This window comes from Devosia sp. Root105 (assembly GCF_001424865.1).
Lineage (GTDB): Bacteria > Pseudomonadota > Alphaproteobacteria > Rhizobiales > Devosiaceae > Devosia_A.
In genome coordinates this window covers 56,997-113,443 of record NZ_LMCR01000002.1, presented here as the reverse complement: position 1 = coordinate 113,443, position 56,447 = coordinate 56,997, and the positions used below count along the sequence as shown (strand labels likewise).

50 protein-coding genes, 1 tRNA gene and 2 pseudogenes (2 of these 53 cut by a window edge) are annotated in these 56,447 nt (G+C 65.7%); 25 read left to right on the top strand and 28 right to left on the bottom strand.

Annotated features, from left to right (window positions below):
• The 4 genes from ASC68_RS05975 to ASC68_RS05960 form a co-directional block, all read left to right on the top strand.
• A protein-coding gene (locus ASC68_RS05975) for a Rieske 2Fe-2S domain-containing protein (RefSeq protein ID WP_055876354.1) crosses the window boundary here: on the top strand, positions 1-246 show its final stretch. It extends 369 nt beyond the left edge of the window; 246 of the gene's 615 nt are visible here — the last part of the coding sequence; its start codon lies off the left edge, out of view; it ends in the stop codon at positions 244-246.
• Between the two features lie 34 nt (positions 247-280).
• Entirely contained in the window at positions 281-673 is a 393-nt protein-coding gene (locus ASC68_RS05970; RefSeq protein ID WP_055876352.1) for a hypothetical protein, read from the top strand.
• Positions 674-804: 131 nt separating this feature from the next.
• Complete coding sequence (locus tag ASC68_RS05965) at positions 805-1,530, top strand: GntR family transcriptional regulator (protein ID WP_055876349.1); 726 nt, start codon at positions 805-807, stop codon at positions 1,528-1,530.
• A 97-nt stretch (positions 1,531-1,627) separates the two neighbouring features.
• Positions 1,628-2,671, top strand: coding sequence for an SMP-30/gluconolactonase/LRE family protein (locus tag ASC68_RS05960; protein WP_055876346.1), 1,044 nt, complete (start codon positions 1,628-1,630; stop codon positions 2,669-2,671).
• Positions 2,672-2,950: 279 nt separating this feature from the next.
• Here the strand turns inward: ASC68_RS05960 and ASC68_RS05955 are convergent, their stop codons facing one another.
• A complete protein-coding gene (locus tag ASC68_RS05955; RefSeq protein ID WP_055876343.1) occupies positions 2,951-3,901 on the bottom strand; it encodes a hypothetical protein in 951 nt (316 codons plus the stop codon).
• A gap of 153 nt (positions 3,902-4,054) precedes the next feature.
• A complete protein-coding gene (locus ASC68_RS29120) occupies positions 4,055-4,978 on the bottom strand; it encodes a DUF1186 domain-containing protein (RefSeq protein ID WP_055876339.1) in 924 nt (307 codons plus the stop codon).
• A gap of 143 nt (positions 4,979-5,121) precedes the next feature.
• Between ASC68_RS29120 and ASC68_RS28235 the strand changes: the two are divergent.
• Positions 5,122-5,265, top strand: a pseudogene (locus ASC68_RS28235) (helix-turn-helix domain-containing protein); the annotation flags it as partial.
• Positions 5,266-5,372: 107 nt separating this feature from the next.
• Here ASC68_RS28235 and ASC68_RS05945 read toward each other — a convergent pair.
• The 8 genes from ASC68_RS05945 to ASC68_RS05910 all read right to left on the bottom strand — a co-directional run bounded on the left by ASC68_RS05945 (position 5,373) and on the right by ASC68_RS05910 (position 12,894).
• Positions 5,373-5,918: a hypothetical protein gene (locus ASC68_RS05945; RefSeq protein ID WP_156387265.1), complete on the bottom strand. Its 546-nt coding sequence runs from the start codon at positions 5,916-5,918 to the stop codon at positions 5,373-5,375.
• Entirely contained in the window at positions 5,918-6,715 is a 798-nt protein-coding gene (locus ASC68_RS28230) for a hypothetical protein (RefSeq protein WP_082527942.1), read from the bottom strand. The genes ASC68_RS05945 and ASC68_RS28230 overlap by 1 nt, the downstream gene beginning before the upstream one ends.
• Positions 6,716-6,749: 34 nt before the next feature.
• Complete coding sequence (gene ugpC, locus ASC68_RS05935; protein WP_055876333.1) at positions 6,750-7,772, bottom strand: sn-glycerol-3-phosphate ABC transporter ATP-binding protein UgpC; 1,023 nt, start codon at positions 7,770-7,772, stop codon at positions 6,750-6,752.
• 8 nt (positions 7,773-7,780) lie between these two features.
• The gene (locus tag ASC68_RS05930; RefSeq protein ID WP_055876330.1) at positions 7,781-8,632 is read right to left on the bottom strand and encodes a carbohydrate ABC transporter permease; all 852 of its coding nucleotides are present in this window, start codon (positions 8,630-8,632) and stop codon (positions 7,781-7,783) included.
• A 7-nt stretch (positions 8,633-8,639) separates the two neighbouring features.
• The gene (locus tag ASC68_RS05925; RefSeq protein WP_055876326.1) at positions 8,640-9,509 is read right to left on the bottom strand and encodes a sugar ABC transporter permease; all 870 of its coding nucleotides are present in this window, start codon (positions 9,507-9,509) and stop codon (positions 8,640-8,642) included.
• Positions 9,510-9,578: 69 nt separating this feature from the next.
• On the bottom strand, positions 9,579-10,850 hold the full coding sequence (locus ASC68_RS05920; protein WP_055876322.1) for a sugar ABC transporter substrate-binding protein: 1,272 nt from the start codon (positions 10,848-10,850) through the stop codon (positions 9,579-9,581).
• A 45-nt stretch (positions 10,851-10,895) separates the two neighbouring features.
• Positions 10,896-12,071 (bottom strand): L-rhamnonate dehydratase, encoded by a 1,176-nt coding sequence (gene rhmD, locus ASC68_RS05915; RefSeq protein ID WP_055876319.1) that lies wholly within the window; start codon positions 12,069-12,071, stop codon positions 10,896-10,898.
• A gap of 52 nt (positions 12,072-12,123) precedes the next feature.
• Entirely contained in the window at positions 12,124-12,894 is a 771-nt protein-coding gene (locus tag ASC68_RS05910) for an SDR family NAD(P)-dependent oxidoreductase (RefSeq protein ID WP_055876316.1), read from the bottom strand.
• Positions 12,895-13,026: 132 nt separating this feature from the next.
• On the opposite strand from ASC68_RS05910, the gene ASC68_RS05905 reads away from it, so the two are divergent.
• Both ASC68_RS05905 and ASC68_RS05900 read left to right on the top strand, forming a co-directional pair.
• Entirely contained in the window at positions 13,027-14,448 is a 1,422-nt protein-coding gene (locus tag ASC68_RS05905; RefSeq protein WP_055876313.1) for a hypothetical protein, read from the top strand.
• Positions 14,445-15,191 carry a FadR/GntR family transcriptional regulator gene (locus tag ASC68_RS05900; RefSeq protein ID WP_055876312.1) on the top strand — a complete coding sequence of 249 codons (747 nt, stop codon included), beginning with the start codon at positions 14,445-14,447 and terminating at the stop codon, positions 15,189-15,191. The genes ASC68_RS05905 and ASC68_RS05900 overlap by 4 nt, the downstream gene beginning before the upstream one ends.
• 152 nt (positions 15,192-15,343) lie before the next feature.
• Here ASC68_RS05900 and ASC68_RS05895 read toward each other — a convergent pair.
• The 3 genes from ASC68_RS05895 to ASC68_RS05885 form a co-directional block, all read right to left on the bottom strand.
• A tRNA-Arg gene (locus ASC68_RS05895) sits at positions 15,344-15,420 on the bottom strand.
• 78 nt (positions 15,421-15,498) lie between these two features.
• On the bottom strand, positions 15,499-16,185 hold the full coding sequence (locus tag ASC68_RS05890; protein WP_055876309.1) for a hypothetical protein: 687 nt from the start codon (positions 16,183-16,185) through the stop codon (positions 15,499-15,501).
• A gap of 119 nt (positions 16,186-16,304) precedes the next feature.
• Entirely contained in the window at positions 16,305-16,985 is a 681-nt protein-coding gene (locus tag ASC68_RS05885) for a pseudouridine synthase (protein WP_055876306.1), read from the bottom strand.
• Positions 16,986-17,140: 155 nt separating this feature from the next.
• Between ASC68_RS05885 and ASC68_RS05880 the strand changes: the two genes are divergently transcribed.
• Together ASC68_RS05880 and ASC68_RS05875 are read left to right on the top strand one after the other, a co-directional pair.
• Positions 17,141-18,238 carry a Gfo/Idh/MocA family oxidoreductase gene (locus ASC68_RS05880; protein ID WP_055876303.1) on the top strand — a complete coding sequence of 366 codons (1,098 nt, stop codon included), beginning with the start codon at positions 17,141-17,143 and terminating at the stop codon, positions 18,236-18,238.
• A gap of 420 nt (positions 18,239-18,658) precedes the next feature.
• Positions 18,659-19,042, top strand: a pseudogene (locus ASC68_RS05875) (lytic transglycosylase domain-containing protein); the annotation flags it as partial.
• A 481-nt stretch (positions 19,043-19,523) separates the two neighbouring features.
• Here ASC68_RS05875 and ASC68_RS05870 read toward each other — a convergent pair.
• The gene (locus ASC68_RS05870) at positions 19,524-20,180 is read right to left on the bottom strand and encodes a response regulator transcription factor (protein WP_156384615.1); all 657 of its coding nucleotides are present in this window, start codon (positions 20,178-20,180) and stop codon (positions 19,524-19,526) included.
• 487 nt (positions 20,181-20,667) lie between these two features.
• On the opposite strand from ASC68_RS05870, the gene aqpZ reads away from it, so the two are divergent.
• Positions 20,668-21,384, top strand: a complete 717-nt coding sequence (gene aqpZ / locus ASC68_RS05865) for an aquaporin Z (RefSeq protein ID WP_055876294.1) — start codon at positions 20,668-20,670, stop codon at positions 21,382-21,384.
• A 352-nt stretch (positions 21,385-21,736) separates the two neighbouring features.
• Positions 21,737-22,390 carry a phosphoribosyltransferase family protein gene (locus ASC68_RS05860; protein ID WP_055876291.1) on the top strand — a complete coding sequence of 218 codons (654 nt, stop codon included), beginning with the start codon at positions 21,737-21,739 and terminating at the stop codon, positions 22,388-22,390.
• Here ASC68_RS05860 and ASC68_RS29115 read toward each other — a convergent pair.
• From ASC68_RS29115 to ASC68_RS05840, 4 genes are all read right to left on the bottom strand, one after another.
• A complete protein-coding gene (locus ASC68_RS29115; RefSeq protein WP_248310496.1) occupies positions 22,387-22,551 on the bottom strand; it encodes an SH3 domain-containing protein in 165 nt (54 codons plus the stop codon). The genes ASC68_RS05860 and ASC68_RS29115 overlap by 4 nt on opposite strands.
• A 167-nt stretch (positions 22,552-22,718) precedes the next feature.
• Complete coding sequence (locus ASC68_RS05850) at positions 22,719-24,845, bottom strand: TetM/TetW/TetO/TetS family tetracycline resistance ribosomal protection protein (protein ID WP_082527939.1); 2,127 nt, start codon at positions 24,843-24,845, stop codon at positions 22,719-22,721.
• A 350-nt stretch (positions 24,846-25,195) separates the two neighbouring features.
• Positions 25,196-26,044: an SH3 domain-containing protein gene (locus ASC68_RS05845; protein ID WP_055876285.1), complete on the bottom strand. Its 849-nt coding sequence runs from the start codon at positions 26,042-26,044 to the stop codon at positions 25,196-25,198.
• A gap of 201 nt (positions 26,045-26,245) precedes the next feature.
• Entirely contained in the window at positions 26,246-27,220 is a 975-nt protein-coding gene (locus ASC68_RS05840) for an NAD(P)-dependent alcohol dehydrogenase (protein WP_055876282.1), read from the bottom strand.
• A gap of 173 nt (positions 27,221-27,393) precedes the next feature.
• Between ASC68_RS05840 and polA the strand changes: the two genes are divergently transcribed.
• Positions 27,394-30,309, top strand: a complete 2,916-nt coding sequence (gene polA / locus ASC68_RS05835) for a DNA polymerase I (RefSeq protein ID WP_055876279.1) — start codon at positions 27,394-27,396, stop codon at positions 30,307-30,309.
• A 225-nt stretch (positions 30,310-30,534) separates the two neighbouring features.
• Here the strand turns inward: polA and ASC68_RS05830 are convergent, their stop codons facing one another.
• The gene (locus tag ASC68_RS05830; RefSeq protein WP_055876276.1) at positions 30,535-30,882 is read right to left on the bottom strand and encodes a TfoX/Sxy family protein; all 348 of its coding nucleotides are present in this window, start codon (positions 30,880-30,882) and stop codon (positions 30,535-30,537) included.
• 1,561 nt (positions 30,883-32,443) lie between these two features.
• Here ASC68_RS05830 and ASC68_RS05820 point away from each other — a divergent pair.
• Together ASC68_RS05820 and ASC68_RS05815 are read left to right on the top strand one after the other, a co-directional pair.
• The gene (locus ASC68_RS05820; protein ID WP_055876270.1) at positions 32,444-32,704 is read left to right on the top strand and encodes a DUF2171 domain-containing protein; all 261 of its coding nucleotides are present in this window, start codon (positions 32,444-32,446) and stop codon (positions 32,702-32,704) included.
• 380 nt (positions 32,705-33,084) lie between these two features.
• On the top strand, positions 33,085-33,765 hold the full coding sequence (locus tag ASC68_RS05815; RefSeq protein ID WP_055876268.1) for an outer membrane protein: 681 nt from the start codon (positions 33,085-33,087) through the stop codon (positions 33,763-33,765).
• Between the two features lie 82 nt (positions 33,766-33,847).
• Here ASC68_RS05815 and ASC68_RS05810 read toward each other — a convergent pair whose 3' ends face one another.
• Together ASC68_RS05810 and ASC68_RS05805 are read right to left on the bottom strand one after the other, a co-directional pair.
• Positions 33,848-34,219, bottom strand: coding sequence for a hypothetical protein (locus ASC68_RS05810; RefSeq protein ID WP_055876265.1), 372 nt, complete (start codon positions 34,217-34,219; stop codon positions 33,848-33,850).
• A gap of 348 nt (positions 34,220-34,567) precedes the next feature.
• Positions 34,568-35,437 (bottom strand): alpha/beta hydrolase, encoded by an 870-nt coding sequence (locus ASC68_RS05805; protein WP_055876261.1) that lies wholly within the window; start codon positions 35,435-35,437, stop codon positions 34,568-34,570.
• Positions 35,438-35,590: 153 nt separating this feature from the next.
• On the opposite strand from ASC68_RS05805, the gene ASC68_RS05800 reads away from it, so the two are divergent.
• Positions 35,591-35,998, top strand: coding sequence for a DUF1810 domain-containing protein (locus ASC68_RS05800; protein ID WP_055876258.1), 408 nt, complete (start codon positions 35,591-35,593; stop codon positions 35,996-35,998).
• A gap of 151 nt (positions 35,999-36,149) precedes the next feature.
• On the opposite strand, the gene ASC68_RS05795 is transcribed toward ASC68_RS05800, so the two are convergent.
• Entirely contained in the window at positions 36,150-36,758 is a 609-nt protein-coding gene (locus ASC68_RS05795) for a J domain-containing protein (RefSeq protein WP_055876256.1), read from the bottom strand.
• Between the two features lie 80 nt (positions 36,759-36,838).
• Between ASC68_RS05795 and ASC68_RS05790 the strand changes: the two genes are divergently transcribed.
• On the top strand, positions 36,839-37,522 hold the full coding sequence (locus tag ASC68_RS05790) for an HAD family phosphatase (protein ID WP_055876254.1): 684 nt from the start codon (positions 36,839-36,841) through the stop codon (positions 37,520-37,522).
• Positions 37,523-37,873: 351 nt separating this feature from the next.
• A complete protein-coding gene (locus ASC68_RS05785) occupies positions 37,874-38,707 on the top strand; it encodes a cell wall hydrolase (protein WP_055876251.1) in 834 nt (277 codons plus the stop codon).
• A 341-nt stretch (positions 38,708-39,048) separates the two neighbouring features.
• Here the strand turns inward: ASC68_RS05785 and pckA are convergent, their stop codons facing one another.
• Positions 39,049-40,611, bottom strand: a complete 1,563-nt coding sequence (pckA, locus tag ASC68_RS05780; protein WP_055876249.1) for a phosphoenolpyruvate carboxykinase (ATP) — start codon at positions 40,609-40,611, stop codon at positions 39,049-39,051.
• Positions 40,612-40,838: 227 nt separating this feature from the next.
• On the opposite strand from pckA, the gene ASC68_RS05775 reads away from it, so the two are divergent.
• The 4 genes from ASC68_RS05775 to ASC68_RS05760 all read left to right on the top strand — a co-directional run bounded on the left by ASC68_RS05775 (position 40,839) and on the right by ASC68_RS05760 (position 44,326).
• Positions 40,839-41,558 (top strand): response regulator transcription factor, encoded by a 720-nt coding sequence (locus ASC68_RS05775; protein WP_055876245.1) that lies wholly within the window; start codon positions 40,839-40,841, stop codon positions 41,556-41,558.
• A 68-nt stretch (positions 41,559-41,626) separates the two neighbouring features.
• Positions 41,627-43,360 (top strand): sensor histidine kinase, encoded by a 1,734-nt coding sequence (locus ASC68_RS05770; protein WP_082527950.1) that lies wholly within the window; start codon positions 41,627-41,629, stop codon positions 43,358-43,360.
• Positions 43,357-43,842: an HPr kinase/phosphatase C-terminal domain-containing protein gene (locus ASC68_RS05765; RefSeq protein ID WP_055876240.1), complete on the top strand. Its 486-nt coding sequence runs from the start codon at positions 43,357-43,359 to the stop codon at positions 43,840-43,842. Before ASC68_RS05770 ends, ASC68_RS05765 begins: the two co-directional genes overlap by 4 nt.
• An 85-nt stretch (positions 43,843-43,927) precedes the next feature.
• A complete protein-coding gene (locus ASC68_RS05760) occupies positions 43,928-44,326 on the top strand; it encodes a PTS sugar transporter subunit IIA (protein ID WP_055876237.1) in 399 nt (132 codons plus the stop codon).
• An 83-nt stretch (positions 44,327-44,409) separates the two neighbouring features.
• On the opposite strand, the gene ASC68_RS05755 is transcribed toward ASC68_RS05760, so the two are convergent.
• Positions 44,410-45,108, bottom strand: coding sequence for a phosphodiester glycosidase family protein (locus ASC68_RS05755; protein WP_248310495.1), 699 nt, complete (start codon positions 45,106-45,108; stop codon positions 44,410-44,412).
• Positions 45,109-45,318: 210 nt separating this feature from the next.
• On the opposite strand from ASC68_RS05755, the gene ASC68_RS05750 reads away from it, so the two are divergent.
• From ASC68_RS05750 to ASC68_RS05735, 4 genes are all read left to right on the top strand, one after another.
• Positions 45,319-45,633 (top strand): HPr family phosphocarrier protein, encoded by a 315-nt coding sequence (locus ASC68_RS05750; RefSeq protein WP_055876232.1) that lies wholly within the window; start codon positions 45,319-45,321, stop codon positions 45,631-45,633.
• A gap of 176 nt (positions 45,634-45,809) precedes the next feature.
• Positions 45,810-46,769 (top strand): acetyl-CoA carboxylase, carboxyltransferase subunit beta, encoded by a 960-nt coding sequence (accD, locus tag ASC68_RS05745; RefSeq protein ID WP_055876230.1) that lies wholly within the window; start codon positions 45,810-45,812, stop codon positions 46,767-46,769.
• A gap of 75 nt (positions 46,770-46,844) precedes the next feature.
• Entirely contained in the window at positions 46,845-48,836 is a 1,992-nt protein-coding gene (locus ASC68_RS05740; protein WP_055876227.1) for an SUMF1/EgtB/PvdO family nonheme iron enzyme, read from the top strand.
• A 23-nt stretch (positions 48,837-48,859) separates the two neighbouring features.
• Positions 48,860-50,182, top strand: coding sequence for a folylpolyglutamate synthase/dihydrofolate synthase family protein (locus ASC68_RS05735; protein ID WP_055876224.1), 1,323 nt, complete (start codon positions 48,860-48,862; stop codon positions 50,180-50,182).
• Positions 50,183-50,469: 287 nt separating this feature from the next.
• Here the strand turns inward: ASC68_RS05735 and ASC68_RS05730 are convergent, their stop codons facing one another.
• From ASC68_RS05730 to addA, 4 genes are all read right to left on the bottom strand, one after another.
• Positions 50,470-52,119, bottom strand: a complete 1,650-nt coding sequence (locus ASC68_RS05730) for a glycoside hydrolase family 3 N-terminal domain-containing protein (RefSeq protein ID WP_055876221.1) — start codon at positions 52,117-52,119, stop codon at positions 50,470-50,472.
• Between the two features lie 60 nt (positions 52,120-52,179).
• Complete coding sequence (gene trxA / locus ASC68_RS05725; RefSeq protein WP_055047561.1) at positions 52,180-52,503, bottom strand: thioredoxin; 324 nt, start codon at positions 52,501-52,503, stop codon at positions 52,180-52,182.
• Between the two features lie 149 nt (positions 52,504-52,652).
• Positions 52,653-52,976 (bottom strand): thioredoxin, encoded by a 324-nt coding sequence (gene trxA, locus ASC68_RS05720; RefSeq protein WP_055876218.1) that lies wholly within the window; start codon positions 52,974-52,976, stop codon positions 52,653-52,655.
• A gap of 79 nt (positions 52,977-53,055) precedes the next feature.
• Positions 53,056-56,447, bottom strand: the 3' portion of a protein-coding gene (addA, locus tag ASC68_RS05715; protein WP_055876216.1) for a double-strand break repair helicase AddA. 28 nt of this gene lie beyond the right edge of the window; the window shows 3,392 of its 3,420 coding nt (coding positions 29-3,420); its start codon lies off the right edge, out of view — the gene reads right to left on this strand; the stop codon is at positions 53,056-53,058.

The following is a 56,447-nucleotide window of genomic DNA, read 5'->3' as shown; positions in this document are numbered from 1 at the left end:
CTGGGCTACACCATCATCTGCACGCATGCCGGCTGCCCGCTCACCGATACCCTGAAGAACAAGCTCCTGGCCTGCGACTGCCATGGTTCTCGGTTCGACCCGACCAAGAACGGCGAGGTAGCGCACGGCCCGGCCGTGCGGAAGCTGCCGCAGCTCGGGCTTGCCGTTCAGGACGGCAAGCTGGTGGTGGCGGAAGCCTTCGACTCCCGTGTCGGCGGCGACATGATGGGCGAAGACGACCGCTAGATTGGCCTCCTTTGCACTCAAGAGGAGTGACGCAGTGAAACTCAGACTGACTCTTGCGGCCGTTCTGGTCGCAATTCCCACCGTTGTGCTGGCCGCCAGCCTGCCGCTCGCCGGCAGCTATGGCACGCCGGCCGGTTGTGCGGCGCATGCCGGGGCGGCCGACAGCAGCGGCGACAAGGTGCTGATCAGCGCCGACGATGTGCGCTTTGAAGGCAATGTCTGCCCCTACACCAACATAACCGAAGCGGGCGACAAGGCCTTTGAGGTGAAGATTGCCTGTGAGAGCGGCCACGACGAAGTCGTCCGCGGCACGCTCGAGGTCACCGAGAGCGCCGATGGCAGCAAACTGACCGTTGCGCTCAAAGACGGCGCCGGGCCCGCGGGGGAGTTTCTACCCTGCGACGCCGCGGCGACCGCATCACCGTAGGAAGGGTCCTTGATTTGCCGCGCTTTCGAACCGGAAACGTCTGCGACTTTTCCTGACAGCGCTTTGCCTCTGATTTTTTCGTGTTTTTGGAGTTATTGGACGGTCCGCAGCCTCTCGCAAGGGACCTAACAGTGTCAACTCTGCCAAAGACCGGCGATCGCGTTTCGGACAGTGCGATCGTTTCCGCCACCCGGATCCGAGCCACGCTGAGGGGCGACATCCTCACGGGCAAGCTTCGGCCGGGCACCAAGGTGAATATTGAGGACCTCGCCGACCGCTACGAGACATCGCACATCCCGATCCGCGAAGCGCTGATCGGTCTGGTGTCGGAAGGGCTGGTCAAACGCGAGGAACGACGAGGGTTCTTCGTGGCTGCGTTCACGACGGAGGTGCTGGAGGAACTGATCAAGACCCGGTGCTGGCTCGAGGAACGCGCGCTCGAGGAAAGCATCGCGAACCGCACGGTCGAATGGGAGGAGAACCTGGTGCTGGCGCTGCACTGGCTATCGCGAACCGACAGATATGCCGACGCGGCGCGCCAGCAGCTCAACCCCGCCTGGGACGAACGGCACAAGCAGTTCCACCAGGTGCTGATCAGCGCCTGCGGCTCGTCGCTGCTGCTGCGCTACTGCCAGGAGATCCGCGATCGGGTGGACTCGTACCGGTTCATTACCGAGAGCGCCAACCCGGCGCCCTTCGAAGCCCGTCCCGACGAGCACCGGCTGATCGCCGATGCGGCGCTGGCCGGCGATACGAAGACTGCGGTCGAGCTGCTGATGAAGCACTATCGGCAGACGCTCGAGATCATCACGGCGACGTTTGCGTCGACCAGCAACGCGCCGGACGGGACGGACTGATCCACGCGCCGGCAAGCGACGAAGCCATGCGGGGGAACGCCTGAACATTACGGCGAGCCTCCAGTCGGTTGCCTGCAACAAGAAGTGGAGAAAGTCGATGAAGCCTGTTTCGATCGCCAGCCTGATCCTCGTCGCCGGGGTCGCCGCGAGCCCCGCACTCGCGCAGGGGCCAGCCCCAGGACCGTACTTCGTCGGTAACCCACTGGGCCTGCCGGTGAATCCCGCCGCTGACGGCGGCTTTGCGCCGATGTCGAGCAACGTCAAGGTGTTCGGCGCGATCTACGCCACCGAAAGCTGCTCCTATGATGCCGAGCGCGACCTGATCGTGGCGCCGGCGCGCGGCGTCAACCAGGCAATCCAGGAGAACAACGCCTTCGTCGCGCTGATCAACCACGACGGCTCGGTCAACACGGCGCGCTGGATCGGCGTGCAGAACCCGCAGCAGCGCGCCGACCTCATGCCGCCGCTGCTCCTCAACGAGCCGTTCGGCAGCGATATCGAGGGCGGCGTGCTCTATCTCGCCGACCGCGATGGTGGCACCGCAGACCCGGCCGATCCGACCAAGACGACGCCGAGCGTCGCAGTGATCCGCAAGTTCGACATGAAAACCGGCGAGCCCGAGGGTGAAGCCAGGATCGAGGGATCGCCCTGGATCAACGATATCGAGGTAGCGCCGGACGGCACCATCTATGCCAGCAATACGGGCGTTGGCGGCAAATCACCGGAGCCCGACACCTGGCAGATCTGGAAGGTGACGCCGGATGGCGCGGCCTCGGTGTGGATAGCGGGCGCGCCGCTCAACCAGCCCAACGGCATCGCCTTCGATGCCGATGGGAACGTGGTGGTGGTCAATATCGGCAATGACGAGGTGCTGACCTTTGCGGCCGCCGACGCCAAGCTGCTGAAGACCGAGAAAGCGGCGCAACCTGGCAATGACGGCATCGTCATCCTGCCCGATGGCACCAAGTACATCAGCAGCGTGATGAACGGCGGCATCACCAAACTGACGCCCGACGGCACCGCTTCGCTGATCGCCGAGAACATCCCGAGCGCCGCCTCGATGTGCTATGACGCCGGCGCCGAGCAACTGGTCGTGCCGATGAACGCCAATAACGGGTTGGCGTTTATCAGTTTGAAGTAGCGGCGCGAGGCCACGGGGACGATCCCTGCCCTGCACAGGCAGGGATCCGTCAGGGACCAGGCTCAACCCTAGCCTTGACCACCGGCGTCATCCCCGCGTAGGCGGGGACCCCGTGGGATCTCCCAGAGCCAGCGGGCGCCGCAGCATCCCACTAGGTTCCCGCCTACACGGGAATGACACCGATGGTGGGGCCGAAACGCTGTGCTTCGTCCGATCGCGCTGCGGCTTCGCGATCCGGACTTATGCGCCTGGGCACTGTGCATCTCGATGGCGAAGGCACTAGTCCCGCAGCGTCTGCAGCTGCAGCGTCCCGACATTGCGCTCGCAACGGAGCACGCCGTCCTTGACCGTCAGCCTGGCCCAGTGGATGGTGCTGCGGCGGGCGCTCGGCGTATCCATCTCGTGCGTGTGGTCGGTGCCGGTATTGGGATGAGTGAAATAGACCAGCGCCGCCCAGCCATCCTGCACCACCACGTCGGCGTGGCGCGCCACCTGCCGATCCTCGGGGTGATCGCCGGGCACATCAAGGATCAGCCCCTGCCGCTCCCAGGTCCTGGCATCGTCGGAGCGGAACACTGCTTGCCCACGCCACTCGTCGACGATCATCCAGGAGTGGCCACCGAGTTCGAACACATTTGGCCCTTCGTGCCCCCTGCCGCCGTGCCGCGAGCCCGGAATGGCGATCCCCTCATGCGTCCAGGTGTAGAGGTCGGTGCTGATGGCGACCCCGGTGCATGAGCCGTTGCCCTCATCCTTGTACCAGAGCCGGTACAGCCCATCGGCACAGAGCGCGACCGCAGCGTCGATCACGAATTCCGACGCCAGTGGCAGCACCGAGCGGCGGGTCCACTCGACGAGGTCGGGGCTGGTGAAGTGGACGATGCGGCGTGGGAAGCCGGGCCAGCGATCGGGCGTGCCGGTGATGTAGCTGAGGTACATGTGGTACTCGCCCAGCGCCCAGATCACCTCGGGCGCCCAGTGCGTGTTGAGCCCGGCATCTGAGGGGTCGTCGAGGCCCACAACGGTGCCGCGATAGTCCCAGTTCGCGCCGCCATCGCTCGACACGGCGATGCCGATCGGGCTGCCATGCACCCATTCGACGCCCGGGCCGACATGCGCCGCCCGGCGCACGGTGTAGAACATCCACCACTCGTCGGTGCCGCGCCGGTTGATCACCACCGGATCGGCAGCACCATCGAAGATCGGATCGGCAAAGATCGGACGAGACATCGGCACCCCTTTAGCGGCTATCGGTATCGTGACGGGTAGTGCCGGAAATGCCGCCGGCCGTCGAGTGGGGAAGGTCGAAGGCCCGACCGTGCGATCTGCCCGCCCAAGCGGACGACGCCATCGCTCGCGTCGTTCAGGCGATGACCAGAGGCGCTAGGCGAGGTGGCAGCGCTTCGCCTTCTTGCCGCTGCCGCATGGGCACGGATCGTTGCGTCCGACGCCACGCCACGGGTTGGTGACCGGGTCTGCGGTCAGGTCTGCCCAGGCAGCGACCGTGTCAGCCTCGTCCTCATACGAACGGTCCGTCCACTCCAGCGCTTCCACTACATCCTCGATGTGGCCCAGCCGAGCGCGCCGGAACCGTGTCACATCGCCAGGGGCGTTTTCGGCTCTGGCCAGGTCGCTATCGAAATGGTGGCGCCTGAGGGCTTCGGTGTCGATCCGGCCTTCGTCCCAGGCGCGATCGACGAGCGGCACCAGGTCGCGCTGGCCGAGCAGGGCGATCGCTTCGAGCCAGCCGATCCAGGCGTAGTCCTGGTTGCCGGCCAGCCGCTCGTCGTAGAAGCGTTGCACGAAGCCATGCATCCGTTCGGCGGATATGCTGCCTTCCCAGGTCAGGAAGGTGGCGGCGCCAAACACCGCGTCCCGCACGAACTCGTCGACCTTTCGATCCGCGATCAACGCGAAGAGGGCGTCGGCATCGCCATCGAAGACGCCACCGACGATCCTCGCCAGGGTCTCGGTGATGGCGTAGCCAAGCAGCCGGTCGACCGTGGCCTTGGGCCGCCGCAACAGCCGTAGCAAGGCCGGAAATACCTGTTTGTCCTTTGCCCCGCCCTGAATATGCAGGCCACGGAACAACAAGTGTTCCTCGTCCTCGGACAAGGCGGCACCGGCGGCCGCCCGGTCAAGCAGGCCTTGCAGGATTGGCGCCGCCTCCTCGTAGCGGGCCGCGCACATGGCGAGCGCCAGCCGGGGCAATCGGCGCTCCGTCGCCAGAGCTTGGAGGTGCTGGTCAATGGTTCCCAGATCGCCGGCCGCCCGATCGAACAGCGCTGCCAAGTCGTCAGTCTTCATCTCGCCTCCGCGATTCGCCCGGCTTCGCCTAGCACCGGCGGCGCGACGGCAGCAACCCGCACTCGGCGCACCGGCTCACGCCGGGCACTTTACTACGGTTTCTGCCGCTGCGAATGTGTTGGCGTACCCGACCGGGCTAGCTCCGACAGCTTCGCGAGCTCGAGGCCGGGGGGATCGTCACCCGAACCGTCTATCCCGTCGTTCCGCCCAAGGTGGAGTACTCGCTGACGCCGCTGGGCGCCAAGCTGAGGTCGGTCACGGATGCACTGGAAATTTGGGGCCGGGACTTGCCCGCAGTGCCTCGCCAGCAGGGCGACAAGCTACAAGCCGCCTGACGCGAACGTCCTGGAGCGCCCCTGGACGTCCACGGCGCAGGCGTCGCGGGGTCGGCCGGTCACGGCGCGCCGACTCCATGCTCGACCAGTTCCCAGCACCCCGCGATCGGCTCGAACAGCAAGTAGCCGGGCGTACCGATGGTCACGACGACGTCGCCGAGATCGTCTCCGCCCGACGAGTTGCCATCGTAGCGGACCGCCACGTAGTCGATGCGCCACTGGTTGCTCTGGCTCTGGTTGCGTTCCAGCTTCAGGTGAACCAGTTCGGTGTCGGGATTGGCCTCCCAGGCCTGTATCGAGGCGCGGGAGATCCAGTAGTAGTCGAGCATACCGATCGGGAAGTCGCGATAGCCCTCGCGCGGAACGAGCGTCTTGACCCCGTCGACAATGACGGAGACGCTGTGGGCGCTGTGGCGGGCGACCACCGCGTCCGAAATGGCCATGGCCTGCAGCAGCGAGGAAAACTCCTGGTTGCTGCAGGCGTCCGCCGCCATCTGCAAGGCGTTTTGGTCGTGTGCTGTTTCAGCCGCAACTGGCGGAACCCCCAGCGCCGCGCCAAGTCCGATTGCCAGAGCAAGGCCGGCCACTGCCTGCAATCCGCGCATCAGCCGAGGCAGCTTTGCAGTTTGCGCTTGGCCTTGAGGCCGCCCTGCCACTCGACCTCGGCGACGGTCTTGCTGCCGATCAGCAGCTTGAAGCTCTGCTGATCCTCCATCCCCTCCAGTGCTGCTTCAATCGAGGGGACGGCGAGCGCGATAGCGCCCCAGGCATCCCCGGCCAGGTGGTAGTTGAAGGCCTTGACCTTCTGCGGCGCGCCATCGGCCTGATCCAGTGTCACGCTGATGGTCTTTACCTCCGACGGCGTCGGAATGTTCGGGCCCCAGAATGTGATCAGGGCGCCCTGATAATCCCCGCCCGGCCCCGACAGCCGGACCATGCCATCGCCCTTCCAGTAGAAGGCAGCGCAGTACTCGCCCGGCGCCGCCCCGGCATTGTCCTGGAAGTAGTCCCAGCCGCCATTGCTGTAGCGCTCATAAGCCTTGCGGAACCCCGGATCCTTCAGCTTTTCGTCGAGCGCTGCCTGTTGTGCACTCACCGCGCTGGCAAAGCTCGCTGCCTCGTTGCTCAGCGAGCGGCCGGGGTCCTCGGCATAGGCAGAATAGTCGATGTCGCCGCTGTAATAGCCGCTGTCGTAGTAGTCGTCGCCGTAATATTCTTCCTCGCCGTAGTAGTCGCCATAGGCGTAGCTGGCCGAGATATCCACCATGCTCTGGTGGTGCTGTGCATTCATCGCGCAGATATTGGGCAGGTCCGAACAGGCCGCCGCCGGGCCGGCCAAGGCCAGACCCACGACGACAGCTCCGCCGAGCACAAAAACCCGGGTCAATTCACGTCGCTGCATAGACGCCTCCTGTTTTGGTTGGGCAATTGAATGGCTAGTCCAGCCGTGCGCCGTCGGCGGCGAACTGGTGCAGGTAGCCGGGATTTGGCGCAAGACCCACACGCTCGCCGCGGCTGAGCATGACGTTGTCCGAGCGGCGGACATTCACCCTGGTGCCGTCGTCCAGCTCGACGAAGTAGTAGCTGTCGGCGCCCAGATGCTCGGTCAGCCCGACCGTTCCGTTGAACTGGCCGCTGCCGGCGGGACCAATGGCGATGTGCTCGGGCCGGATGCCGATCCGTTCGGCCGCAGCGCCGACCGAAAGGCCGGCCTGGCGCGCTGCCCACGCGGTCACGATGTTCATGCGCGGCGAGCCGATGAAGGTCGCGACGAACAGGTTGCGCGGCCTCGAATAGAGCTCGAGCGGCGTGCCCACCTGCTCGATGCGGCCGGCGTTGAGCACGACGATCTTGTCGGCCATGGTCATCGCCTCGACCTGGTCGTGCGTCACGTAGATCATGGTGGCCGAGAGTTCCTCGTGCAGCTGCATCAGCTCGTGGCGCATCTGTACGCGCAGGTCCGCATCGAGGTTGCTCAGCGGCTCATCGAACAGGAACGCCTCGGGTTCGCGCACGATGGCGCGGCCGATGGCGACGCGCTGACGCTGCCCGCCGGAGAGCTGGGCCGGGCGCCGATCGAGCAGATCCTCGATCCTCAGGATCCCGGCGACACGGGCGACGCGCTGGGCGATCTGTGCCTTGGGCTGGCGCGCCAGGCTGAGGCTGAAGCCGAGATTGTCGCGGACCGTCAGATGCGGATAGAGCGCGTAGGACTGGAACACCATGGCGATGCCGCGCTTCGAGGGCGGCCTGCGGGTTACCTCCTCGCCGCCGATCGAGATGGAACCGTCGGAGATGGTCTCCAGCCCGGCAATGCAGCGCAGCAGCGTGGACTTGCCGCAGCCCGAGCGCCCGACAAACACCACGAACTCGCCGTCGGCGACATCGAGATCGATGCCTTTGAGCACTTCGACGTTGCCGTAGGTCTTGTGCAGGGACCGGATGGAGATTGCCGACATGGAACGACTTAGCCTTTGACTGCGCCCAGGGAGACCCCGGCGACCAGATGACGTTGCATGAGCGCGGCGAAGATAATGCCGGGCAGCATGATGAGGATGGCCGCCACCGCGGCTTCGCCGAACAAGGTGCCGCGCACCCCGGTGGGGAGGAACAGTGCAACGGCGGCCGAAACCGGCCGGGCATTGGTACCCGAGAGGATCGAGGCGAAGAGGAACTCGTTGACGGTGTAGATGTAGACGAACAGCGCCGTGCTCAGCAGGCCGGGCCAGATCTGCGGCACGGTCACCCGCCAGAATGCGCCGAGCCAGCTGGCACCATCCATGACGGCGGCTTCCTCGATCTCGCGCGAGGTGCCCTCGATGAAGCCGCGGATCATCCAGATCGAGAGCGGGATGTTGAAAGCCACGTTGATGGCGATCAGCGTCTCGAGCCGGTCGAGCATGCCGATGCTGGAAGCGATGAGGAAGATCGGCAGCACCACCGCGACGGGCGGCATCATGCGCTGGCTGATGATGAAGAACGAAATGTCCTTACTGGCCCGCATCGGGTAGCGCGCCAGGGCGTAGGCGGCGAGGGTCGCCACCACCATGACGATAGCGACGGTGGCGGCGGCAATGATCAGGCTGTTCAGGTAGAACTTCAGGAAGTCGGAGGTGAACAGCACGCGCTCCCAGTGCTCCAGCGTCGGCTGGAACAGAAAGATCGGGTCCTTGGAGAGGATCGCGTTGTTCGGCTTCAGACTGGTCAGCAGCACCCAGAGCAGCGGGAAGCCGGCGAACAGCGTCATCAGCACAAGGATGCCGCCGACGGCGACGCGCTGGCCGGGATGCAGCGGGCGGGTGGATGGGGATGCACTCATCACCGCCTCACGCCTTGCGGCTGAGTTGGCGGATCAGCAATGCGGCGATCACCGTCAGGACGATGACGAACAGGTAGCTCAGCGCCGAGGCGTAGCCCATTTCCATATAGGGAAGTCCCTTGCGGTAGATGTAGAGCGAGACCACCTCGGTCGAGGCCGAGGGACCGCCATTGGTCATCACGAAGATCGAGTCGAAGGTCTTGAACGAGTCGATCAGCCGGATCAGCGTGGTGATCAGGATGAGCGGCATCAGCATCGGGATGGCCAGCCTGGCGAGGCTCTGCAGTGGCGTTGCGCCGTCGATCTCGCCGGCTTCCATGACCTCCTTGGGCAGGTTCAGGATGCCGGCCAACAGGATGATGGTGAAGAACGGCGTCCACTGCCAGACGTCGGCGACGATGACCGCGAGCCGCGCCGTCAACGGATGCTGCAGCCAGATCGGCCCGGTGATCCCTAGCTTCGCAAGCAGGCCATTAACCACCGAGTAGTCCGGCTGGAACATCAGCAGCCACAGGATGCCGACGACCACCGGCGTTACCATCATCGGGAACATCAGGAGGATAGTCAGCGGGCCGCGCGCATAGACCACCCGGGCAAGGCACAGGGCCGTGACGAAACCAAGCACCAGCTGCGTGCCGGTGGAGGTGAAGGCGAAGATGAAGGTGAAGAGCGCGCTGTCGCGGAAGGCCGGGTCGCCGAACGCCGTCAGGTAGTTCTTGAACCCCACCCACACGCCGTCGAGCATGATCAGGTTGTAGTCGGTGAAGCTGGTCGTGAGCGAGAAGAGCAGCGGATAGACCACCATGGCGAGAAGGATCGCCATTGCCGGCATGAGCAGCAGATAGGGGAACAGCCGGGACCAAAGACTAGCGCGCATGCGGCCTCATTTCTGCGATGAACCAGGGGCCGGTGCCCCTGGTTCGATGGTGGCGGAGAGCAGTGAGGCTCAAGGCTGCCAGATGCCGAAGCGGACGGCGATGGCTTCGACGTCGGACTGCAGTTGCGCCAGCGCCGCCTCCGGTGTGGCCTGGCCGGTCATCACCGAGTTCTGCGCATCGGCGAGTTCCTGGAGGATCTGCAGGTTCGGCGTGACCTTGGGGAAGTTGAACGGCTGGCCTTCGACCAGGGCGAGGAAGCCCTTATAGGCCGGGTACTTGTCGTTGGCCGGATCGGAGAGGATCGAGGTGCGGATCGAGGGGGTGAGCGGCACCAGCGCCCGCTCCATGTCGGGCGAGACGATCCACTTGAGGAACGCGAACGCCGCTTCCGGGTTCTTCGAGTCGCGCGACACCTGCACCGACCAGCCGCCATTGGTGGCGCGGCCGCCCGGCATCGGCGCGATGGCCCACTTGCCGGCGATCTGCGAATTGGCCGCATCGCCGAAGAAGTTGTCGCCCGAGTCCCAGAATAGCGTCATCGCGGCCTGGCCCTGCTTGAACGCGGTCTGCGCCTCGTCGAAGCTGTAAGACGGCGAGCCCTCTACGGCGTGCGCGGACAGCGCCTTGAGCATATTCATGGCGGCGAGGCCGGCTTCGGTGTTGAGCGTCGGTTTGCCGGCTTCGTCGAAGTAGTTGCCGCCATAGGCGCCCCAGATGTTCTGGAACGTCGAGGCGCCCTGGATGTCGGCCTTGCCCATCAGCACCAGGCCGCGCATCTCCGGCCCGTGCTTCTCGTCGACCGCCTTGGCGATCGCCAGCACCTCGTCCCAGGTGGTGGGAACGGCATAGCCCTCGGCCTCGAAGATATCCTTGCGGTAGTAGAAGTTCATACCGCCCACATGGGTCGGCACGCCGTAGTAGCGCCCCTTGTACATCATGTGGGAGTCCTGGATGGAGGGGTGGATATCGTCCAGTTCCATCTCGGCGGCGTCGCGCTTCACCCAGTCGGTGAGATCGACCATGAAGCCCTTTTCGTCGAACAAAGCCATATCCGGCACGTGCATCTGCACCACGTCGTACTCGCCGGTCTTGCCGGCCGAGGCGGTGAGGATCTTGTTGAACAGGCCATCGAAGCCATAGGTATCGATGGTCACCTTGATGCCGGTCAGCGCCTCGAACTCGGCCAGCCGGTCGCGGAACGCCCATTCGCGCGGCTCGTCGATCATGGCGACCTTCAGCTCGACCCCGGCGAAGGGCTTGTCCTGCCCCATCGCCGGAGCGAGCGCCAGCAAGGTGACGCCGGCGGCGACGGCACTCAGCAGATTGCGTCTCTGAATCACGTTTCTCTCTCCCTTTGTGGGCCCGCTTTGGCGGGCCGTTCTGCCTCAGGCGGCCTCGACCAGTTTCGCCGAGGGGTTCAGCTCGAGCCCGAAACCTGGCGCGTCGGTGACGTCGACACGACCGTTCTCGGGCACGGGTTCATTGGTGAACAGCGCGCCGAAGCTGGGCAGCACGGCGGTGCCGTCGGGGCTGTTGGCGACATATTCGCTGAAGGGCGCGTTGGTCTGCGACAGCACATAGTGGTAGCTGTAGGGCCCGCTGCCATGCGGCACCACCGGCAGGTCGTAAGCCGCCGCATGCGCCGAAATGCGCAGCAGTTCGGTGAGGCCGCCGACCCACATCACGTCGGGCTGCAGGATATCGACATTGCGCTGCTCGATCAGCTTGCGGAACCCATAGCGCGAGTACTCGTGCTCGCCGGTGGTCCAGCGGAGCTTGGGGTGGGCGCGCTTCAGCAGCGCGAAGCCATCGAAATCGTCGGGGTGCAGGACCTCTTCCCACCAATGGATGTTGAGGTGCGCACAGGCTTCGGCGATCTCGATCGCGTAGGGCACGTCGAACGCCATGTAGCAATCGACCATCAGCGGGAAATCGGGGCCGATGGCCTCGCGATGGCGGGTGAGGAACTCGATATTGGCGCGCAGGCCCTCCCGGCCGCTCGCCGGACCGTAAGGGATCGGCACCTTGCCGCCGAAGAAGCCGAGCTTCTGCGCGGCGTCGGGCCGCGGGCCGGTGCAGTAGAGCTCGACCGCCTCCTTGGTGCGCCCGCCGATCAGCTTGTAGACCGGCTCACCGCGTAGCTTCCCCAACAAATCCCACAGCGCCAGGTCGACGACGCTGATCGTCGCCAGCGCGATGCCCTTGCGGCCATAGGGCATCGAGGCGCGGAACATCTGGTCCCAGATGCGGTTGATGTCGCGCGGGTCGGCGCCCCTGAGGAAGCGGCTGAAATGGTGGTTGATCAGCCAGCAGGCCGGCGGGCCGCCGAAGCCGGTGCCACGGCCGACCTGGCCATCCTCGGTTTCGACCTCGACGACGATCGAGCCCATGACGCCGATGCCCCAGCTGGTGCGGGTCTTGCGGTATTCCGGATAGCCGGACATCGGGTTGGCGATGACGCTGTCGATCAGCCAGTGACCGCCCTCCTGACGGAAATAGTCGCCGCCGCCGGCGCCATCGAGCAGGTAGGTGCGGATCGCCACGATCTTGGGCGCGGTCATTGTCTGGTCCTCATTCGATTGTGCGCCGGCCAGCGAGCCGCCGACGAGAAGGTCATTGCAGGTTCACGAACATGCCGCCGTCGACCAGCAGCGCGGCGCCGGTGACGTAGCGCGCCATGTCGGAGGCGAGAAACACCACGCACTCGGCGACGTCGTCGGGGCGGCCGAGACGGCCGAGCGGGATGCGCTTTTCGAACGCCGCCCGCTTGTCGTCGGCTTCGAGATCGGCGCGGTTGAGATCGGTCAGGATGGCGCCCGGCAGCACCGAATTGCAGCGCACGCCGAAGGCTCCGAGGGCAACCGCGGCGGATTGCATCAGCGAGTGCACCCCGGCCTTGGTCGGGGTGTAGTGCGTCTGGGTGGCGCCGCCGACCAGCGCACTGATCGAGCTGGTCGCGACAATCGCGCCGCCCCTGCCCTGCGCCCGCATCTGCCGCGCCGCCGCCTGCACCACGTAGAACGCGCCATGGAGGTTAACCGCCATGGTGCGCTCGAGCAGCGCCGGCGGCAGGTCGAGGAAGCTGTGAAACGGGCAGATGCCGGCATTGCTGGCCAGCACGTCGACGCCGCCGAAGGCCGCCACGGTGCGCTCGATCAGCGTGGTCGAGGTGTCGGGCAGCGCGATATCGCCTTCGACAACGATGGCCCGGCGGCCGGCGGCCTCGACCAGCGCCACCACCTGATCGGCAGCCCGCGCCTCGTCTGCACCCGGCGCGCAGTTGATGGCGACGTTGGCGCCATGGCGGCCGGCCAGGGCGGCAATCGCGGCGCCAATGCCCCGCGAACCGCCCGTCACCAGCACGACTTTCCCCTCAAGCAGCATGCCCGTCCTCCTGGCCATATTCATCAACATGGAAACTTGTAAGTCAAGTTGCTTTGTTGCTAGCTTGCGAAGCATTCAAGTGATTGCCCCGGGCTGGGGCGCGCTGTAAGGCTGAAACGACGGGAGAGACGGATGACCGACGACGCAGCGCCGCGGCCGAGGATCGGCACCATGGCGGTTGGGCTGGGGAGCTACTGGAGCCAGTTCGCCGGGATGAAGGATGCGGTGCTGGACGCGCACCGGCGCCTCTGCGCGCTGGTCTCGCCGCATGGCCAACTGGTCGAGGCGGGCCTCGTCGACAAAGCCGCGTCGGCACGCATCGCCGGCGACACGTTTCAGCGTGAGGATGTCGACCTGGTGTTCGTCCAGCTCGCCACCTATGCGAATTCCGAAACCTTGCTGCCGGCGATCCGGGCGCTGGATGTGCCGGTGGTGCTGCTGAACGTCCAGCCGCAGCGCAAGCTCGACATGGCCCGGGTCACCGGCATCGGCGACTGGCTGGCGAGCGGGGTGACCCCCTCGTCATTGCCGGAAATGACCAATGTGCTGATCCGCCTCGGCAAGCGCTTCGACGTGCTCACCGGCCACCTCGACAATGACCTGGAACTGGCAGACAGCCTCGCCACCTGGTGCAGGCTGGCGACGCTCTGCCGCCGCTTGCGCACCCAGTCGATCGGCCTGCTGGGGCGGCCGTTTGCCGGCATGATGGACCTGAACATCGACGAGACCCACCTGTTCAAGCAGCTGGGCAGCTTCGTCGACCACCGGCACTGGGACGAGCTGGTAGCTGAAATGGACGCGGTAACGCCTGCCGAGCAGGCCGCCGGGGTCGCCGAACTGCGCCGGATCTTTCCGGCCTCGGGTTCGCTGACCGAGGCCGAGTTCGCGGCAGCCGGCACCGTCACGGCCGCCGTGCAGCGCTTCGTCGCGCGGCACAATCTCTGCGCCATCTCCAGCCATTATGACGGCCCGGTGCAGGGCCGGCACGCCGAGCTGCTGGCCGCGCTCAATCCTGCCTTGTCGGTATTGAACGCGGCGGGCATCGCTTGCCCGGTCGAGGCCGACATCAAGGTGGCCGTGGCCATGCTGCTGCTCAAAACCCTCGGCGGCAGCGCCACCCTCGCCGAGCTCTACTCGATGGATTTCGACGACGATGTGGTGATCATCGGCCATAGCGGCGCCGGCGATCCGGCGATCTCACGCGAGCCGGCGCGCCTCGCCATGTCCGAGGTGTTCCACGGCAAATCCGGCAAGGGCTACCTGACGCAGTTCTTTCCCGGCCCGGGCCCCGTTACCCTGTTGTCGATGACGCAGGGGGCCGATGGGGATTTCCAGCTGGTGGCGGCGGAGGGAGAGATCGTCCCGGGCCCGACGCTGCAGCTGGGCGACACCAACGCCCGGGTCCGCTTCCCGCAGGGGCTGCGCCGCTTCGTCAACGAATGGAGCCGCCCCGGCCCGACCCATCATGGCGTCCTGGGCTACGGCCACCACGCCGAAGGCCTGCGGGCCGCCTCGATCGCCCTCAACCTGCCGCTACAGATGGTGACACCATGACCGACAGCGCCGTTGCCTCGCTGAGCAAGGGGGCGCCGCTCGCCCGCAAACCTGCCGCGGAACTGGTGGTCGAGCGCCTGCTCGAGCTGATCTATGCCGGCAGCCTCAAGGCAGGCGACACCCTGCCCACCGAGCAGGAAATCGGCGCGGCGCTGCAAGTCAGCCGGCCAGTGGTGCGCGAGGCGCTGCGCGGCCTCCAGATTCTCGGCGTCGTCGAGACGCGGCAGGGCGGGCGCTGTTCGGTCACCGACCTGAAGCCGGAGCGGCTGGCGGCGCCAGTGCAGATGCTCATCGCGCTCGACGAGCGCAACATCGATTCGCTCTACGAAGCCCGCATGGCGGTCGAGGGAGAACTCCTGGCGCTGGGGGCGCTGCGGGCCACCGACGAGGCGATCCTCCACCTCGACCACATGGTCCGCGAAGGCTACCGACTGATCGCCGACCCGGTGGCCTTTCGGGTGCTCGACCTCGAGTTCCACCAGACCCTGCTCGCGCTTGCCGGCAATCCGTTCCTCGAACGAACCGCCCGATCCTTCTACCACGCCGGAACCGAGTTCAGACGCATCGCCTCCGAGACGCCAGGAGTGCTGGAAAACAGCGCCAGGGAGCACGAACGGATCGTCACCGCGGTGACCGCGCACGACCCGCAGCAGGCCAGGCTCGCCATGCGGGACCACCTGTCGAGCATCGCCGCGACGACAGCCAACGCAATGAAGAGCGTTGCGACGACGCGGGGTGATTGAGGGAGGACGTCGCTGGAAGCGGCCTGTCATCTCACATGCAGGAGAAGGCCAGAGGTGCCGCCTGCTCGAAACTCACCGCCTGATTACCAAGTGGCCGGAACTGCAAGCCGTGGTCTGAGCCGCTTAACTGCTTCGTCGCAAGGCTGGAGGATTGGCGCACCCGACGAGATTCGAACTCATGACCTCTGCCTTCGGAGGGCAGCGCTCTATCCAGCTGAGCTACGGGTGCAGCGGGACTAGGCAATAGGCGATTGGTGCGACGAGTGCAAGACGGTCGGCTCCCCGGGAGAACCGACCGGTGGAAAGCTCAGGCGGCGCGGTGCCAGAGGCGATCGAGTTCGCCGAGCAGCCGGAAGGTGACGCCGTCGGCGGCTTCGAGATCGCCAAGCGGTTCGACCGGAGCGCTGTCCTGCTGCGCGGCGTGGAGCGCCGCGAACACCGAGGCGATGCCGTCTTCGAGATCGACATCGAGCAGCGGCGCTTCGTCATCGCTGTCAGCCTCGACATCAAGCTCGACGATGGTGTCGGCATAGGCGGCCGGCATGTGCTCGAAGGCGCTGGCAGCAAGCGGCGCGGGCGCCGCGTCCAGCAGAGCAGCTTCAATGGCATCGGCGATGTCGGCGGAGCCGACCGCTTCGGCCGGAGCCTCGTCGCCGAAATCGACGGCGGCATCGGCCACCAGTTCATCGGTCGCCGTCGCTGCGTAGACGGTCTCGCCAGACTGGGGGATGGGCTCGCCTTCGACGACATCGTCGAGATCGGCGGCAGCCAACGGCTCGTCCGCGTCGCTGACGGCGCTATCTGAGAGCTCCACAGTGTCGGCTTCCGGCCCAAGAAGCGCTTCCACGCCGGCGACCGGCATGGCCTCGGCATCGACCGGTTCGGCTGCTTCAAAGCCCTCCACCGCCGCGGCGGCTTGGGTGTCGTCTGCCAGGGCGGCGACGATCGGGTCGATATCGGAAGCGGCGTCCTGCCGGTCCTTGATCTCGCTCATCGTTCTCTCCGAGCTCGGGTTGAGACGCTGGCGACGCTAAAAGGCGGAAATGGCCCGTTTCAGGCCTCAATCCGGCACTCCAATGACGATTTCGTGACAGGCCGGCCGGCTGCGGCGGCTCAGAACGGCGCCGGAACGCGGAAATTCACCCAGTGTCCAGCGGGGTGATTGAAGCCCAGTTCCTCGGCGTGGAGCTGCAGGCGATCGGCCGCGGCGAAGGCCTCGCCGGTCGAATAGAACGGATCGCCGAGGATCGGGTGGCCGAGCTCGAGCATGTGGACGCGCAGCTGGTGGGTGCGGCCGGTGAGCGGGTAGAGCCGCACTCGGGTGATGCCGCCCTCGCGCGCCTCGACCTTCCAGTCGGTGACGCTCGGCCTCCCCCTCTCATAGTCGACGCGCTGGCGCGGCTTGTTTTCCCAATCGGTGGCGAGCGGCAGGTCGACGCGACCCTCGTCGGCTTCAACATCCCCCCAGACCCTTGCCACGTATGACTTTTTGGCGCGGCGCTGCTCGAATTCCTGGCCGACATGGCCGAGCGCCCGCTTGTTGAGACACATCACCAGGACGCCGGACGTATCCTTATCGAGCCGGTGCGCCATGGCGGCGCTGGGCCAGCGCCCTTTGACCCGCGCCTCGAGACAATCGGCCAAAGCCGGGTCCTTGCCGGCGACCGAGAGCAGGCCCGAGGGCTTGTCGAGCACGACGATATCGTCGTCGGCATGCACCACGGTGAGCCACGGTTCGGTCGGCGGGCGATAGTCGAAACTGGTGGGGACGGGATTGAGCATTGCGCCGCTCATAGCAGGATCGGGCCACGGTGAGAAACCTTGCGTTACGTACCTCATTTGCCTCTGGCAATCGACGCCAATTGCGGCGATGCTGCCTTGAAGATTGGAGCGGCGCGCCCGACCGGGCGGATCGGCCGGTTTACCGACAGGGACGGAGACACAAGACTATGGACGGCAAGCGTCGCGTTGGCGTGGGCATCATCGGGTGTGGCAATATCTCGAGCCAGTACCTCAAGGCGATGCGGGATTTCTCGGTATTGGAGGTGATCGCCATCGCCGACATGAAGCCGGAGGTGGCCGAGAAGAAGGCCGCCGAGTTCGGGCTTACCGCGGTCTCGGTCGAGGCGCTCCTGGCTGACCCGAGGGTCGAGATCATCGTCAACCTCACCATCCCCCGGGCACATGTCGAGGTCGGCCTCCGCGCCATCGCGGCGGGCAAGCACGTCTATGGCGAAAAGCCGTTCGGCATCACCTATGCCGAGGGCAAGACCCTGGCCGCGGCGGCGAAGCAGGCGGGGCTCAGGGTCGGCTCGGCGCCCGACACCTTCCTCGGCGGCGCACACCAGGAGGCACGAGCCCTGCTCGATAGCGGCGCGGTGGGCGAGATTGTCGGCGGCACGGCGTTCTTCGCCTGCCCGGGACATGAGCGCTGGCACCCCGATCCGGCGTTCTATTACGACGTCGGCGGCGGGCCGGTGCTCGATATGGGGCCGTATTACATCACCGACCTCATCAACCTGCTTGGCCCGGTGAAGAGCGTGCAGGCGATGAGCGCGACGCCGCAGAAAGAGCGGCCGATCTATTCGGAGCCCAAGAAGGGCCAGCTGATGCCGGTGAAGGTGTCGACGCATGTGGCGGGGCTGCTGGAGTTCCACTCGGGCGCCATCATCCAGGTGACGCTGAGCTTCGACGTGCCGGGCCACGCGCACCTGCCGTTCGAACTCTACGGAAGCAAGCAGAGCGTGCTGGTGCCCGACCCCAACATGTTCGGCGGCGAGGTGAAGACGCGGGCGGCGGGCGAGAAGGACTGGACGGTGGTGCCCTACGCCCTGCCCTATGCCGATGCGAACTACCGCTCGCTCGGCGTCGCCGACATGGCGCACGCCATCCTCGAAGGCCGGCCGCACCGCGCTTCGGGCGACCTGGCGCTGCACGTGCTCGAGGTGATGGAAGCGTTCGAGACGGCGAGCCGCGAGCGCCGGGCCGTGGAGATCACCACGCCAGTGGAACGGCCGGCGCCGCTCAAGGAGTCGGTGATCGCCTAGGGCAGCGAAAGGCTGCCGACGACGGGATGGCCGGCGCGGGCTGCCCCCCCACCCCTGTCCCCTCACACAAATATCGAGGCTGACGTCTCCCTCCCCCTGTTTGAAGGGGAGGGGACAGGGGTGGGGGGGCAGCTCGCACCGGCTCCTGCGCGAAAGCACCGCATATCGGCTCAAATCCCCCGCAATTCACCCGGGTTCCCCCGCGCAAAAGCTTCTGTTAATAGAGACTTTATGTTCAGGGCCCCTGTTCTCTCGCGCGTTGTGCGCCTCACGCTCGCTGTGCCTGTCCTCGCCGGGCTGGTCGCGGGCTGCTCGATGGCGGGGTTACCGGGGTTCAAGCCGGCCTCGCCGGCGGCAATCGCGGCGATTGCACCAGTGCCCGAGACGCGGCCCGAGAGCGAAGGCGAGGCCTTCGTGCCGCTGGCCTTTGCCGAAGCGCCGGCCCGCACCTCGTCCTCCGGGGTGGACGGGCTGATCGCCAAATATGCCAGCGTCTACGATGTGCCGGAGTCGCTGGTGCGCCGCGTGGTACAGCGCGAAAGCGGCTTCAACCCGGGGGCGCGCAACGGGCCATATTACGGGCTGATGCAGATCCGGCACGATACGGCGCGCTCGATGGGTTATGGCGGCGGCGCCTCCGGGCTGCTCGATGCCGAGACCAACCTCAAATACGCGGTGAAGTACCTGCGCGGCGCCTATATCACCGCCGGCTACAATTCGGATGGCGCGGTGCGCTACTACGCCCGCGGCTATTATTACGACGCCAAGCGCCTCGGCCTGCTCGAAGAAGCTGGCCTCCGCTGAGGCGCGTTGCGCCCTAAGCCCCTAAGGCGACTTCCACAGATCTGCTGGCAGGCTGACGCCGAACTGGCATAGTCTATCCCCGATCATCACGCTGCTCGACGGCGGCAGCGCCGATCAGCGACGGATCGCCGGCTATGCCTGCCGCGGTTTCCTGACCTGGACGCTTAGCCGCCCGGATGCGCCCTTTTGCAAGAGAGGGGGTCCTTGAGGGCACATTGGCTCAGGCACCGGAAAACGGAACCACCGGCGTCATTGCTGCAAAAGCCTCACGTCCGTTCGGGAGCCATCGCGAACGAAAGGTGCTGCTTCGAGGCAGGCAACAACCCGGTGGAGCCGGGCAGCGCGGGGGCGGCGCTGCTGGCGCTCCTCGCGTCCTGCGGGGAGCATTTTTGTCTCGGGGCATCTTCAGTTTCGTCGAGACGACGCCCAGTTCCTGTCTGGTCGCACTTTCGAAAAGTCTTACAACTTTCCCTGAAAGCACTCAGCTCTCGATGGCGAGCCGAACCAGTTCGGCGGTGTTGCGCGCGCCGATCTTTTCCATGATGTGCCGGCGATGCACCTCGACCGTGCGGTAGGAGAGGCCGAGATCGACGGCGATCTCCTTGTTGGTGCGGCCATCGACGACATATTGCAGGATCTGCCGCTCGCGATAGGTGAGCGTGCCGAAGCCCTTCACCGTCACGGTGGATGGGCCATCCTTGCCCTGTTCGACATGGATGTCGCCACGGAAGATTTCCTGCGCAGCGACAGCCAGTTCAACCGGCGCATAGGGCGGGGAAAACACTGAGCTGGCGCCGTGCTTCATGGCGGCCACCACCATTTCAGCACGTACGTCGGGAGGCGCCAGAAGGAAGGTGTGGATGCCCAGGTGCTGGCCGCGGATGGCGTTCAGCGCCTCGAGCGCGTCCGCCATGTCGCGTTCCTCGCCGCACAGCGGCATCAGCACCAGATCAGGACGCCTGAGCGCCATGAGCCTCGTCAGAGCCATCACGTCCGGCACCATGGAAACCTGGAAGCCCTGCGCGATGAACTCGTCGCACAGTGCCTTGGATATCCGTGCTTCCGGGTGCGTTAGATAGATCAGCCGATCTCTATTGAGATAGGGCCGATAGGGTATCGAGTCCGCAAGTCTGTCCACTTTGCCACCTGAGGTTGCAGGCCAAAGCTGTTGCCGATCTGTACCGGCACCAGTAGGTAACGGGGCTCATCCCCGTACCCTCGAATCGCGTCCACATAAGTATTAGAGCACGACTGACAGAAGCCTGACAATGCACAGTAACCGGGTCGTTACCTAATTCGGCAGTGTAATTTGCGCACCATCTACGGTGATAACGATAGTCATCGATTTGTTCTATTTTGAGCTAAATAGGAAAATCCACTGCCGAGCTTCGGAAAAGCTGAATTTTGGCGTCCGCATTTGTAGCGCAGCTAAAGTCCACGTAAACGTTTTCGGGGCCTAAGCTTAACCCGGCAGCACCCGGCGCGACACGCAGACGCCTGCACAGGCTACGTTTTTCGTCCTCACCCAGCACAACAGTGGTGCAAAACCCGGGTGCGGCGATTCACCGGCGCTACAACAGCGCCTAACAGTGAGGCGTGGGAACGACTCCTGAGAGGGTTTGGTTATGTTCAGAAGACTATCGGCCGAAGCATTCGGCACATTCTGGCTTGTATTCGGCGGATGCGGCAGCGCCATTCTTGCGGCAGGGGTGCCTGATGTCGGCATCGGCTTTGTCGGCGTGTCGCTGGCATTCGGCCTGACGGTGCTTACCATGGCCTATGCGGTGGGCGGCATTTCGGGCGGGCATTTCAACCCGGCGGTGTCGCTCGGCCTCGCGATCGCCGGCCGCTTTGCCTATAAGGATCTGGTGCCATACTGGGTGGCGCAGCTGATCGGCGGCGTTGCCGGCGCGGCTGTACTGTTCATCATCGCCTCGGGCGTCGCCGGCTATACGCCGGGCGGCTTCGCCTCGAACGGCTACGACACGCTGTCGCCAGGCGGCTACGGGCTCACCGCGGTGCTGCTTGCGGAAGTGGTGCTGACGGCGTTCTTCCTGATCGTCATTCTCGGCTCCACTGCCAAGGCGGTGCCGGCCGGTTTCGCCCCGATCGCCATCGGGCTCAGCCTGACGCTGATCCACCTGATCTCGATCCCGGTGTCGAACACCTCGGTCAACCCGGCCCGCTCGATCGCCGCGGCGATCTTTGCGCAGAACGGCGCGCTCGGCCAGGTCTGGCTGTTCATCGTGGCGCCGCTGATCGGCGCTGCCATTGGTGCGGCGATCTGGAAATACCTGCTGTCGCCGGGCGAAAGCCCCGCCAATATCGGCCAGGTCGAGTAAGACCAGGTCTCGATACAACAATAGAGGGCCGGGAGACCGGCCCTTTTCTTTTATGCATCGGGTACGGGCTAACCAGGTCGGACGCGGTCGCGGCGCCGGACGGGATCGCCAGTAGCACTCTCCCACCCACTAGCTGTCATCCCAGCGAAGGCTGGGACCCATCCATCAGCTGGTGCGGGCGGCACCGGACGAGGGCAGAGCCCTCGCCGGGGGGCCCAGCTTTCGCTGGGATGACATCGAGTGAGTCCGCAAATCGAGAACATGACTGCACATTTCAGGCGGGCATTGGTGAAACCACCTCGCCCCAGCGAGCGTTTATGCCAATCGCAGTCGTCCATCCGGATGCACGGGCATGTTCACGCAGCATGGCATCGAGCCCAGTTTCACCGATCGACACGAGGCCGGCCGGGCGTTGGCCACCGAGCTTCTGGCGCTTCACCTCGACAACCCGCTGATCCTGGCATTGCCGCGCGGCGGTGTGCCGGTGGCGCGTGAGGTGGCGACGGCGCTTGGCGCCGAGTTCGACCTGCTGCTGGTGCGCAAGATCGGCGCACCGGGGCACGAGGAATATGGCATCGGCGCCGTGGCCGAAGGAGCGCATCCGCAACTGGTGGTGAGCCAGGCCGTGCTGGGTCTGGCCGGGGCATCGCAAGGCTACCTCGAGGCCGAGCAGGAGCGGCAGCTCGCCGAAATCGAGCGCCGACGGCTGCTGTGGCGCGGCGGACGGCCGCCGATCCCGGTGGCCGGACGCACCTGCGTGGTGGTGGATGACGGCGTCGCCACCGGCAACACTGCTCGCGCCGCCATCCGTGCGCTGCGCTTTGACGGCGCGGCCCGGATCATCCTCGCGGTGCCGGTGGCGCCGCCCGATGTGATCGAGCAGCTGGCGCAGGAGGCGGATATGCTGGTCTGCCTCAAGACGCCCGAGCCATTCCTCGCGGTGAGCCTCCACTACCAGCATTTCGGCCAGCTCGGCGACGAGCAGGTGACCGAGCTGCTCGGCTAGTAACTGCCCGCCGGCCGGATGTAATCGGAGTAGACCCAGCCGCGTCCGCCATTGGGGCCACTGACCAGGGTCCAGTTGCCCTCGATCCGGGAAATCGACAGCCGGGCGCCTCGCTCGAGGGCGACGACCCTGGCGCTGCGCTTGCTGGGCCCGGCGCGCACCCAGAGTGACTTCACCACCACTTCGTGGGTCAGGGTTGGCGGTTCAGGCGCCGTGGCCGTTGCGGCCGCCGCGGCGAGCGGCGCCACGGCAACGAACTTCGCGATATCGAGGTCGGTGGCAGCGGCCGTGGGCAGGGAGGCCACATAGCCGGGCCGCACGTCCGACTTCACCGGCGCCGCGGCGACCGCCTCGGCCAGCCGTTCGACGGTGAATACGGCTCCGGCGGTGATGATGAAACCAGCGGCGATGAGCGTGCCGGCGAACCAGAGGAGAGAGTGAACGGACCGCGCCATGGGTCAGCTCCATATCGCCTCCCGGCCCGGTCGGAGGTTAGCTGTGAGGTCGACTGGCGCCTCGGAAAGCGCCGCAGCACATGCAGCAGGTACTCCTTGCGGTTCAGCGGATTGTTGTCGGAGCGCCGCCGGGTGGGCACTGGCCCGGCCACGGCGCGGTAGCCGGCAAAGCTGGTTTCGAGGGCGCCCTCGCCATGGGTCAGCCCGGGCAGCAGCTGTTGCAGCTCGTGCACCCGGGCGGCGGCGATCTCGCCTTCGACCACATAGCTCGCGCCCTCCAGCACCGGCTGGCCCGGCAAGGCATCGAGCCGCGCCAGCACCGAGAGTGCGGCCGCCAGCGCCTCGGCTGGGACATCGATGAGGAAGTGGTGGATCGGCTCACACACCGCGGTACCGGCCAGCCGCAGCGCCTCCATCAGCACCAGCGGCGTCAGGTTGCGGAAATCGCCGGCGGCGCTCATCGGCGCCTTGTGGGCAGCATCGGTGACGCTGACAATCGCGTCGGTCACCTGCCACCCCATCAGCCCCTGCCGCAGCGTCTCGCCAATCGCCGCTTCTATGGCTTCATAGAATGCCACCGGCATAGCGCCGAACATCGCCTCGAGCCTGATATCGAGGCCCGAGCCGACCGGTCCGGGCGCGACGCGAATGCCGACCGTGGCGAGGAACGGGTTCGGCGGCTTGAAGATCAGCTCGACCGCCGCGCCGCTGCCGAGCGGGCGCTCGACGCAGATCATGGTGGTTTCGCGGAACGCTACCGCGAGCCCGTAATCGGTGAGGAGCGTCGCCTCGATCACCTCCTTCTGCACCTCGCCGTAGAGCGAGACGAAGATCTCCTGCCGTGTATCGTCCTTGCGGAGGTTAATCAGCGGATCCTGCTCGGCCAGTTGCCCGAGCGCCGTCCACAGGGCCCGGCGGTCGGCGGCCGCGACCGGCACCACCAGCGTTTCGAGCGTCGGCGGCGCGAAGTGCTGCGCTGCCGGGCGCGGCGAGATGCCGATGCTGTCGCCGATCCGCACATCGAGGCCACGCAGCCGGGCGATCTCGCCGGCCACCACTCGATCGCGCCGCACGACGGCGCCGCGCTCGAACACCTCGACGCCAGTGATCTTGGCGTCTTCGCCGCGCAGCTGCAGGCGCTCGCGGTTATAGAGGGTGCCGGCGAACATCCTGACATAGGCGAGCTTTTCGCCGGCCGGACCGCGATCGACCTTGAACACCGTGCCGGAGGGCGGCGCCTCCTGCTCGGCAGACGGGGCGGGCAGCAGCTCGGCGATGTCTGACAGCAGCGTCTCCACCCCGGCCCCCGATATGGCCGAGCCCAGGAACACCGGATGCAGCCGGCCGGCACGGCTCTGCTGCACCAATGCTCCGCGCAGCCGGTGGTAAGGCAGGGGGCGGTTGTCGACATAGGCGGCCAGCACCGCCTCGTCGTGCTCGGCGAGACGTTCGGCGAGGGTGTCGTGGAAGCCTTTGTCGTCGGGACCGAAGGGGGCGAATGCCGCAGCGGCGGTGCCGAGCCCCTGGCCGACGCCCATCGGCACGATATCCGGGGTCAGCCGACGGCGGATGGCTGCCAGCACCCGGTCCGGGTCGGCACCGGCGCGGTCGAGCTTGTTGATGAAGATCAGCGTCGGGATCCTGAGCCGCTGCAGCGCCCGCATCAGCACGCGGGTCTGGCCCTGCACGCCTTCGACCGCCGAGACCACCAGCACGGCGCCATCGAGCACGTTCAGCACCCGCTCCACCTCGGCGATGAAATCGGGGTGGCCGGGGGTATCGATCAGGTTGATCGTCGTATCATGGGCGACGAACGACACCACGGCAGCCTTGATGGTGATGCCGCGCTGGCGCTCCAGCGCCATTGTATCGGTCTGGGTATTGCCGCCATCGACGCTCCCGAGGCGGTCGATGACACCGGCTGCGTAGAGCAGCCGTTCCGTCAGAGAGGTTTTACCGGCGTCGACATGCGCCAGAATCCCAAGGTTCAGTGTTCGCATTGCGCGTCACGTTCTCAAGTTGGGGAAGGGCTCCTTTCTCGATGAACATGACTCGGGGCATTGCGATCTCCATGGGAGGGCTGTGAAGGACGCGGAATTAATCACGGGCGGAAGCGCCGGGCAACCCCGGCCGGCGCGGGCACCGGTTTGCCTTCTCCCCTTGTAGGAGAAGGTGGCGCGCAGCGCCGGATGAGGGGTCCGCGCAACGAAGTGTAGCGCGCTCGGAGCGTAAGCGACGAGCGACGGCGTACGCGGAGAGAACCCCTCATCCGGCCTTCGGCCACGTTCTCCCACAAGGGGAGAAGGCACTCGCTGCCGACGACGGCGCGGCGCCGCGTGCCCTCTGGCTGCTAGTTCAGGTAATCCTTGTAGACCCAGCCGGTGCGGCCCTGGTCGTCGGTGATCTTCAGCCAGCCGCGCTGGTTTTCGCTCACCGTGACCTTCTCGCCGCCGGCGAGGCCGAACACCCGGCCGTTCGACTTGCCCGGGCCGGAGCGGACATTGACGCCGGAGCCGGCAACGGTGCGGGAATCGCCGGAGGCGGCCGCTTCCTGTTTGGCGGGTGCGGGTTCTGGCTTGGCTTCCGGCTCGGCGGCAGGCTGTTCCTTTGCCGGTTCCGACTCGGGTTCGGCAATCGGCTCGGGCTCAGACTTCGCCACTTCAGCGAGCTTCCGCTCAGCCTCCGCCTTGACGGTCGCGGCGGTCTCGGTGGGCGCTTCGGCGAAGGCTGCCACGTCGAGCGGGGTCGGGCGCTCCAGCGGCTTCGTGGTATCGCCGGCAACGGCGTCCACCGCCTCGACAGCGGTCTCGTCCTGCACCGGCGGGCCGGCGCCATCGCCCTCGGCATAAGTCTCGGGGTCGGCGGCAGCGTTGGCGGCGGCGCCGGCGAGCCAGCCCTCGTCATCGGAAGCGAGCGCCACGAAGGTATTGCCGATCATCGCGTCGACCCGCTGCGCCCGCTCGACGCCCTCCGGCACCTCCGGCGCAGTGGTCATCGCCACGGTCGATGCGACAGGGGCCGCGGGAGCCGTCGCAACGGGCGCGACAGGGGCCGGGCCGAGCGAGGCCTCGGCCGCGACGGGCGCGGGCGCCACGCTGGTGGCGGTCACGGGCGCCTTGCGGGCAAAGCACTGGTCCAGTCCACCGCACTGCAAGCCGAGCAGTACAGCGCCGATCGCGCCAATGCCAAGCACCGCCATTGCCGGCGCACCGACACGGACCAGAAGTTGCTGAGTTGTCGCCCTTCGCCGACGCGCCGAGTGACGCGAAAGCTCGTCGAATGCCCCGTTCATGGCCCTTACAATGATTAACAAGCTTGTGGAAAGTCTGTCCCGAAAGCGACGCAAATCGGGCAATGGCTTGACGGACTCTGGATTGCCACGATCTGCGAGGCGAAGCATCTATCCTGCCAGTTGCAGCACGACACTGCCGCACTTGCGTCCGGTGTCGACGTGGCGATGCGCCTCAACCACCTGATCGAGCTGATGAATCCGGTCGATGACTGGTCGCAATGCGCCGGCCTTGGCGAGCTCGATCTCGAAGGCGACATCCTCGGGACTGGGCTTGAAGCTGATCGGGATCACCCGCTTGCCGCTGCGCCGGCTGTTTTTGCCGGCGCCGAGCATGCCCTTCAGGTCGAGGATCACCAGCAGCAGCGTCCCGCCGGGTTTCAGCGCGGGCTCGGCCCGCTCGAACGGCGCATTGCCGACGCACTCGAAGATCACGTCGTACTGCTTGCCGTTCTTCGTGAAATCCTCGGCCTTGTAGTCGATCACGTGGTCGGCGCCGAGCGAGCGCACCAGCTCGGCATTGCCGGCGCTGGTCACCGCCGTGACCACGGCGCCGAAGTGTTTCGCCACCTGCACGGCCGAGGTGCCGACGGCGCCGGAAGCGCCGTTGACCAGCACCTCGTCGCCGGGCCTGATCGGGCATTGCCGGATGCACTCGGCAACGGTGTGGCCGCCGAACACCAGCGCCACGGCGTCCTCGAAGCTCCAGCCCTCGGGCTTGAGCACCATCGCCTCGGTCTGCTTGAGCGTGACATATTCCGCATGCCCGCCGAACTTCATGCCGGTGAGGCCCACCACCGCGTCGCCCGGCTTGAAGCGCGTCACGCCGGCGCCCACCGCCTCAATCACGCCGGCGAAATCCATGCCGAGGATTTTCTTGCGCGGTGCAAAGATGCCGATGGTCAGCGGGCCGAAGAATTCGAGCCCCTTGGGCAGGTCGCGGGTCCGCATGCGGTAGTCGCCGACGCTCACCGTCGAGGCATGGACGCGCACCAGCACCTCGTCGGCCTGCGGCACCGGTTTGGGCAGCTCCTCAACCCGCACCACGTCCGGCCCGCCGAACGACCGATAGACAGCTGCCCGCATCGTTATCTCCCCCTCCCGGCCCGACCGGTAGCCTAGACATGGTGCGCGTCAGGGCGATTACAATCGGGAGCGGTTGCAGCGGCGCCGGACTGCCCCCCGTGTCAGCCTTCGTCAGGGTTCATCCCCGGCGGCTTCTCGGCTAAGGTCCGGCCCCGACCATCCGGAATCGTTTCATGCATCTCGTTCTCGTCGACGGCTCAGGCTTCATCTTTCGGGCCTTCCATGCCCTGCCGCAGCTTACCCGCAAGAGCGACAAGCTGCCGGTGGGCAGCGTGATCGGGTTCTGCAACATGATCTGGAAGCTCAGCGAGGATCTCTCGGGCGACGACGCGCCGACCCATATGGCGGTGATCTTCGACTATTCGTCGAAGACCTTTCGCGATGAGATCTACGCCGAATACAAGCAGCACCGGCCGCCGGCGCCGGAAGAACTGGTGCCGCAGTTCCCGCTGACCCGTGCCGCGACCCGCGCCTACGGCCTGCCCTCGATCGAGATGGAAGGCTATGAGGCCGACGACATCATCGCTACCTACACCGCGCTCGCCAAGGACGTCGGCGGCAAGGTGACGATCGTTTCGTCCGACAAGGACCTGATGCAGCTGGTGGAGCCGGATGGCTCGGTGCGGCTGCTCGACACCATTCCGCGCCCTGGCCAGCCGCCTTTGCGCTGGATCGGCTCGGACGAGGTGTTCGCCAAGTTCGGCGTCGGGCCGGATAAGGTCATCGAGGTGCAGGCGCTCTGCGGCGACGCGGTCGACAACGTGCCGGGCGTTCCCGGCATCGGGGTGAAAACCGCGGCCGAGCTGATCAACACCTTTGGCGATATCGAAACGCTGTTGAGCCGCACCGCCGAGATCAAGCAGCCGAAGCGCCGCGAGGCGCTGGAAACCAATGCCGAACTGGCCCGGATTTCGAAGCGTCTGGTGACGCTCAACCGTGAGACGCCGGTGGAGCTGCCGCTCGAGGACCTGGTGCGCCAGCCGGTCGAACCGGCCAAGCTGTTTCCGTTCCTCAAGGCGATGGAATTCTTCGCCATTTCGAAGCGCCTGGGCACCCTGCTCGATGCCGACCCCGAGGCGTGGCCGGCCGATCCGGAGCTGGCGGCCAGGCCCGCCGAGCCGGTGGGCTTTGACAACAATGCCCGGGCCGAGGCGCGCGCGGCGCGGCAATCGGCTGAGGGCCGGGCGGATTCCGCTCCGGTGCTGCATGCCAAGCTCGAGCATGAAAAGATCAAAGCGATCCCGCTCGACCATTCGAAATACGAGATCATTCGCGACGCCGCGCACCTGCAGCGCTGGATCGACGCGGCCTATGCCGAGGGGATCGTTGCCACCGACACCGAGACCACCGGGCTCGACAACCAGACCGCCGATCTCGTCGGCATCTCGTTCTCGACCGCGCCGGGCAATGGCGCCTACCTGCCGCTCGGCCATACCGAGGGGCATGGTGACCTCTTAGGCGGCGGCATGGCCGAGGGGCAGATGGACCTCCGGGCGGCGCTCGAGCAGATCAAGCCGCTGTTTGCCGATCGCTCGATCCTCAAAATCTTCCACAACGTCAAATACGACCTCGGCATCCTCGCCCGCTACGGCATCGAGGTGCGCTCGTTCGACGACAATCTGCTGCTCAGCTATTCGCTCGATGGCCCGCAATTCAACACCATGGGCGAGCTTTCCGATCACTGGCTGGGTCTCGCCGGCATGTCGATCAAGGAGCTGCTCGGCAGCGGCAAGACGCAGAAGACTTTTGCGCAGGTGCCGATCGCCGACGCAGCAAAGTATGCCGCCGAGGATGCCGACCTGACCTTCCGGTTGTGGAAGGTGCTGAAGCCGCGGCTGGTGGCCGAGAACATGACCACGCTCTACGAGACCATCGAGCGGCCGCTGGCGCCGGTGCTGGCGCGCATGGAAGGCCGCGGCATCACCGTCGACCGGCAGATCCTCTCGCGCCTCTCCGGTGATTTCGCGCAAAGGGCCGCTGCCCTCGAGGCCGAGGCCTATGAGCTCGCCGGCTCCAACTTCAACCTGGGTTCGCCCAAACAACTGGGCGAGATCCTGTTCGACCGGATGGGCTTGCCTGGTGGCACCAAGACCAAGACCGGCGCCTGGTCGACCGGCGCCGACGTGCTCGAAGACCTCGCGACGCAGGGCATCCCGCTCGCCCGCACCATCGTCGACTGGCGCCAGCTGACCAAGCTGATGGGCACCTATACCGATGCACTGCCGAGCTACATCAACCCGCGCACGGGCCGGGTCCACACCACCTATTCGCAGCATTCGGTGCTGACCGGGCGGCTGAGCTCGAACGATCCGAACCTCCAAAACATCCCGGTGCGCACCGAAGATGGCCGGAAGATCCGCACCGCCTTCGTCGCGCCGGCAGGCAAGACCCTGATCAGCGCCGACTATTCGCAGATCGAACTGCGCGTCCTCGCCCATATCGCCGATATCCAGGCGCTGAAGGATGCGTTCGAGGAAGGGCTCGACATTCACGCCATGACGGCGTCGGAAATGTTCGGCGTGCCGGTCGAAGGCATGCCGTCGGAAGTGCGGCGCCGCGCCAAGGCGATCAATTTCGGCATCATCTACGGCATCTCGGCCTTTGGTTTGGCTAATCAACTAGGAATCGAGCGCTCGGAAGCCGGCGAGTACATCAAGACCTATTTCTCCCGCTTCCCCGGCATCCAGGACTACATGGCCGAGCAGCGCCGCAAGGTGAAGGCCGACGGCTATGTCGAGACCATTTTCGGGCGCAAGGTGAACTTCCCCAACGCCAACTCCTCGCACCCGGCCGAGCGCAGCTTCGTCGAGCGCGCCTCGATCAACGCCCCGATCCAGGGCTCTGCTGCCGACATCATCCGCCGCGCCATGATCCGCATGGAACCAGCGCTGAAGGCCGCCGGCTCAGACGCGCAGATGCTGCTGCAGGTGCATGACGAACTGATATTCGAGGTCGACGAAGGCAAGGAAGACGGCGTGATCCCGGTGATCGTCAAGACGATGGAGAATGCGTCCGAGCCGGCCGTGCGGCTGACGGTGCCGATCAAGGTGGATGCGCATGCGGCGAGGGATTGGGACGGGGCGCATTAACGCACTGGGCTGTCAGTCAGTCACCCTCCCCCTCGCGGGGAGGGTAGCGCAGCTCGGGAGCAACGCGACCTAGCGCAGCTTGGGTGGGGGGCGAAGCGGGCACAGTGCCTGACTGCTGGCCACCAGCATGCCGCACACCCCACCCCATCCCTCCCCGTCAAGGGGAGGGTGCCGATCGAGCCAGGGTCGACCGCCTGAGCACCAGCCGCAGCTGCCCCACAGCGATCAGCGCTTCTTCTTCACCTTCTTCTTCCCCTTGGGCTTCGGCATCGGCAGCGCCGCCGTGGTCACCGGCACCAGTTCGGCCATCCACTCCGCATCGTCCCAGCGCTCCCCGGCAATCCGAAAGCTCGGCTTGGCGCCGCTGTAAGCCGGCTGCTCATCCACCGCCTCCCCGAGGAACGCCCGCCCCTCCGGCGTCGGCTTGATGAAAAACTGGTCGTCACAGACCAGCGCAACGATCTTGCCGTCACAGTAGAGCCCGTACTCGCCGAACATTTTGCGGGCGGAGACGGCGCCGGCTGAGGCGAGCTGTTCTAGGAGGTAGTCGACGGTGGAGGGCTGCGATGCCATGTCGATGATCCTTCCGTGCAGCTTGCGGGCACCGCCCTAGGTCTCAGATGCACCTCGTCTTTGCGAGACGGGTGCATCCTTAGCGCTTGCGTGACGCTATGCCCGTGGCGAAGCGCCTGGCCGGTCACCTGCAGGGAGGCCAAGCTCCCTGCGGACGTCGAGGAATGTCTGCTCGACACGCCCAACGACGTCAATTCCGAGTTCACGATAGTCCCATGAACGGCTGAGTCTGAACAATTGAAGGTCGCGAAGGGACAGGACTGCAAAATCGTCCGGAGGATTTTCGAGTTCCTCAATGGGCTCAAAAAACAACGACAGGACGCTGTGAACAAGGTGCGGTTGAAGTCCGGGTTTCATTGTATTCCACAGATGCACACCCGTGAGGCCGCCATCCAACCGGATAGCAAAATCGGCCGCAAAGGTTACCTGAAAGATCCCCGATGGGCTTTCAAAAGTGACGGAACGAGGTGCATCGAACTGCCCGCCTCCGCCTCGGCGCCACTGCTCCAAGGTCTGAAGTCCAGAGATCGTAGACTGTCGCTCTGCTGCGTTCACAATAGTTGCAGCCGACGCAAGGACATCGCCAATGGGCTCGGCGTTTACTACCAACCGCTTGGCTCGGAGCCGAAGATTGCGGTGGTAGTCGTAGGCTCCGGCACCCCCGACAATCCTCCGCCGTACCTCAGACCGACGTGCGGCAGGCGACAAGCAAACGATTTTCAGAAAGGCAGACAAGCCAAAGTTCGGCATCTGATCCGCTCCGTTGCATGTTGAAAGAAGATAAGAAAATGGCGGGCAAACGCCCGCCATCAGCTATTTTCCATGCTTGGTCGGATCGACCATCTTGTAGCGCTGCCCCGGCGCCTTGGTGGGCGGCATGGGCTCGTTTTTCACAACGGTGCGCTCGATGCCGGTAGGCCCACCTCGCGGCCCGGTCATTTCATACTGACCGGAACGAGGGGCCTGTTGGCCCGGCTTGTACAATGGAGGTTTGGTCATTTTTGTTACCAAAGGTGGCTTGTTAAGAAGTCACCCGAGCGCTAACAAAGCCTTGCGAGAGCCGTTGTCAGCGTTCTAGTCCGCCTCTGGCGCCACTCGAACCAGATAACGAAATAGAAAGGGCCATGCAGTTACAGCTGCATGGCCCTTATCTTTCACGGTTTCGAAGGGCTGTAAAGTCCCGTCGCCACCTTTAGCTACTATGGACAATAACCCATCGGTCGGCATCAAGTCAATACTATTGACAACCGAACCGTACAGTCCTATATGAACGTCTCAGTTCGCATTTTATTCAGATTTATCAAAGCTTTAACCAAGTCAATCTTCTTTCTGTGAAGAATCAAAAAGCCGATTCTCCACAGGAAATTTGTGAAGAGCGGGGATAACCCTAGCGATTCGCTCACCCCCTGCACCGACTATGCACCGTTCAATAAAAATTTCGTCGTTGACACGCGCTTGACGAAAAAAGGGCGATCGAGATCGATTTCTTGTCGTGACACCGTGCAGCATCCATCCCCGCCCCCATGCGTTCCCCCTGCTCCAACAACCAAGGAGCAGTGTCATGTCGAACCTTTCCGGTATCCGCGAGCATATGGAAGTCATTGGCGCCGATGGGGTGCATGTGGGGATTGTGGATCGGGTTGAGGGTGGGCGGATCAAGCTCACCAAGGCCGAGGCGCCGGGCGGCAGCCATGAGGGGCATCACCACTATGTGCCGGGCATCCTCGTCGCCGCCGTCGAGGGCGACAAAGTGAGGCTGTCGGCCGATGCGGCCAATGCCGAGCTGTTCGAGGAAGAAGAGGACGGCAAGACGCGGCACTGAGGTGATGCACCGGTCACCCTCCCCCTCGCGGGGAGGGTAGCGCAGCCGGGAGCGACGCGACCTGGCGAAGCTAGGGTGGGGGGCGACGCGCGCTGGATGGAACGGGGTTTCGCTCCGCAGCTACGGTCGCGATGCCAAGTACATCCCCTGATGGGAAGGGGCCCACGCACCAATCGAGCGTGCTTCGCCCCCCACCCTTGATCCCTCCCCGCGAGGGGGAGGGTGACGACTGCTACATCGAGCGCTGATCGTTCCGCGTGTCGTGATGCTTACGTTATCAAGCCTCCGCGAAACTGGAATTTCGCGCTCCCCGCGCTTCCGTTTGGGGCGCGGCTATGCCATTGGGATTGCATACTGATTATTCTTTGCGGTGGGCTCCAATGAACAAGTTTGTGCTTCTCCTTGCGGCAGGCGTCTCGGCGCTGGCCATTTCCTCGGCTTCGGCGGCCGATCTCATCATCGATACCCCGGTTGAGGCCGGCGTGGTCCAGGCCAGCGGCAACTGGGATGGCGCCTTTATCGGCGTGTTCGGTGGCTATGGCTGGGCCGAGCTCGGCAGTGACCTTGCGCCGCCCGGCGCGCAGTTCCCTGAGCCGGCGGGCTGGTTGCTTGGCGTCGCTGCCGGCGTCAATTTCACGCTGGATAACGGCATCGTGCTGGGCGTCGTCGGCGACATCGCCTGGGCCGACCTCACCGAGACGCTTACCCAGCCGGGGTTTGGCAGCCTCACCTCGACGGTCGACTGGCAAGGCTCGCTGCGCGGCCGGATCGGCTTCGACGGCGGTGCTTTCCTGCCTTACCTGACAGCGGGTCTGGCCGTCGCACACAACAGCGTCGAGGCTGTGCCGGTTTTGGGCCCCAGTTTTGGCGACGACGCCACCCATGTCGGTTGGACGGTGGGCGCCGGCGTCGAGTTCGCCGCCACCGAGGACCTGTCGGTCGACCTGGCCTATCGCTACAGCGATTATGGCGATGCCGACTACACCCTCGGCTTGGCGCCACCCAGCCCGCTCAACATCACTGCCCATCAGGTCACGGTCGGTCTTAACTGGGGCTTCTGACCTCGCGGTCGGCAGTTGCCGATCCGGACGGGTTAGAGACAGAAATTCAGCGGGCGGCTTCGGCCGCCCGTTGTCGTTTCGGCTACCAGAGGTTGCGGCCGTCGATGACGTTCACCGGCAGCGACTGCATCAGCTGGTAGTCGTCGAGGATCTTGACGTTGATGGCCATTTTCTTCCGCTCGGGAACCGCGGTGTCCTCGAGCGAATAGTCGGGGCTGACGCCGTAGGTGGTGCAGCCGCAGCGGGTGCAGAAGTGGTGCTCGTGCAGCGGGCTGACCGGGGAATAGACCGCGCCAAAAGTGTCGGAGAGGATGCGCGGGCCGCCGACATCGTAGTAGGCCCAGAGGCCGCCGGATTTGGTGCACCAGGTGCAGGTGCATTGGGTGGCCTCGGTCGGCGCCTTGGGCAGCTCGATGCGGGTGCCGCCGCAGTAACAGGTGGCGATGGTGCTCATCGGGGGTCTCCTTGTCTGGTGTGACAAGGTTTGGCCGGGGTATGCTGACAAAGGCTGTCAGCAGTGACGCACGGCGACCACGATCTCAGCCGAGCCGATCGGCGAATTTGCCACCAGACAGCGCCCCAAACTCAGTGTCATCCCCGCGAAAGCGGGGAACTCCGTTTGCGATCGTGCAGCAGGCACGAAAACAGAGGTTCCCGCTTTCGCGGGAATGACCCGGTGGGTGGGGCGCCCCCCTAACTTAGCGCATGAGCTTTCGCTGGGATGACAGCCGGTGGGTGGGCGAACGGACAAGCAAAGGGGCCGGCGGTTTCCCGCCGGCCCTCTCAATTACCTCCCCGTCGCTCAGCCCGGGAAGCTCGGCTTGGCGGGCAGTTCCTGCTTCAGGAAGGCCGGGACCACGGCCTTCATGATCTCGACGTTCGCGGGGTTGAAGAAGACGTTGATGTGGCTGGTGCCGGGGAGGACCAGCAGCTGGGTCTTGGGCAGGCCGGCCATGTCGCCGTTGACGAGGCCACCGGCGGCCTGATGGTGCTTCGAGATATAGTCGAGCCCGACGATATCGGCGTCGCCGTAGATATAGAGCGAAGGCACGCTGATCTTGGCGAAGTCAGCCGACCAGTCGAAGGTGGTGAGGTCGAGCTGCTTCAGCTTATCGACCAGCAGCGGGAAATTCTCCGGGTGCGGGTTCAGGCGCTTGAACTCGCCTTCGAACGGGCTGCCGGCGAACATCTCCGGCGTGATCCCCTCGATCATCTTCATGAAATCGGGGCCCATGGTCTCCTCGTCATACTTGTAGCCGGCGGACGCGGCGACGATGCGGGTGACCTTTTCGGGGTGATCGATGGCGAAGCGGATGGCGACGCCGCCGCCCATCGAGAAGCCGAACAGCGCAGCCTTGTCGATCTTCAGTTCGTCGAGCAGCGCCGCCACGTCATCGGACATACCCTCATAGGTGATCGGGGTATCGCGATCGCTGGTGTGGCCGTGGCTCTGCAGCTCGACGGCGATCACCTTGTGGTCCTTGGCCAAGGTCGGGATCAGCCCGGCCCAGTTGCTGTCGACTGACATATAGGCGCCGTGCAGCAGCACGAGCGGTTCACCCTCGCCATGCACCTCATAGTACATGTCGAGGCCGTTGATTTTGGCGGTTTCGGCCTGGGCAGCACCAACGAAGCCGAGGGCAAGGGCGGCGGCAAGAAGGGTGGTCTTCATGGTCGTTTCTCCTGTTGTCGTCGGCGCGTCCCTCGCGCCTTCTGACTTCACGACGAGCGGCGAAATCGGGAATCGACATGGGTGATGAAAAAACTTCGCGCGGGGTTCGGGAGTTCCAATCCGCGGGAGTTTGGCGCGTGCTAGGCTCGAGGCATGTTCGAGCATTTCGTCACGGCGCAGGAGCCGGTTTACGCCCAGGTGCTGGCCGAGCTCCGCGCCGGGCGGAAACAGACGCACTGGATGTGGTTCATCTTCCCGCAGCTCAAGGCGCTCGGCCGCAGCGCCACGGCTTTGCGCTTCGGCATTGCCGATCTCAAGGAGGCGCGGGCGTATCTGGCGCATCCGGTAGTAGGGGCGCGGCTGGTCGAGTGTGCGGGGATTGTCGGCGGTGTTGCCGGGAAGACGGCGCATGAGATTTTCGGTTCGCCGGACGATGTGAAGCTCAGATCGTCGATGACGCTGTTCGCACATGCGGCGGAAGATGCAGCGCCGTTCCGGCGGGTGCTGGAGCGATATTATGACGGGGTGGAGGATGCGGTGACGGTGGGGCTGATCGGATAGCCCAGCGCGCCCGGCCCGTACTCGGTGTCATCCCAGCGAAAGCTGGGACCCATCTATCAGCTGGTGCGGGCGGTGAGTTGGGTCCCTGCTTTTGGCAGGAATGACAGCCGGTGGGGTAGCTAGATCGGGGCCGCCACGGGGCGCAAAGCCCCTACCCCTCAGCTTCCAGCGCCGCGATCAGCTCGATCTCGCTCTCGTAATTGCCCAGCTCGGCCAGCGCCGTTTCCAGCATGGCGACGCGGCGCTTGATGGTGCGGTGCTGCTCGGCCTTGGCGGCGACCTGGGCGTCGAGGCGTTCGGCGAAGATGTTGCGGTCTTCGTCGGTGCGGCGGATGCGGGCGCGCAGCGTCTGCAGGGCGCCGATCTCGGTGTCGGTGCGGGCCATCGAGAGCCGGGCATCGGCGAGGCCGGTCTGCACGGCGGCCGACATCTGGGCGATGAAATCGACATTCTCGAGCTTCAGCCGGGTGGCGATGGCGGTTTCGACCGCCGCATCGAACATGTCGGCGAGGATCGCCGCCACCTCGCGGCGATAGCTGGTCACCGCCTCGTCGTCGATGATGCCGGTCTCGTCGAACAGCCGGCGCGAGTCGGGATCGGAGAGGAGGCCAAAGGCGCGGACCACGACGACAAAGTGCTCGGGGTCGCCGCCCCGATCGGGGTGAGCGAGCTGCACCTTGCGGCGGTAAGCCTGCTTGATGTCGGCGGGGCGGGCGGCCTTGCTGACTTCAAGCACCTTATAGGGATCGAACACGGTCATCGCTGGGCTCATAGCAGGTCGTCGCCGGTGGTTGAAGCCAAGGGTAGCGGCGGGAGTGAAATCTGCCTATATCCCCCGATATGTCCCCGACCGTTCCGACCGCTCCGCTCCGCCCGTTCTCCGCCATTGTCTTCGATATGGATGGCACGCTGCTCGATACCGAGATGGTGTTCAAGCAGATCGTGTGGGATGTGAGCGGTGAGCTCGGCTTCGAGATGACCGAGACGGTGCACCACGCCATGGTCGGATCCAGCCACGAGACCACCAACCGGCTGCTGGTCGAGGCCTATGGGGTCAGCTTCCCCTACACGATCTTCGACGAGAAGTGCCGGGTGCTGATGAAAGCCAAGATGAGCGAAGTGGTGCCGGTGAAGACCGGCGTGCACGAGCTGCTCGCCGAACTCAAGGCGCGTCGCATCCCGGCGGCGGTTGCCACCTCGTCGCGGGCCCCGCACGCGCTGGGCCACCTTGGCGGCGCCGGGATCCTGTCGATGTTCGAGACGGTGGTGACGCGCGATGACGTCGTCAACCCCAAGCCGCATCCCGAGCCCTACCTGATGGCGGCAAAGCGGCTGGGGATCGATCCTGGCCTCTGCATTGCGGTGGAAGACTCGCATACCGGGGTGCGCGCCGCGCATGCGGCGGGGCTGCAGACCATCATGGTGCCCGACATCGTGGCCCCCTCGGACGAGATCAGCGCGCTCTGCGTCGCGGTGATGCACAGTCTCCATGATCTGAGGACTGCGGCGTTCGCCCAGGGCTGACCGGCCCCCAAGTCCAGCTGGAATCGCCAGGTTAATTCACGCCCTCGCAAGGGGCGTGGAAACTGTGTCGTTCGCGCAACGATTCGGATCGATTAACTTTTATCGATTGCCGCAACACCCCCTTACCCACCTCCAAAACTCAGTAAAATCAGGGCTTTCACCCCGGAGGGAGAGCCGTTAACCTCAAATTAGCAACCTAACATTCATGGTTAAGTAACTGTAAATTCTGGGTTCCATCGTCACCCAAGCTCGGCTACGTTCCGGGCAAGGGTAACTAGACAACTGGGGCTGCCTCGGGGGCGGCATCGGGGGAAGGTAGGCGGATTGCGAGCAGGGTCGATCGCACCAGCGATGCGTGTTTTCACGCATGCATTGGCGTTCGCCGCAGCAGCACTGGTGCTGCTGGTGACCTTTGCTCCGTCGTCCGCTGAAGAACTCGTCGACGAGACGGTGGTTCCCGCCGCCATCACCCAGACGGTGGCGCTGAAGCGCGAGCAGTTCCAGACCAGTGCGCAGCCGCAGCTGACCAATGAGGTGCTGCAGGCCTATGTGGAGCGCCGCAAGCAACTCGACAATTTTGAAGGCTTTGATGTTCCGGCCCCGAAGGCGGAACTGACCGAAGCCATGCTGATGGGCTATATCGCCAAGCGGCAGAACCAGGCGCTCGACGCGATCGAGAGCGTCGATATCTCCGACAAGCCGGCGCTCACCTCAGCCGTGCTCTCCAGCTATGCCAAGGCCGATTTCGTGCCGACCACCAAACGGGTGAAGCTGGCCGACGGCGAACGGCTCTGCCTCGCCCAGGCGATCTACCACGAAGCCCGCGGCGAAAGCCGTGAGGGCCAGTTGGCCGTCGCCAACGTCATCATCAACCGGGCGATGAGCAAGAAGTATCCCTCGACCATTTGCGGCGTGGTGTTCCAGAACGCCGACAAGGGCCGCTACAAGTGCCAGTTCACCTTCGCGTGCGACGGTCGTTCTGACTTGGGTCGCGAGCGTTCGGCCTGGAACCGGTCGATCAAGCTGGCCGAAGACGCGTTCTACGAATTCCAGCGCGGCGAGCGCCCAGGCGTGGTGCCGGCCTCGGTATTGTTCTACCACACGACGGCTGTGGCGCCGAAATGGTCCCACACCTTCAACCGCGTCGCCGCCATCGGCTCGCACGTCTTCTACTCGACGAACTGAGACCTAACAGTCACCGGATGAATGGGCCCTGAACGGGGCCTTTTTCATTTGGGGGGTGGCTTGTCCCCGTCCATAGCTCAGCCTCACCCACCCACCAGCCGTCATCCCGACGAAAGTCGGGACCCAGTGCACTGGCCACTCCACAAACACGAACTCTCCGACCTTGCCGTGATGGACCGGCTCGGTTCGTGCTGAAGCAGCCGTCCGAGCAGTGGGTCCCGGCTTTCGCCGGGATGACGGCCGATGGGTGGGGTGAGGTGGGTGGCTGGGTGGAGAATATCTACCACCAAACAACAATCCCCGCTCGCGCGGGGACTGTCACAACCAGCGATCCGTGCCGCCTACTCCGCCGCGACCGACACCGGCTCGAACTTCCGGTAGTTCGTCGCGAACAGGTCCTGCAGCTTGGCCGCTGCCGCATCGTACGCCGCGACGTCGGCCCAGTTGGCGCGGGGGTCGAGCGCGCGGGGCGTGACGCCTTCGACGCGGAGCGGCACCTGCATGCCGAACAGCGGCTCGGTGCGCAGTTCGGCCCGTTCGAGCTCGCCCGCGAGCGCCGCGTCGAGCAGCCGGCGGGTGGTGGCGATGTCGATGCGCTTGCCGACGCCGTAGCCACCGCCGGTCCAGCCGGTGTTGAGCAGGTAGATGCGGGCGCCCGAGGCTTCCAGCCGCTGCTCGAGCAGGCGGCCATAGACGGTGGGATGGAGCGGCATGAACGGCGCGCCGAAGCAGGCCGAGAAGGTAGCGACCGGCTCGGTGACGCCGCGCTCGGTGCCGGCCACCTTGGCAGTGTAACCCGAGAGGAAATGGAACACCGCCTGCTCGGGGGTGAGCTTCGAAATCGGCGGCAAGACGCCGAATGCGTCGGCGGTGAGGAACACCACGGTGCGGGGCTTGCCGCCGACACCGCCCGGCGCCACCGCCGGCAGGGTTTCCAGCGGGTAGGCGGCGCGGGTGTTCTCGGTGAGCGAGATGTCGTCGTAGAGCGGCACCAGGTTGTCATCGAGCTTCAGGTTCTCGAGCACGGTGCCGAAGCGTTGCGTCGCCGCATGGATCTGCGGCTCGGCCGTCGCGCTGAGCTTCACCGTCTTGGCGTAGCAGCCACCCTCGAGGTTGAACACGCCATCGGCGGTCCAGCCATGCTCGTCGTCGCCGATCAGCAGGCGCTCGGGATCGTTCGACAGCGTGGTCTTGCCGGTACCCGAGAGGCCGAAGAACAAAGCCACATCGCCATCGCCGCCGATATTGGCCGAGCAGTGCATCGGCATGGTGCCGGCGAACGGGGCATGGAAGTTGAACAGCGAGAACACCGATTTCTTGATCTCGCCGGCATAGGCGGTGCCGGCGATCAGCACCAGCTTTCGCGCCATATCCAAGGCGATCACCGTGCCGCTGCGGCTGCCATGGCGGGCCGGATCGACGGTGAAGCTCGGGAGGTGGAGGATGGTGACGTCGGTGGCGCCGCCGACGCTTTCCGGTCGGATCAACAGGTTACGGATGAACAGCGCGTGCCAGGCGGTCTCGGTGATGACGCTGACCCGCAACTGCTGCCGTTCGTCGGCGCCAGCGAGGAGGTGCTGGCCGTGCAGCGTCCGCTCGGCAGTGGCCGCCACCATGTCGGCGAGCAGCGTTTCGAACTGCTCAGGCGCCATCGGCTGGTTGTTGTCCCACCAGACCTGATGCTCGGTCATGGCATCGCGGACGATGAACTTGTCCTTCACCGAGCGGCCGGTGAACACCCCGGTGGTGACTGCCAGCGCCCCGCCGGCCGCCAGCCGCCCCTCGCCCTCGGCGAGCGCGGTTTCCACCAGCGTGGGGGGCAACTCGTCCCAACGGACATGAGCCAAAGCCCCGATCCGCGTTGCGAGCTCCAGGTGAATCTTGTCGTCGATACGCTGCGCCATGGCCGTTACCCTCGGTCTGGAATGACCATGAGTTACGGCCGTATAGGGCCCCTCGCCCATCGGGAAATCCGGCTTAAGACGGAAGTCCTGCGACTTCGGTTGAGTGCGGCATGCTGGCAATCATTGGCGACGCGCCTTATTTATGCGCAATTGTGGCAGTCAATGCTCGCCACAATTCGAGGCGCGATGCTGAATCGCGCAGCGAGAGTTGGATGAAAGGGAGCTCAATGCCCAAGATCGCACTGGTGGACGACGACCGTAATATTCTGACTTCGGTGTCACTGACGCTCGAAGCCGAGGGCTATCAGGTCGCCACCTATACCGATGGGGCTTCGGGCCTGGAAGGTCTGACCGCCGACCGGCCGGACCTCGCCATCCTCGATATCAAGATGCCCCGCATGGACGGTATGGAACTCTTACGCCGGCTGCGCCAGAAATCCGACGTGCCGGTGATCTTCCTCACCAGTAAGGACGAGGAAATCGACGAACTGTTCGGGCTCAAGATGGGCGCCGACGATTTCATCACCAAGCCGTTCAGCCAGCGCCTCCTGGTCGAGCGGGTGAAATCGGTGCTGCGCCGCGCCGCGCCGCGCGACCCCGCCGCTGCCGGGGCAAATCCGGGCGCCGAGGCCGCGCCGAGCAAGGCGCTGATCGAGCGTGGTTCGCTGGTGATGGACGAAGAGCGCCACACCTGCACCTGGAAGGGCCAGCGGGTGACGCTGACCGTCACCGAGTTCCTGATCCTCCAGGCCCTGGCGCTGCGCCCCGGCGTGGTGAAATCGCGCAATGCGCTGATGGACGCGGCCTATGACGACCAGGTCTATGTCGATGATCGCACCATCGACAGCCACATCAAGCGGCTGAGGAAGAAGTTCAAAGCCGTTGACGACGATTTCGAGATGATCGAAACCCTCTACGGCGTAGGTTACCGCTTCAAGGAGCAGTAAGAGGACAATTGGCCGTCACCGAAGAGGAGCTGCCGGGTTCCAAGCCCGCATCCGCGGAGGTCGGCATCATGCCGAAGCTCAACCGGATCGCCGGAGCTGTCGGCACCGTCGTGCTCGCGGCGATCAAGCAGATCCAGCGCGCGCTGGCGCTGACGATCTTCTCGAGCCTGGCGCGCCGTATCATCGTCCTCAACCTTGCCGGCCTCGCCGTATTGGTGATCGGCATCCTGTTCCTCAACCAGTGGCGCACCGGGCTGATCGAAGCGCGGGTGCAGAGCCTCCGCGTCCAGGGTGAAATCATCGCCGCGGCGATTGCCGGCGACGCCACGGTGGACAGCGACGTCATCACCGTGAACCCCGACCGGCTGATCGAGCTGCAGGGCAGCGAGGTGGTCTCGCCGCTCAGCTTCTTTGATCCGAGCCTCGAATTCCCGGTTAATCCCGAGCGCGTGGCGCCGCTGTTGCGCAACCTCGTGACCCCGACCCGCACCCGAGCCCGCATCTACGACCAGCAGGGCCTCCTCATCCTCGACAGCGCCAACCTCTATGCGCGCGGCGAGGTGCTGCGGCAGATCACCAAGCCGCAGGACAATGGCAGCTTCTTCCTCAGCGACTGGTGGAACGCCTTTGTCGACTGGCTGCCGGGCGACGATTATCCGCAATATCAGGAGTTCGGCGCGGACGAAGGCACCCGTTATCCGGAAGTGGCGGCGGCGCTGGGCGGCGCCCCGACGGCGATCGTCCGCATCGACCCCAAGCGACAGCTGGTGGTGTCGGTGGCGGTGCCGATCCAGCGGGTGCGCGCCAATGTCGGCGTGCTGCTGCTCTCCACCCAGCCGGGCGATATCGACCAGATCGCCAGCGCCGAGCGCTGGGGCATTCTGCGGATTGCGCTGGTCGCGGCCACGGTGACGGTGATCCTGTCGCTGCTGCTCGCCGGCACCATTGCCGGGCCGCTGCGCCGTCTCGCCGGCGCTGCCGAGCGGGTGCATTCGACGGTCAACAGCCGCACCGAAATTCCGGATTTTTCCGACCGTACCGACGAGGTGGGCCACCTCAGCAAAGCGCTGCGCTCGATGACCTCGGCGCTCTACAACCGCATCGAGGCGATCGAGCGGTTTGCCGCCGACGTGGCGCATGAGCTGAAGAACCCGCTGACTTCGCTGCGCTCGGCGGTCGAAACGCTGCCGCGCGCCAAACGCGCCGAGGATCGCGAGCGCCTCAACGCCATCATCCAGCACGATGTGCGCCGGCTCGACCGCTTGATCTCCGATATCTCCAATGCCAGCCGGCTCGATGCCGAACTGGCGCGGCAGAGCGCCGAGCGGGTCGATATCGCGCAACTGGCCGACGCCATGGTCTCCATCCAGAAGGACGTGGCGGCCAACCGCAAGGTCGATGTGGTGCTGGAAAAGCATGTCAGCCGCTATGTGCCGATCGCGCTGGGCCATGACAGCCGGCTGGCACAGGTGATCAACAACCTGATCGACAATGCCGTGTCGTTCTCGCCCGAGGGCGGCAAGGTGCTGGTGGTGGTCCGCACCAGCGAGGACACCATCACCATCACGGTGACGGATGAAGGCCCGGGCATCCGCGGCGACATCAGCCGGATCTTCCAGCGCTTCTACACCGACCGGCCCGATGGCGAGCATTTCGGCGACCATTCGGGGCTTGGCCTCGCCATCAGTAAGCAGATCGTCGAGGCGCATGGCGGCAGCATCACCGCCGAGAACCGGTCCGACCGCAGCGGCGCGCTGTTCACCGTCAAGCTGAAGCGGGCGGCGGCCGAGAAGCGCCGGTGAGCGACAGCCTCAACATCCATGCCACCGGGCTGGTGCTCGGCGGCACCGGCCTGATCCTCCGTGGCCCATCGGGCTCCGGCAAATCGCTGCTGGCGCTCGACCTGCTCGAGCAATGGGAAGCGCGCGGCTTACCAGCGCTGCTGGTCTCGGACGACCGGGTGGTGATCGTTGCCGGCAACGGCGAGGTCAGCATGCGGCCGGCGCCGATTATCGAGGGGCTGATCGAGCTGCGCGGCCGCGGCATCGTCAGGCGGCCGTTCGCCGCCGAGGCGCGGCTGCATCTGGTCATCGACCTGGTCGAGACGCTGGAGCGCATGCTCGAAGAGGATGCATTGGTCACTGAACTCGGCGGTGTCACCCTGCCCCGCTGCCCGGTTCCGCGGGCGGGAGTGATCGACGCGCGGCACCAGTTGCTGCTGATCCGCGAGGCGATCGCCGCCGTCAACGCCCCGCCTCCGGTGGCGCGACAAAAAACCACTTGAATCAGGGCCGCCCAAGGGCAAGACTCCCGGCTCCTCTGGGAAGCCTGTTGCCCGGCCGGAACCTGCGAGACTTTGGGGATACTGCATGATCGGCATGGTTCTGGTGACGCACGGGGCGCTCGCCGTAGAATTCAAATCCGCCCTCGAACATGTGGTTGGTCCGCAGGAGATGGTGGAGACCGTCGCCATCGGCCCCGATGACGACATGGAGGAGCGTCGCAACGACATCCTCAAATGCGTCGACGCCGCCGACCAGGGCCAGGGCGTGGTGATCCTCACCGACATGTTCGGCGGCACGCCGTCCAACCTCGCCATCTCGATCATGCAGCAGCGCGAGGTCGAAGTGATCGCCGGGGTGAACCTGCCCATGCTGGTCAAGCTGGCGCGCGTCCGCGCCGACCTCGAGATCAAGCAGGCAGTGAAAGAAGCCGCCGAGGCGGGCCGGAAATATATCAACGTCGCCAGCGAGACGCTTGGCGGTTAGGCGTTCTACTCGCGTCATCGGCCACGAGATTGCCCACTTCATCGCCTCGCCACCGGGGCTGTGCAACCCCAATGGCGAATGCTCTACCGCTTCAGCACCGCAACAATCGGCCCGGCAGCATGCCCCCCGCCCACCACCACGCCATCGTCATCGGCGAGCCCGGACACGAAGCCATCGAGGTAGAGGGCGTCGGGGCATGACAGGGCATCCCTGAACAGGCGGGCGAAGCGGCCGAAGCTCACCACGTCGAGCGAGATGGCGAACACCACCTTGCCATCGGCGCGGACACCGACGCCGTTGCGCACGTAGCGCGAGGTTCCGTTGTCGGAGAACTCCGGGTGGAGGGCGCCATCGATCACCAGCATCGGGCCCGATTGGGTGGCGTAGGCGAGATCCGGCGTGGCCACGAAGGCCTCGGTCGCCACCACCTGCGCCCGGTGGTCGGCGGTGACGAGGAAGACGCCATTGGGCTTCAGATAGAAGTTGCCCTCGCCATCTGCGGTAACGAGGGGGGCGAGCGTCCCGCCGGCTTCGACATAGAGCCCCTGCGGGCTGCGGTCGGGCAGGTACATGCCGCCGTTCATGGCAAAAACCACCGATGGGCCGTCGGCGGCAAAGCTCTCGAGCGACCCGTAGGGTTGGCCATCGGGCGTGTGCAGAAACAGCCGGATGTCCTGGAGCGCGGGATCGACCGTGCAGGCGATGAACGCGTCACCCTCAAAGGTCACGGTTTCGCACAGGTTGGGCAGTGTCGGCGCGGCGACCGCGGGGAGACTTGCCAAGGCCAAAACCGCAAAGCACGCCAAGAGATCTACGAAACGCGCTCCCATGATCCTGTCCCCAAGCTCGATGATCTGCTTCTGCCAGCTCCGCTGCGGCGCGTCACGCCTGCCCGTAGACACCGACTGCAAGTGCGGGCTCATTTGACCAGCAGGCAGGAATCCACCAGCGAGACGCTTGGCGGCCAATTGGTTTTCCGGCATCCTAGCGGCATGGATACCGCAGCTGGTTCGGATCGGGCACTCGCGCAGCAATTGACCATCGTCAATCGCAAGGGCCTGCATGCGCGGGCTTCGGCCCGCTTCGTACGAACCGCCGAGTGCTTCGAGGCCGAGATCAAGGTGGTGCGAGACGGCCAGGCGGTGAACGGCAATTCGATCATGGGGCTGATGATGCTGGGCGCCGGCCCGGGCTCCACCATCCTGGTCCAGGCCACCGGCAAGCAGGCCCGCGAGGCGCTCGACGCCATCACCACACTGGTCAATAACGGCTTCGACGAAGACTCGGACGGCGCCCCCGCCGCCTAGCCGGCTGCGGTATTCCCGCCGATACGCAAGGCTACTCCTCGCCAAATCCCCCTTGCGCGGGGCCCTACCTGCCCTTAACCACGCCCGCTGAAGCTGATAATATCTGCCACAATCACCATATAGGCCGATGGCAGCGCCCGAATGGCGCGCACATGGACCGCGAACAGGCTTAGGCAATGAACTGGATCAACAACGTCGTCCGTCCCCGTATCCGCTCCTTCCTCAAGCCCAAGGATACCGGATCGGAGAATCTCTGGGTCAAGGATCCGGAGTCGGGCGAGATGGTGTTCTACCGCGACCTCGAAGCCAATATGTGGGTGGTGCCGAATTCCGGCTACCACATGAAGATCAAGGCCTCGGACCGGCTGGCCACCTTCCTCGACGAAGGCAAATACGACACGGTGCCGCTGCCGGCGGTGCCGCATGATCCGCTGAAGTTCCGCGACAGCAAGCGCTATGCCGACCGCCTCAAGGAAAGCCGGCTGAAAACCGGCACCGAAGACGCCGTCACCGTCGGCACCGGCGAGCTGTTCGGCCAGCCGGTGACGGTGGGCGTGCAGGATTTCGATTTCATGGGCGGCTCGCTCGGCATGGCCGCGGGTTCGGCCATCGTGACCGGGCTCGAGACCGCCGCCAGCAAGCACACCCCGTTCGTGCTGTTCGTCTCCTCGGGCGGCGCCCGCATGCAGGAAGGCGTGCTGTCGCTGATGCAGATGCCGCGCACCACCGTGGCGGTGCTGCGCCTGCGCGAAGCGGGCTTGCCGTTCATCGTGGTATTCACCAACCCCACCACTGGCGGCGTCACCGCATCCTACGCCATGCTGGGCGATGTGCACCTCGCCGAGCCCGGCGCGCTGATCGGATTTGCCGGGCCGCGCGTCATCGAGCAAACCATCCGCGAAAAACTGCCCAAGGGGTTCCAGCGCTCGGAATACCTCTACGAGCACGGCATGATCGACATGGTGGTGCACCGGCACAACCTGCGCGAGACCATCGGCTCGCTGGTCGGCATCCTCACCAAGTCGCCGCAGCGCGAAGAGCTGAGCGAAACCGCCCCGGCGCGGCTGGCGACGCCGGTCGCCGCCAATGCCGGTGACGATCTCGTCGGCATGCCCGAGGCGGCGCACGCCGAATAGCCTGACCTCCTGCCTCTCTGCGGCAGCGGGGAGGCGGCCGGGTCGTCGTGCTCCCCTCTGGCTCAGAGAACCGCCTTGCCGTCTCCCGGTTTCAATCCCTACGTCCCTCGTCCCATCGACCTGCCTGCCGCGGTACCACTGCAGGCCGACGCCGACCTGTCGGCGATCGATGAAGCCAAGATCTTCGCCGCCCCGGACGACCCACAGGATTGGCCCGCCTGGCGTGCCGCGCTGAGCCGCTGGCGCGACGAGGCCCGCACACGCATCGGCTACGATGCCGCCCGCTATGCGGACACCAGCCGCGCCGCCCGCATCATGCACATGGTATGGTTGTGGGACGAGTGGCTCTACGACCATGCCAGCGGGCGCTTCACAGTCGACCGCTATGTCGAGGGACTCACCGAGCAGTTCGGCGGCTGCGACGGCGTCATGCTGTGGAACGCCTATCCGGTGCTCGGCATCGATCCGCGCAATCACTTTGCCTATTTTGAGGACGTGCCCGAACTGCCCGAGGTGGTGGCCGCATTCCAGCGTCGCGGCATCCGGGTGTACCTGACCTATTATCCGTGGGAGACCGGCGCCGGGGCCGAGGCCATCGACAGCGTCACCGCGCTGGTGACGAGGCTCGGCGTCGATGGGGTGTTTCTCGATAGCTCCAAAGAGGGCAGCGCCAGGCTCCGCGTCGCGCTCGACGCCATCGACCCCGCGCTCACCGTCGAAGGCGAGTCCCGCGTGCCGCTGGCCCGCGTCGCCGACCAGTTGATGTCGTGGGGCCAGTGGTTCGCCGACTCCAAGATCCCCGGCGTGTTGCGCTCCAAGTGGTTCGAGCGCCGGCACGATATCCACCACGTCCGCCGCTGGAACCGCGATCATCTGGACGAACTGCACTCCGCCTGGCTCAACGGCACTGGCGTGCTGGTGTGGGAGGTGGTGTTCGGCGTCTGGGTCGGCTGGAACGCTCGCGACCGTGACCTGCTGCGCACCATGCGGCGGCTCTATCGCAGCCACGCCGCCTGGTTCATCTCCGAAGACTGGGTGCCGCTCGCCGACCATCCGGGCGATGGCGAAGTGTATGCCTCACGCTGGGAGCATCAGGGCCAGCCGCTGTGGACGGCGGTCAACCGCGGCGAGGCCGTCGATGGCGTCTGGCTGGTGGTGGAGGGCGAGGTCGGCGCCGGCTTCGTCGACCTGGTCAGCGGCAAGGCCTTGACCGCAACCACCCTGCCCGATGGCCGGATCGGCATCGGCGGCGCCTTGCCGAGCGGCGGGATTGCGGCCGTCGCCCGTGCCTCGGGCGAACTTGAGCCGCAACCGCCCCTTGCCGCGTCGAGCTTCTTTCCCGCCCGCATGGCGCTGCCACTGGCCGGACCGAAGACCGAGGCGACGTCCACGCCTCGTGGCATGGTGGCGGTCACCGCGCCGGCGCAGGACCTCGTCGTCACCTATCGGCTGCGCGAGACCGGCCTCTATGGCGAAACACCGTTCATCGAGGAATGGAAGCCGCTGCCGCCGCGGCTGCACGAGATCGTCAGCCTCACCCGACCGGTGCCGGCACTGCACTTCGCCATCTCGCACGCCGAGGTGACCAATGCCGAGTTCTACGCCTTCACCGACGCCACGGGCTATTGGCCAGCTCGGCCCGAGCGCTTCCTTGCCCATTGGCGTGACGGTCGCCCGGCGCCCGGCACCGAAACGCTGCCGGTGACGCATGTCGAACTGGCGGACGCGCGGGCCTATGCCCGGTGGGCCGGGCTGCGGCTCGCCACCGAGGACGAATGGCAGGTCGCCGCCGAACAAGGCAAGCTCGAGCGGCTCGCGCCGCTGGTCTGGAACCTCACCGAGAGCGAGCATTGCGACGGCCGCACCCGCTTCCACATCCTCAAGGGTGGCTGTGAGCTGCATCCGGTGGTGTCCGACTGGTATGTCGAGAGCGGCCTGCTGCCGCCACAGCGCTCGGTGAAGCTGCTGCAGCTCGGCGCCGGGCTCAACCGTTCGCCCGCGATCGGGTTCCGCTGCGCCATCGACCTGATCGGACAGGAGGTATCGGCGGGGTCTTTCGCCGCCTGAGGGCCTGATGCTAAAAGCGCGCCATGCTCCTGTTCGAGAATCTCGTTCCTGTGTCCCGCACCGACGCTATCCTCAAGCGGCTGCTCAAGCTGCATCCGAAGCTTATCGACCTTAAGCTCGATCGCGAGGTCCGTTTACTCGAGCGGATCGGCAACCCGCAGGATCACCTGCCGCCGGTGATCCATGTCGCCGGCACCAACGGCAAGGGCTCGACGCTCGCGTACCTCCGCGCCTTCCTCGAGGCCTCGGGCAAGAAGGTGCACGTAATGACCTCGCCGCACCTGGTGCGCTTCAACGAGCGCATCCGGCTGGCCGGGAAGCTCGTGTCATCGCGCAAGCTCAACCAGGCGCTGGAGTTCTGCGAACAGGCCAATGGCGGCGAGCCGATCACCTTTTTCGAGATCACCACGGCGGCGGCGCTGAAGCTGTTTTCGGAAGTGAAGGCGGATTACCTGCTGCTCGAAACCGGCATGGGCGGGCGGTTCGACGCCTCCAACGTGGTGGCGCGGCCGCTCGGCACGATCATCACCCCGGTCGACTACGACCATCAGAACTTCCTCGGCAACAGCCTCGACAAGATCGCCTGGGAGAAGGCCGGTATCCTGAAGCGCGGCGCCAAGGCGGTGTTCGGCCGGCAGCGCGATGAAGGCCGCGCCGTATTGGTACGTGAGGCAGCGCGGCTGGGCGTCACGCCGCTGATCGCCGGCGAGGATTTCGACGGGCGCGCCGAAGATGGCCGGCTGGTCTACCAGGATGAACAGGGCCTGCTCGACCTGCCGCCGCCGGCGCTGGCCGGTCCGCACCAGTTCGATAACGCGGCGCTGGCGATTGCCGCGACGCGGCATTTCGGCCTGCCGGTGAGCGATGCCGACATCGCAAGAGGGCTTCGTGAGGTGGTGTGGCCGGCGCGCCTGCAGCCGGTGCACGGCACGCTGCTGCAGATGCTGCCGCCGGGCTCCGAACTCTGGATCGATGGCGGGCACAATGCCCATGGCGCCGCGGCGCTGTCGCTGGCGCTCAAGGAAATCGAGGCTCGGCGGCCGCTGCCGCTGGTGCTGATCATGGGGCTGATGAACACCCGCAAGCCCGCCGATTTCCTCGCGCCGTTCAATGGGATGGTCGAGCAGGTGTTCGCCCTGACCATTCCGGGCGAGCCCAACGCGCACGCCGCCGCGACCATTGTGGAGCAGGCGCGCGAGGGTGGGTTCGAGGCGGTGGAATCGAGCTCGATCCTCAACGCCCTCGCCGATGCCGCCAAGCTTGGGCATGCGGCGCGCGTGGTGTTCGCCGGCTCGTTGTATCTCGCCGGGCACGTGCTGCATCAGAACGGCACGCCGCCGACGTAAGTTCGCGCTGACGTTGAGGCGGTGGCCTTCTCCCCTTGTGGTCGCGGGACGAGGGCGCAGCCCTCGCCCGGAGGTGGCCGAAGGCCGGATGAGGGGTCCGCGCAACGAAGTGTAGCGCGATCCGAGCGTAAGCGAGGAGCGTCCGAGTACGCGGAGAGATACCCCTCATCCGCCCTTCGGGCACCTCGCGGCGAGGGCTTCGCCCTCGTCCGCTGACCACAAGGGGAGAAGGCAATCGCCGCACCGCCAGCGCGTCCTGCTCTGCCTTAGGGAGAGGTGACCACCCCTCAGTACCGAGCATCCTCCAGCCCGCAGAACGGGTCGACCGGCGACTTCGTGTTCCAGGGCACATCGCCGAGCAGCGCCGCGAGCACGGCCCGCTGCATCGTCTCGGTGGTGGCGTAGGCGTTGATGTAGGTCGGCACCCGCGGCGCGTCGTAGAGCATGTAGGGGTAGCCGAACGAGATCATCGCGGTCGGGATGTCGTGCCAGTGGCGCTGCATCGCCTTGCCGAAGCTGCCGGTCAGCCGCAGCCAGTCGAGGAAGATGCGGCCGCGGGTCAACAGCGTCTCGTCGCCGAACAGGTAAAGCACCAGGTCGAACTTATCCGGGCTCACCTCGGTGGCGGCGTCATGCACCGTCACCTCGAAGCCGCGCTGGCGTAGCAGGTCGGGCAGCGCGAAGGGCAAGGGGTGCGGCAGGAACGGGAAGACGATGCCGCCGGAGATCACCAGGATCCGCTTGTGCTTGGTGGGATCGAGCGGCAGCAGGTTCTGGGTGTCCTTGACCAGAGTCGGCGCCCGCTTTGCCACGGCGTCGGCATAGGCCCGGTTCTCGGCAGTGCCGATCGAACCCCCGCCAGCGGGCTTGTGGAGGCCCACCGCGGCCTTGAGGCCGAGCTGGCGGATCACCGCATCGTCAACCCGCTGCCAGCTCAGCCGGCCATCCGCCAGCGCCGCTTCGAGATAGGCGAGGTCCTGCTCGTAGTCATCGGAGAACAGGATCACGTCGCAGCCGGCGCTGACGAGTTCGGGCAGCGTGTCGCTGCGCTTGCCCCAGGCGCCGAGCCCCGCCATCGGCGTCGCGTCGGAGACGATCAGCCCGTTGAAGCCGAGGCGGTTGCGCAGCAGTTCCTCGTTCAGCAGCCGGCTGATCGAGGCCGGGCGGAACGCTTCGACGCCGGCATCGGGATCGAGCGCGCGCACGAAGGCCGGCAGCGCGATATGCGCCGACATCACCGAGAGCGCACCAGCGGCGATGGCGCCGCGATAGAGCCGCCCGAAATTGGCCTCCCAGTCCTCCATCGACAGCGGGTTGATGGTGGTGACGAGGTGCTGGTCGCGATCGTCAAAACCCTCGCCGGGCCAGTGCTTGATGGCCGAGGCGACGCCGTGCTGCTGGAACACCCGCATCTGGGTGATGGCGTGCTTTTCGACGGTCGCGACATCGGAGCCGAAACCGCGGGTTGCGACGATGGCGCTGCGGAACGCGGCGTTGATGTCGAGAACCGGGGTAAAACTCCAGTTGATGCCGATCGCCCGGGCCTCTTCGGCCATGATCCGGCTGACTTCGGCGGTGACCTCGACATCGTCGATCGCCGCCAGCGCCAGCGGGTTCGGCATCTCGGCGCCGGCCGCGAGGGACATCCTGCTGCCTTCGAGATCGGCCGAGATCAGCAGCGGCACTGGCGCCGCGGCGTTGAGATCGGCGAACAGCGCCCGCTCTGCCGCAACGTCTGCGCCGGCATGGCGGGTGATGCCGCCCGGCCGGAAGGCCCGGATCCGGGCAATCTCATCGGCGTCCATGCCGCGCGACAATAGCGTGAACAGCTGGCGCAGCTTGTCGTCCGATGTCAGCGCGGCAAAGCGCTCCCGCACCCAGGCAAGCGCCTCGGCATCGAGATTGAACGGGGCTTTGGCGAGGTGGTCGAAATTCATGCAGTCCTCCGGTGCGGGGCGGTGACTATGCCCGATCGCACCGGAAAATCGCGCGTGAAATTATGCGGCGAACTGATCCAGCCACTTGATCAGCTGCACGCGCGACTGGCCGGCGCCGACCTTGAAATCCACCGGCTCACCATCCTTGAAGACGATCAGCGTCGGCATGGCGCGCACATTGTACTTCACCACGGTCGAAGGGTTGGCATCGACGTCGAGCTTGACGATCTTCACCTTGGCGGCGAGCTCGGTCGAGAGGTCGTCGAGGATCGGGTCCATCGCCTTGCAGGGCGGGCACCATTCGGCCCAGAAATCGACCAGTACGGGCTTACTTGAGTTCAGCACTTCAGCTTCGAAGTTCTGGTCGTTGACGCGCGTACCCATAATCGTCTCCATCGTCGATTGGCGATGGAAGCTACAGGGAGTCGGGCGAGAAAGAAAGGCATGGCTTTCCACGCCGTAAGCGGGAAAGAGAAACGCCGCCGGCGGGTGCCAGCGGCGTTTTCTTATTGGAAGCAGCGAGTGACGCGCCCTTAGGCAGCGTGGCTCTCGAGCCACTTCGCGAGGCCGGCCTTCGGGGTGCCGGCGCCGATCTTCATGTCGGCGGCTTCGCCGCCTTTGAACAGGATCATCGTCGGGATCGAACGGACGCCGTACTTGACGGTGGTGTTCGGGTTGTCGTCGACGTTCAGCTTGACGATCTTCACCTTGCCCTGCAGCTCAGCCGAGAGCTCTTCCAGAACCGGCGAGATGGCGCGACACGGGCCACACCACTCGGCCCAGAAATCTACGAGCACGGGCTCTTTCGAGGACAGGACTTCCTCGCCAAAATTGGCGTCGGAAACGTGGGTTGTCATTGGGATTGCCTTTTGGGTTGAAAGCGGCGGTCTGTTTGATCCAAAAGCTAGGTAGAGTCCAGCGTGACTTCAACGAACGTCACCGGATGGTGAACCCCCGCGCCGCGTTTGCCAAGGCGGCGTCGGGCAATTTTAGCAGCGATTCCAACCCAGTCCAGAGGATGCCGGTTTCTATCCTCTGTCCCGGGAAAAGCTGCTTTGCAACAAGCGCATAGAGCCCGAGCTGCAGGAGGTAACCGGGTTTGACCCGCTCGGGTTCCATCATCGGGTCGGCATCGGACTTGAAATCGACCAGCAGCACGCCACCCGGCGTCACGACGATCCGGTCGATGCGGCCGGCAATGGTCACCGTCTCGCCCTTATGCAGCGCGGTCGCAAGGAACGGCACTTCGGCGCGGCTGCCCTCGGCAAACAGGTGCTGGAGCTCCGGCCGCGACAGGATCGACAGTGCCTTCGTCGCCAGCCCCTGATGTTGGTCGGGTGCTTCGGGCAGCAGCAGCGGCAGCGCCCGCGCCGCGACTGCCGGCCGATCGGGCAGTGCAACCTTGGCGAGGTGCTGCAGCAAGGCATGAAGCGCCGTACCGGCGAGCCGCGCCGTCGTGGGGTCGAGCCCCTCTTCAAGCCGCGTCGCCAGCGTGCGGTCGGGATCGGACGGCGTCTCAACGCTCGATGGCCGCAAGACCTTGCGCACCTTGCGCTCCGGCAGCGGCTTCAGATCGAGCCCCATGCCACCGAGGTCGACCAGCGCCTCGACCGGCTTCAGCTTCGCCGGCGCCGGCCTCTCCCTGGGATAGAGCAGCGCCGCGGTATTGCCCTCAGCATCGGTGAGGCTTTCGCTCAGCGGCCCCAGCCCCTGCTCGATCGCCTCGTACCAGCTGCCATCGACCTTGCCCTGCTTGGTCAGGTAGCCGGTGACATAGAGCTCGTCCTCGGCGCGGGTCATGGCGACGTAGAGCTTCCGCCAGTATTCCTTTAGCTGGTCGCTGTCGGCCTCGTCCTTGAAGCCTGATGTGGCCGGGGCATGGGTTGCCGACGACGAGGCGTGGACGAAGAGCGGCGGCTGTGCCCGCAAGTAGATGCTGCGCCGGTCGCGGCCGCGCTCGGTGCTGGCGGCGTCCGCGAGGATGACGATCGGCGCTTCGAGCCCCTTGGCGCCATGCACCGTCATCACCCGCACGCCGGCGCCGCCTTCGGCCAGCTCGCGCTTGATGGTCACCTCGCGCGAGCGGAGTTCGGCAAGAAAGCCGAGCAGCGAGGGCTGCGGCGATTGCTCATGCGACAGCGCCAGGTCGAGGAACTCGGCCATCACGTCGTCGATCTCCGAGCCGAAGCGGCCACGCATCCGCTTGAGGCCGCCGCCAGCATAGAGCACATCGGCGTAGAAGTTGAACGGCCGCTCGAAATCCAGCCGGTTGCGCCAGCGATAGAGCTGGTCGTAGGCCGCCTGCACCGAGGGGATTTCAGCGCTTTCGATGGCCCGCCACAGCCGCTTGTCGCCGCGCGGCTGCGCCACCGCCAGGAGGTCATCCTCGCTGACGTCGAACAGCGGCGAGCGCAGCAGGGCCGCCAGCTGCAGGTCGTCGGCCGGGTTGCTCAGCACATCGCCGAGCGCCATCATATCGAGGACGCCGATATGGGTGGTGACCGCCAGCCGGTCGGCCCCCGGCGTCGGCACCCCGGCGCGGATCAGCGCCCGGATGATCTCGTGGAACAGGATGCTGCGCACCTGAACGAGGATCAGCACATCGTCGGCGCTCACCGCCTTGCCACGCGGCCCGAGCGGGCGCTTCGCATCGATCCAGCCCTTGATCTCCCGGGCGATCTTTTCCGCCACCTGGCGCTGGGCGCTCTGCGTCTGGATCAGCGGCGGCTCGGTCGGCCAGTTCTCGGGGTCGGTCTCTTCCGCCTGATCCTTGATCGGCGGCCAGAGGGTCACCACGCCCCCGGCATCAGCGCGGGCGGTCGAATGCGCAACACCCGTCGCCTCGAGCGCCCCGTCCTTGAGGTCGGCGCGCTTGAACACCTCGTCGACGGCGTTCAGTACGTTAGGCAGGGTGCGAAAACTGTAGCGCAGCGGCACCGGGGTGATCTCGAAATGCGCGGCGCGGGCACTGAAGGCATATTGCCGCCCGGCCTCGACGAACACTTTTGGGTCGGCGCCCTGGAACGAGAAGATCGACTGCTTCTGGTCGCCCACCGCGAACAGCGTGCGCGGCCGGTCGGCGGCGCTGTCGCCGAAGAAGAAATCATCGATCAGCGCCCCGACCACCTGCCATTGCAGCGGGTTGGTGTCCTGTCCCTCGTCGACGAGGATGTGGCTGAGGCCGGCATCGAGCTTGTAGCGCACCCAGGGGCCCTGCTCCTCATCGCGCAGCAGCGCCGCGAGCTTTTCGATCAGGTCGTCGAAATCGAGCAGCGAGCGGGCCCGCTTCTGCTTCTCGTAATGCGCCGAGATCGCCGCCACCACGTCGAGCATCGCCTCGCTGCGCGCCACCAGCTCGGCCGTCACCAGCTTCTGGTAGAGCTGCTCGAGTCGCTGGCCCTCGGCCACGAGGCGCGCCGCGACATCGGGGATCAGCGCCGCGGTGGCCTTCTTGATCAAGGTCTTCCGCGCCGTGCGATCGGCCTGGGTCAGGAAGGCATCGAGCAGGTCGTCGGCATCGGGATTGGCAGGGTCGATCTGGCCGAGGCGGTCAACGAAATCGGTGCCGTAGGGGTCGGGCGTGATGAGCGCGAAGATCGCGGCGTGGTCGTCGCGGCTGAGGCCGTAGCCCGAGCTGATCTCCGCCATCACCTCGTCGATGCCGCCGACATTGCCGACGAGCTTATGCAACTCGCGCTTCGCCGCCTGCGGCTGCGCCAGCACCGGCCTGAGGGTGCGCTGCTGGTTCAGCGCTTCGAGGATGGCGGTCTCGATCTGGAAATCACTGAGCAGGCCGAACAGCGTTTCCACCGCCGCCGCCTCGCCGCTGCCGCGCAGGCCGGCAGCGAGCACGGTCTCCCGCGCTTCGAGCAGCATGCTGTCGCGCTGGTGCTCCTCCAGCACGCTGAAATCGAACGGCACCGCCGCCTCGCGCGGGAAGCGGTGCAGCACACTCTCGCAGAAGGCGTGGATGGTCTGGATGCGCAGGCCACCCGGAGCCTCGAGCGCCCGGGCGAACAGCGAACGGGCGCGGAGCCGCATTGCCGGGGTCGGCGGCACGCCGGAGAGCGCCGTCAGGTCCTTGATCAGCTCGTCTTCGCTTTCCAGCGCCCACTGCCCCAGCCGCTCGGCGACGCGGCCGCGCATCTCGGCCGCCGCCGCCTTGGTGTAGGTGAGGCAGAGGATCTCCTCGGGCTTGGCGCCCGAAAGCAGCAGCCGCAGCACCCGGGCGGTCAGCACATAGGTCTTGCCCGAGCCGGCATTGGCCGTCACCCAGACGCTGCGCTCGGGGTCCGAGGCGTCGCGCTGCGCCGCAACGATCTGCTGCG

Bases quoted from the DNA above. Each gene is read 5' to 3' on its own strand.
- ASC68_RS05960 (WP_055876346.1), top strand. From the start codon at position 1,628: ATGAAGCCTGTTTCGATCGCCAGCCTGATCCTCGTCGCCGGGGTCGCC.
- ASC68_RS05815 (WP_055876268.1), top strand. From the start codon at position 33,085: ATGAACAAGTTTGTGCTTCTCCTTGCGGCAGGCGTCTCGGCGCTGGCC.
- ASC68_RS05850 (WP_082527939.1), bottom strand. From the start codon at position 24,845: ATGCGAACACTGAACCTTGGGATTCTGGCGCATGTCGACGCCGGTAAA.
- ASC68_RS28230 (WP_082527942.1), bottom strand. From the start codon at position 6,715: ATGCAGCGACGTGAATTGACCCGGGTTTTTGTGCTCGGCGGAGCTGTC.
- pckA (WP_055876249.1), bottom strand. From the start codon at position 40,611: ATGGCGCAGCGTATCGACGACAAGATTCACCTGGAGCTCGCAACGCGG.
- aqpZ (WP_055876294.1), top strand. From the start codon at position 20,668: ATGTTCAGAAGACTATCGGCCGAAGCATTCGGCACATTCTGGCTTGTA.
- ASC68_RS05770 (WP_082527950.1), top strand. From the start codon at position 41,627: ATGCCGAAGCTCAACCGGATCGCCGGAGCTGTCGGCACCGTCGTGCTC.
- ASC68_RS05890 (WP_055876309.1), bottom strand. From the start codon at position 16,185: ATGAGCGAGATCAAGGACCGGCAGGACGCCGCTTCCGATATCGACCCG.
- ASC68_RS05810 (WP_055876265.1), bottom strand. From the start codon at position 34,219: ATGAGCACCATCGCCACCTGTTACTGCGGCGGCACCCGCATCGAGCTG.
- ASC68_RS05840 (WP_055876282.1), bottom strand. From the start codon at position 27,220: ATGCGGGCAGCTGTCTATCGGTCGTTCGGCGGGCCGGACGTGGTGCGG.
- ASC68_RS05905 (WP_055876313.1), top strand. From the start codon at position 13,027: ATGACCGACGACGCAGCGCCGCGGCCGAGGATCGGCACCATGGCGGTT.
- ASC68_RS05930 (WP_055876330.1), bottom strand. From the start codon at position 8,632: ATGAGTGCATCCCCATCCACCCGCCCGCTGCATCCCGGCCAGCGCGTC.
- trxA (WP_055047561.1), bottom strand. From the start codon at position 52,503: ATGGGTACGCGCGTCAACGACCAGAACTTCGAAGCTGAAGTGCTGAAC.
- polA (WP_055876279.1), top strand. From the start codon at position 27,394: ATGCATCTCGTTCTCGTCGACGGCTCAGGCTTCATCTTTCGGGCCTTC.
- ASC68_RS05730 (WP_055876221.1), bottom strand. From the start codon at position 52,119: ATGAATTTCGACCACCTCGCCAAAGCCCCGTTCAATCTCGATGCCGAG.
- ASC68_RS05795 (WP_055876256.1), bottom strand. From the start codon at position 36,758: ATGACCGTGTTCGATCCCTATAAGGTGCTTGAAGTCAGCAAGGCCGCC.
- ASC68_RS05805 (WP_055876261.1), bottom strand. From the start codon at position 35,437: ATGAAGACCACCCTTCTTGCCGCCGCCCTTGCCCTCGGCTTCGTTGGT.
- ugpC (WP_055876333.1), bottom strand. From the start codon at position 7,772: ATGTCGGCAATCTCCATCCGGTCCCTGCACAAGACCTACGGCAACGTC.
- ASC68_RS05845 (WP_055876285.1), bottom strand. From the start codon at position 26,044: ATGGCGGTGCTTGGCATTGGCGCGATCGGCGCTGTACTGCTCGGCTTG.
- ASC68_RS05945 (WP_156387265.1), bottom strand. From the start codon at position 5,918: ATGCGCGGATTGCAGGCAGTGGCCGGCCTTGCTCTGGCAATCGGACTT.
- ASC68_RS05910 (WP_055876316.1), bottom strand. From the start codon at position 12,894: ATGCTGCTTGAGGGGAAAGTCGTGCTGGTGACGGGCGGTTCGCGGGGC.
- ASC68_RS05885 (WP_055876306.1), bottom strand. From the start codon at position 16,985: ATGAGCGGCGCAATGCTCAATCCCGTCCCCACCAGTTTCGACTATCGC.
- ASC68_RS05785 (WP_055876251.1), top strand. From the start codon at position 37,874: ATGCGTGTTTTCACGCATGCATTGGCGTTCGCCGCAGCAGCACTGGTG.
- rhmD (WP_055876319.1), bottom strand. From the start codon at position 12,071: ATGACCGCGCCCAAGATCGTGGCGATCCGCACCTACCTGCTCGATGGC.
- ASC68_RS05750 (WP_055876232.1), top strand. From the start codon at position 45,319: ATGGATACCGCAGCTGGTTCGGATCGGGCACTCGCGCAGCAATTGACC.
- ASC68_RS05955 (WP_055876343.1), bottom strand. From the start codon at position 3,901: ATGTCTCGTCCGATCTTTGCCGATCCGATCTTCGATGGTGCTGCCGAT.
- trxA (WP_055876218.1), bottom strand. From the start codon at position 52,976: ATGACAACCCACGTTTCCGACGCCAATTTTGGCGAGGAAGTCCTGTCC.
- ASC68_RS05790 (WP_055876254.1), top strand. From the start codon at position 36,839: ATGTCCCCGACCGTTCCGACCGCTCCGCTCCGCCCGTTCTCCGCCATT.
- ASC68_RS05880 (WP_055876303.1), top strand. From the start codon at position 17,141: ATGGACGGCAAGCGTCGCGTTGGCGTGGGCATCATCGGGTGTGGCAAT.
- ASC68_RS05925 (WP_055876326.1), bottom strand. From the start codon at position 9,509: ATGCGCGCTAGTCTTTGGTCCCGGCTGTTCCCCTATCTGCTGCTCATG.
- ASC68_RS05830 (WP_055876276.1), bottom strand. From the start codon at position 30,882: ATGGCATCGCAGCCCTCCACCGTCGACTACCTCCTAGAACAGCTCGCC.
- ASC68_RS05735 (WP_055876224.1), top strand. From the start codon at position 48,860: ATGCTCCTGTTCGAGAATCTCGTTCCTGTGTCCCGCACCGACGCTATC.
- ASC68_RS05775 (WP_055876245.1), top strand. From the start codon at position 40,839: ATGCCCAAGATCGCACTGGTGGACGACGACCGTAATATTCTGACTTCG.
- ASC68_RS05800 (WP_055876258.1), top strand. From the start codon at position 35,591: ATGTTCGAGCATTTCGTCACGGCGCAGGAGCCGGTTTACGCCCAGGTG.
- accD (WP_055876230.1), top strand. From the start codon at position 45,810: ATGAACTGGATCAACAACGTCGTCCGTCCCCGTATCCGCTCCTTCCTC.
- ASC68_RS29120 (WP_055876339.1), bottom strand. From the start codon at position 4,978: ATGAAGACTGACGACTTGGCAGCGCTGTTCGATCGGGCGGCCGGCGAT.
- ASC68_RS05860 (WP_055876291.1), top strand. From the start codon at position 21,737: ATGTTCACGCAGCATGGCATCGAGCCCAGTTTCACCGATCGACACGAG.
- ASC68_RS05820 (WP_055876270.1), top strand. From the start codon at position 32,444: ATGTCGAACCTTTCCGGTATCCGCGAGCATATGGAAGTCATTGGCGCC.
- ASC68_RS05760 (WP_055876237.1), top strand. From the start codon at position 43,928: ATGATCGGCATGGTTCTGGTGACGCACGGGGCGCTCGCCGTAGAATTC.
- ASC68_RS05900 (WP_055876312.1), top strand. From the start codon at position 14,445: ATGACCGACAGCGCCGTTGCCTCGCTGAGCAAGGGGGCGCCGCTCGCC.